The following is a 56431-nucleotide window of genomic DNA, read 5'->3' on the forward strand; positions in this document are numbered from 1 at the left end:
GCTGCGGCAGGCTTGGCCACCGGCTTCGGCGCGGGCTTGGGGGCGGCCGGCTTGGGCGCCTGTGCCGGAGCCTTGAGCGCCGGGTTGTTCGGATCGAGTGCGCGGGCGCGCTTCAGCGCCTGCTGGGCCAGATCCTCGCGCCCCTTCGAGCGCCAGTACTGGGCCTGCTTCACCAGCGCCTCGACGCCCGCGCTCTGCGCCTCGGCCACTGCGGGCAGCGCCCCAAGAGTCAAAGGCGCGGTCGAGAGCAGCAGGGCGACACCGAACTTGGAGGTACGCGAAATCGTCATGCGTGATCGTCCTGGCGCGCGAGGCGCTTCTGGGCCTGTCGGCGGAAGAAGATGTAGGCAGGTCCGGCAAGGGCCAGCGCCAGCAGCAGCGTGAACACACCCAGCATCATCGGGCGCTGGCTGACATAGTAGGCAAGCTTCATCCAGATCGGCAGCGAGCCGACCCAGTAGCGGTTCGAGAGCGCAAAGCTGGTCATGCCGTCGCCGCGCGTCACGGCAAGGTCACCCTGGATCGCGGCGTTGATCTTCACGTCGGCCATGCCGTCCACCAGTGCGGGCAGCGCAGCGCCATCGTCCGACAGCAATGCGACGACGGTGCGGTCCGAGGCATAGGGCGACTGGAAGCTGACGATGCCGGAGAACCCTTGCGCGTTGTAGACCACCGGCGCGGCGGCCATCGGGTCGTTCTCCTGCGAACCGCCGAACAGTGCCGTCACGTACTGCAACGGGGAGCGTTCCGACACGCGCAGGCGGCCGTTCTCGTAACGCACCGGCGCGTCGGCGAACATGTCCGCCTCGGCCAGAGCGGTGCCGCCGATGACCAGCACGTCCTGGCTGGCGAGTGCGTCACCGTCGATCGAGGAGGTCACCGTCACCGCCGTCACCGGAACGCCGGTCGAGTCGCCGAAGCGGCCCATCAAGGTCAGGAACGCCTGCACCGAGGCCATCGACGGGTTCGGCGCGACGACCACGGTGGTCTGCGCCAGGTCGGGGCTGGCGGTGAAGGGAAAGCCGGCGCCCGCGAACGTCGCGAGGTCGGGCATCATGATCGCGTGATAGGCGCTGGTGAGGTCGATGGTGCTCTTCGGGTCGACCGAGACGCGCACGTTGTCCGGCAGGGTGCCGGTGCACTTCTTCTTGTCGGCGATGAGCAGGTTGTAGTCGTAAGTCAGCTCGTTCTGGCCGAACAGGTTGTAGCGCGGCAGCGTGACGGTGGCGTTGGAATCCGCGCTCTTCGCACCGGCCGGGCCGAACAGCTGGCTCCACCAGGCGGCGCCGAGCGGCAGCGTCTTGAGGTACTGGCCGTTGATAGAGACGTCGAGGCGCGAGGCGCGCTTGTCCAGCCACTGCGCAACCGGATAGCGGTAGCCGAGGTTCAGCTTGCCGCCTTCGCGCGGCCAGAAGAACAGGTCGGGCGCGACGCGGAAGCGGGTGGTCAGCGGGCCGGGCGGGATGCCCATGCCCTGCAGTGCGTAAGGCTCCATGATCGAGCCGAGCTCGACCGGTTTGTCGGTGGTCAGCCAGCGTACCGCGCCGTAACGCGGCCATGCCGGGATGCGCACGCCGTCGAAGCTCATGCGCTGGCCGCCGAACACGCCGCGACCGAGCGCGACGGCAGCGGCGGCGAGGCGCAGGTCCTCGTCGTTGCGGCCCATGATGACCAGCAGCGTGCCGTTGGGATCGTTGGGATTGCGCACGGCAGCGGCGACGGGGCCTCCGGCGGGCGCGATGTCGAGGCCGGGGATGCCCTGCGTGCCCTTCAGGAACACGATGGCATTGCCGCGCGGGATCGAGCCGACGACCGGCTGGAAGCTGAAACCGCGATAGCTGGCCAGCGAGCCGAGCCAGCTGGCGGTAGCGGCGGCGGCCTGAAGCTCACCGGCGCGCGGCTGCGTGGCGAAGACGAAGGGCATGCGCAGCGGCACGTTCTGGCCCTTGTCGAAGAACGGCAGCGGCAGGCGCGACAGGTCCGGGCCGAAGGTCAGCGGCTGGTAGCTGAAATCGAACCACGAACGGGTGTTCGAAATGTTCGCCCACAGCGAGGAATGGAACGGGTCCTCGCAGTCGCGCGCATAGTGGCCGATCAGGCGCAGGTTGAGCTGGTTGTCACCCGGCAGCAGCAGCGCAGGGTTTACCGGGACCTCCAGCACCTGCCCGGCGGCATTGGCGCGGGTCAGCGGCACCGTCTGCGCGACTTCGCCGTTGACGATGACCACCAGCTGGCTGAGGTCGTCGAGCATCGAGGGCGACCAGGCCATCTGCAGGCGCAGCACGGCGCCGGTGGCGATGCGGTCCTGCCGCATGCCGAAGGGGATGCCCATTTCGCCCTGCGTTCCGCGCAGGCGGATCGGCTGGGAGACGCGCAGGTCCTTGAGGGTCAGGCGCTCGCTCATGCCGCTGGTGTTGGCAACGCCCGGATTGGCGGCGGAAGCTGCGGTTTCGGGCGCCTTGGCGGTCGGCTGGGCGTGGACTTCGGAAGTGCCGAACAGCAGCCCGGCAGCCCCCAGGGCGACGGCACCGGCCAGCATCGCCGCCTTGGCGAGCGGCAGGCCGCCCTTGCCCTTAGCGCTCTTGGGGTCGTTCTTCTCGGCTTCCTTCGCCGCCTTGGCCATCGCTGCGCGCTTGGCGGCGTTGGCGGCCTTCATTTGGCGGCGTTCGGCGAAATTCAGACGCAGCATGCGCTTCAACGTTACCATATCCACCCTGAGAATGTCGCCGAACGAACGGGCCGTGCCGACCATGGCCGGCGGTCCCCACGGCTGCCACGCATCGGCGCGGCCCATCACCGCGCGCACCAGATGGCGGCCGGCGAGAATGTCGAGCTTTTCGAAGCGCACGTAGGAATTGCGCTGGTTCGTCCGCATAGTCGTGACCGGGATCGATAGCACCTCGTCACCCATGGCCATGGTGATGTGGCTGACGGTGCGATCCTTGGTCGGCAGCTCTTCCGGCAGACACAGCGCCGCACCGCCCATCGAGATGTCGATGGTTTCGGCCGGGACGGTATGGCCCGAGGCGAGGTAGGCGGTGACCGGCAACTGCACCGGGATGCGGATGTCCACGCGCTCCTGCCGGGTCTCGCGCGCCACCGAGACGGCAGCGAGCAGGATCGCGAGGGAGAACAGCGCCCAAGCCACGTTCAGCACCAGCGTATCGGTCTGGATGTTGAACATGTACGGGAAGAACGCCCATTTCACGACCGCCATGGTGATCCCCAGGATCACGAAGCCGATGCAGATGAGGTGCGGCTTGACGATCGCCCAGTCGAAGTACGTCTGGTCGAGCAGCGAGCCCTTGTCGGTCACGTTGAACTTGCCCTTGCGCGGCTGGAACCACGTCATGACCGTGGGCTTGACGAGGTGGAAGGCCAGGATCGTCTCGTAGACTTCGCCCCAGTACGGACGGCGCCAGCCGCCCTGCGTCTTTTCGTTGGCGACCGACGAGCAGAACAGGTGCGGCAGCGCATAGGCGAAGATCAGCCCGGCGGACGCCTGGATGATGTTCTGACCGAAGATCAGGTAGGCAAGCGGGCTGGTCAGGAACACGATGCGCGGCACCGGGTACTGGAAGTGCATCATCGCGTTGAGGTAGCAGAGGCGCTGCTGCCAGGTGAGGCCGCGGCCGAGCAGCGGATTGTCGATGCGCAGGATCTGCGTCATGCCGCGCGCCCAGCGAATGCGCTGGCCGACGTGGAGCACGAGGCGCTCTGTCGCGAGACCCGCGGACAGGCGCGCCGAGATGTACGCGGTGTTCCAGCCGGTGCGCTGCAGCTTGAGCGCGGTGTGCGCGTCCTCGGTTACGGTCTCGCCCGCGAAGCCGTTGGTCTCCATCAGCGCCTCGCGGCGGATGATCGCGCACGAACCGCAGAAGAAGGTGGCGTTCCACAGGTCGTTGCCGCCCTGCACCGGGCCGTAGAACAAGTCGCCCTCGCCCGGCATGTCGCCCATCGTCTGCGCCAGGTTGCGCTGGACCGGATCGGGCGAATACATGTGGTGCGGGGTCTGGATCAGCGCCAGGCGCGGGTCCTGCTGGAACCAGCCCACGGTCAGCTGCAGGAAGGCGCGGGTCGGAACGTGGTCGCAATCGAAGATCGCGATCAGTTCGCCGTCGGTCTTCTTCATCGCCGCGTTCAGATTGCCCGCCTTGGCGTGCAGGTTGTTGTCGCGGGTGATGTAGCCGCAGCCCGCTTCCTTGGCGAAGGCGCGGAATTCGGGACGCTTGCCGTCGTCGAGGATGAAGACGCGGTAGCGGTCGACCGGATAGTCGAGGTCCATCGCCGCGAAGACCGTGTTGCGCACGATCTCCAGGCTCTCGTTATAAGTCGGGATGTAGATGTCGACGGTCGGCCAGGTGTCGGGCTCGCCCTCGGGTTCGATCACCGGGCGGTCGAGCGGCCAGGTAGTCTGCAGGAAGCCCAGCAGCAGGATGACCCAGGCATACAGCTCGGCGAGGTAGAGCACGCCGCCGAACAGGAATTCGAGCGGGGTGTTGAACGCGATCGTCTGCGTCGTGCGCCAGAACAGGTAGCGGGTCGAGACCAGCACCGCCAGAATGCCGAGCGCGACCGCGCCCATGCGGCCCTTGATCCGGCGCATGACGAGCGCGCCCGCCATCGTGACACCGGCGCAGACCCACTGCGCAGTGCCGTCCAGCGGCACGCCGATAACGACTGCGGCGATCCCGATGATCACGGCAACGGAGGCATAGCGGGCTAGCCGGTTGTCCAGCACGCGGGCGGCCAGTTTCTCGATCATGCGGCGCGGCTCGGAGATGACGAGGAATGGGACGAAGCGGCGGGATTGGAACCCCGCGCCACCCACGGGCGGCCGGGCGTCTCGAGCGCCGGAACCAGCGCGGCGCCGATCATCTTCACGTCGGCGAGTGCCGCGCTGGAGGGCGCATACTTGCCGAGCGGCTGAAGCATCGCGATCGCCTCGGGCACCGATTCGTCGAGGCGCACGCGGCCGAGCAGGCGCGCGCCCACCAGTTCGCGGATGAACGCCGAGGAGTGGCGCGAAAGGCGGCGCGTCTCGTCCAGAGCGTTGATCACGAAGCTGGTCGAAGCGATGTTCTCGGGGCTCGCCTCGTCCAGCACCTGCGGCATCAGCGCAAGGGTATCGGGCGCGGCGTTGATCACGCAGACGTTGGCGCTGGCGTGCGGCACGACGCGGCGCGCGAAAGCGAACTCGCTGGCGGGCACGTCGATGACCATCACCTTGTCCTGCCCGGTTTCGAGGAAGCCGAGGTCGCGCAGGGCGGGGACAAAGTCGTTGTCCTCGGGCGCGGTGGTCAGGCTGCGCAGGTCGATACCTGCGGCGAGCACGGCATCCTCTGCCGGCGCGAACAGCGAGGGCAACGACATCGCGGGCTGGAGGCCGAAGTGCAGCGGCATGGTGTCACGCTGGGTGGTCGTCAGCACGGTGACGTCGGCGCCCGCCTCGGACAGCGCCATCGCGATATGCGCGGCGATGAAGGTGGTTCCGGCACCCCCCTTGAGGCCGTGGGTTACGATGACGGGCATCAGATCTTCCCCTGCGAGCCGAGATCGGACAAGTGGCGGAGCATGGCGCGTACGTCCTGCTGCTGCGCACCCCCGCGCCGATCGGCGGGGATGCTCGCGGCGGGGCCGTTGCCATAGCGGCTGAAAAGGGAACTCAGACTTTCGCCGGAATAAGTCTCGACCACTTCGGCGGGAGCGGGTTCGGGCTTTGCCGCCACCGTCGCCTCGGACTGATCGATCGCCTGCAGGCGCGGATCGCGCAGCAGTGCTTCGAGGATCGGCCACAGTTCCAGTTCGCTGAAACGATCTTCGAATTCCTTGTAGGCGAAGTCGTTCTTGCCAAGCCGGTCGAGCAGATTTCTGGCATCGATGCGCATAAGAACCCCTGTATGAACACGTAAATTCTGCACAAAGAATGGTTAAGAAACCGTATGTCGCAGCTAACGGATCATCGATTCCCCCTCCGGTAAGGAGGGGAAAGGTGCCATTCCGGCAACAGTGTTGCGCAAAGCAGGCAAAACAGGGGCTCAGTCGTGCAATCCTTTGCAGATTAACCATGTCTTATAGCCGCTGAATTTTCCGCGCCAACACATGATTCGGGGAAAGTACGCATTGCTCTGAAGGGCACAGCCGCAAGGATTCCAGGACTATAGCAATAGCCTCATGGCCGGGCCGCTGCTCCGGTTAACTATCGTGGAAGGATCACGCGACAATGCCGGAGCCAAGTCTCCCGACCGATGCCCCGGCACCCGCGATCATGGGTGTTGAGGCCGTGCCCATTCCCGAATCGCTCGACGGTGACCGCCGCCACGCCCGCGAGCGGGTTGAAATGCTCGCTCGTTTCCGCCGCGACCTTGCCAGCCATACCGTCGTCCTCAAGGACCTGACCCCGCTCGGCGCGCGAATCGAGAGCGTCGGGCCGCTGGAAATGGACGAGGTCATCGCCCTCACCCTGCCCGAATGCCGGCCGATGATCGCCTTCGTCGCCTGGACGAACGGCAATGGCGCCGGGCTGGAATTCGTCCACCCACTGCCCGACGACCTTTTCGCCGAACTGGTCTCGCAATACGGTCTCACCAGCGAAGACCCCGCGCGGGCCTGATCAGCTGACCGCCGGCTCCAGCAGCCGCAGGGTTCCCGCATCGGCGTCGATCTCGGCCATGGCGCCTTCGGGCACGCTGATCTGGCCGCCGACGTGACCGATCATCAGCCCCTGAAACGCGGGTACGCCGAGCGACGCGAATCGCTGGTCGAGCACTTCGTAGACGGTGAAGTTGGAGAACCCGCCGTCAGGGTTCTCGCAATGGGTGCATTGTCCGAAGACCACGCCTGCCAGCCGCTCCAGCAGCCCGGCCAGCGCCAGTTGGGTCAGCATCCGGTCGATGCGATACTCCGCCTCGTTGGTCTCTTCCAGAAACAGGATCGCGCCGTCAAAGTCAGGTAGATAGGCCGTCCCCACCAGAGCGCTGAGTACCGCGAGATTGCCGCCGATCAGCCTCCCCCGCGCCTTGCCGCCCCGGAAGGTCCTAACCGCCGGTCCCCGTCCGCCGAGGTTCGGCCCGGCGTAGCTTGGCACCGCATAAGTCGGCATCGCCCCCTCGAAAGCCAGTTGGCGGAACGACTCCCAAGACGCGGGCGACCACGAAGTCGCGGCGGTGGGGCCATGGATCGAGACCACTCCGGCCCGCGCCAGAGCGAGGCACAGCGCGGTATTGTCGCTGAAACCGGTGAACAGCTTGGGGCTCTTGCGGATCGCCGCGAAGTCCAGCAGCGGCAGCAGCCGCGCCGAGCCCCAACCGCCGCGCACCGCCATGATCGCGCGCACGCCCTCGTCCGCGAACATCACCTTGAGATCGCCCGCGCGCGCCGCGTCGGACCCCGCAAGATAACCGTCGCGCGCGGTCAGGTGCGGGGCGAAGCGCGGCTCCAGCCCCATCGCCCGCACCGTCGCACCGATCTCGTCGAGGCCGAAGCGGTCGGCCACGAACCCTGCCGGAGCGACCAGCCCGAGCACGTCGCCGTTGCGCAGGCGCGGCGGGCGCACCATATCCCTGGCCTGAGCAGGTGGAGCCGCCAGCGCCCGTAATGCAGGAAAAGCGAGAGCCCCGCCTCCGATTCCCATCAGGGCTGCGCGCCGCGTGAAGGCCGATCCGTTCATCATGCCCGCAGCCTAGTTCCTGTACGAATGCGTGCAACAGTGCGCACACATATCCGTTCTCGACGCGCGCCCCGCGTCATGCCTAAGATGAGCCAATGACTGAAAAAGAAGACAAAGACCTCACCGAACGCCGTTTCTACAAGGCCGAGCAGGAAGCCGGTTTCGCCGAGCAGCAGGCCGACACCATCCAGACCGGCCACCCCGCCTATCAGTTGGCCTTCCGCGACACCGACTTCCTTTTGCGCGACGAACTGCGCCCGGTGCGCTTCCAGCTCGAACTGCTCAAGCCCGAGATGCTGCTTGAGGAAGCCAACATCGGTTCGACGCTGGTGATGTACGGCTCCGCCCGCATCCCCTCGCCCGACAAGGCCGATGCGGTGCGCGCCGCTGCCGTCACCGATGAGCAGAAGAAGGTCGCCGACCGCCTTGCCGACAAGGCCAAGTATTACGAGGAAGCCCGCAAGCTCGCCCGCCTCGCCAGCCAGTGCGCCATAGTCGAGAAGGGCATGCGCCAGTTCGTGGTCTGCTCGGGCGGCGGTCCGTCGATCATGGAAGCGGCCAACCGCGGCGCCGCGGAAGTCGGCGCGGAATCGCTGGGCCTCAACATCGTCCTGCCGCACGAGCAGGCGCCCAACCGCTACGTGACCCCGCGCCTCTCGTTCCAGTTCCACTACTTCGCGCTGCGCAAGATGCACTTCCTACTGCGCGCCCGCGCGGTGGCGGTGTTCCCCGGCGGTTTTGGCACTTTCGACGAGTTCTTCGAACTGCTGACGCTGATCCAGACCGGCAAGATGAAGCCGATCCCGATCCTGCTCTACGGCCGCGAATTCTGGGAACGGGTCGTCAACTTCGAGGCGTTGGCCGAGGAGGGAGTCATCAACGCCAAGGATCTCTCGCTGTTCCGCTGGTGCGAGACCGCCGAGGAAGGCTGGGGCCACGTCCAGCAGTTCTACGATCTCGACTGCGGATGATGGTCGTTCGAAAAATCCGAACACAATAAGCGAACTTATCCGAGTGCCTTGAACGGGCGATTCGGTGCATCTGCGTGTTCACACCGAGCCCCCCGCAGGACACGCACCATGAGCCAGATCATCGAACCCCTGAACGACCGCGCCCGTGCTTTCGCGGACTATGCCCAGCCCGTGATCGTAGCGCTCAGCACCGCCGGTCTTACCGGCGGTGCGATGGCGGCGGTCGGGCTGATCGCGGATACCGCGTGGCGCCGTCGCTCGCGGCTGAATTGAAGAAGAAAGACCCACCCCCGGCCCCTCCGCGCAAGCGGGAGGGGAGAAGGAGATGCCATCGCCCTCCCGCTCGCGGGAGGGCCGGAAGGCTTGAGAGCGTAGCGAACTAGCCGGACGGGGTGGGCCTCACCCGCATAGCCAAGATCACCGAACCGCGTGGTGCCCCATCGGCCCATGCCCTTCGCCGAAGCCCGGCGCCGCCAGCAGCGCCGCGCGCACGAAATCCCGCGCATCCTCAATCGCCTCGACCAGCGGAGCGCCCTGGCCCAGGAACGTCGCGATGGCGCTCGACAGGGTGCAGCCGGTGCCGTGGGTATGGCGGGTATCGACGCGAGGCGCTGTCCAGATCACCGGCTCCTGATCCGGCAGGACCAGCCGATCCTCCACCACCTCGCCCGGCGCGTCGCCGCCCTTGGCGATATAGGCGATGCCCTTTGCCGCGAGAGCCGCGTCACCGCCCAGCGCGGCGAGTTCGTCGAAGTTGGGCGTGGTCAGGCAGGCTAGGCCCATGAGCCGCTCGAACGCCGCGATCGTCGCCGCGTCCGCCAGCACCGAACCGGAGGTCGAGACCATGACCGGATCGAAGATCACCGGCACGCCCAGCCCGTCCAGCCGGTCGGCGACGACACCGGCGATCTCGGCGCTGCCGAGCATGCCGATCTTCACCGCATCGACGCCGATATCGCTGACGCAGGCATCGATCTGCGCAGCGACCATCTGCGCCGACAGGGTCGTAACATCGGTGACGCCCTTGGTGTTCTGCGCGGTGATCGCGGTGATCGCGGTCATGGCATAGCCGCCGAGCAGGGTGATCGTCTTGATGTCGGCCTGAATGCCGGCACCGCCGGAACTGTCCGACCCGGCGATGGAAAGAATGCGAGGAGCCTGGTTCATGGCCGCGCTCCTTACCCGCTCAACGCACCCCGAGTCGAGTATCAGCCCTGATAGTGCCGCACTTTCGACGGCGGGGCGGAATCGTGGTGTCGCTTCGCCCGCGTCGGTCGGTCGACGATTTCGCCGCCGCAGTTGGGGCACATGTCGTCCAGCGCGTCCGCGCATTCCGCGCAATAGGTGCACTCGAACGAGCAGATGAACGCGCCGGGCGCCTCGGCCGGGAGGTCGGTGCCGCAGCGTTCGCAGTCGGGGCGCATTTCCAGGGGCATCAGGCGGCGGCCTTCTCTACGGCGTGGCAGATCGAGGCGACGGCGGCCTCCACTTCGCCCGCGTCGTCGCCTTCGGCCATGACGCGGATCACCGGCTCAGTGCCGGAAGGACGGATCACGAGACGGCCGCGCCCGTCGAGCGAAGCCTCGGCATCGGCGATCGCCGCCTTGACGCTGGCGGCCTCCAGAGGCTTGCCGCCTCCGAAGCGCACGTTGCGCAACAGTTGGGGCACAGGGTCGAAGAGGTGCAGCAGTTCGCTCGCCCGCTTGCCCGACTGGACGAGCGCCGAGAGCACCTGCAGCGCCGCGACGGTGCCATCGCCGGTGGTGGCATGGTCGAGCAGGATCATGTGACCCGACTGTTCACCCCCGACATTGAACCCGCCTGTGCGCATGCGCTCCAGCACATGGCGGTCGCCGACAGCAGTACGCTCCAGCGACAGGCCCCGCCCGCCAAGATAGCGCTCAAGCCCAAGGTTCGACATGACCGTCGCCACCACGCCGCCGCCGCGCAGTTCCCCGCGCGCGGCCAGCTGGCTGCCGATCAGTGCCATGATCTGATCGCCGTCTACCGTCTGGCCCTTCTCGTCCACGACGATCAGCCGGTCCGCATCACCGTCCAGCGCAATGCCGATGTCGGCGCCGGAGGACACCACCGTTTCCTGCAGCAGTTCGACATGGGTAGAACCGCAGCGCTCGTTGATGTTCTTGCCATTGGGGGTGACGCCAACCGCGACGATCTCGGCGCCCAGTTCCCAGAAGGCGGATGGAGCGACCTGATAGGCCGCGCCATTGGCGCAATCGACCGCGATCTTGAGCCCGTCGAGCCGGACAGTGCTGGGCAGCGAGGCCTTCACCGCGTGGATATAACGCCCGCGCGCGTCCTCAACACGGCGGGCGCGGCCGATCTCGGGCGAGGCGGCAAGCGCAAGGTCCTCGCCCACCAGCATCGCCTCGATCGCCAGTTCGTCCTCGTCGGAGAGCTTGAAGCCGTCGGGACCGAACAGCTTGATACCGTTGTCCTCGTAAGGGTTGTGGCTGGCCGAGATCATCACGCCTACGTCCGCGCGCAGTTCGCGGGTCAGCAGGGCGACGGCAGGAGTCGGCATCGGGCCGAGCAGCACGACGTCCATGCCGACGCTGGTGAAGCCCGCGACCATCGCGTTCTCCAGCATGTAGCCCGACAGACGGGTATCCTTGCCGATCACCACCCGGTGGCGGTGCGTGCCGCGCAGGAAGCGCGCGCCGGCGGCCTGCCCGACCTTCATGGCCATGGCAGCGGTCATCGCCCCCTGGTTGGTGCGGCCACGGATGCCGTCGGTGCCGAAGAACTGCTTACCCATTACCTGTCCTCTTGCGCGCAAGATTCGAATCTCTCGCCTGCGCTGTGCAACCGGAGGCGTTACCGCCCTCTGAACGCTGCCTTACAGTCAGTTTAGGATTCCGTCGAATGGCGATTCTTGTCCTCACCACGGAGTTGAGTAACGCCAAATTGCCAACCGCACCGCCCCCGCCTATTTGTCGAGCCGCATGACGTCCCCCGATCCCGCTCCCTCCAGCGCCTCGCGCATCCCCGAAATCCGCGTGCCCGGCGCGTTGACCCTGATCGGCCTCGTCGCCGGGCTGGTCATCGGGCTGTTGATTGCAGGAAAGCCGATTGCGGATACCGCGCTGAAAGTGACAGGTCCGATCGGCTCACTGTGGCTGCAGGGCCTGCAGATGACGATCCTGCCGCTGGTCGCCGGGCTGTTGTTCTCCGGCATCGTCGAGACCGTCGCCGCCGCCCGCGCAGGCGCCATGGCGCGCCGCACCTTGGGCATCATCGTCGGCTTCCTCGCGTTCAGCGCGATACTTGGCGCGGTGGCGATGCCGCTGCTGCTCGAACTGTTCCCGGTGCCCGCCGGGGTCAGCTTCCCGCACGGCGCAGATCCGGGCAAAGTGCCGGGGATTTCGGAATTCCTCGCATCCCTGCTGCCCGACAACGTGATCTCGGCGGCAGCGGCAAGCGCCATGCTGCCGGTGATCGTCTTCGTCGGCCTCTTCGCACTGGCCTCCACGCGCCTCGCCGACGAGCCCCGCCGCGCCCTTGCCGTGCTGTTCGAGGCACTGGCAGGCGCGATGATGGTGGTGATCGGCTGGGTGCTGATGCTCGCCCCGATCGGCGTCTTCGCGCTCGGCCTGACGCTGGGCGTGCGCAGCGGCGGCGCGGCACTGGGCGCACTGGCGCACTACATCCTGCTCGTCGTCGCGGTGGGAACGGTCGTGATGATCGCGGGCTACGTGATCGCGGTGATCGGCGGCAAGCGCAGCCTCCCCGCCTTCGCGGCCGCGATGCTGCCTGCACAGGTCGTCGCCATTTCCACCCAGTCCTCGATCGCGACCGTGCCAGCCATGCTGGCGTCGAGCCGTAAGCTGGGTGTCTCGTCGACGACTGCGGAGTTCGTGCTGCCGCTCGCCGTCACGCTTTTTCGCGCCACCGGCCCGGCGATGAATATGGCCGTGGCGGTCTATGCGGCAAAGCTAGCAGGACTGGAACTCACGACCGGAGCACTCGCTGCCGGCGCCTTCGTGGCCTTCGCGACCACCTTCGGTGCCGTCTCGCTGCCTGGCACGATCAGCTTCGTATCATCGATCGGACCGATCGCGGCAGCCATGGGCGTGCCACTCTGGCCGCTGGGCGTCCTGGTCGCAGTGGAAGTCCTGCCCGACCTGATGCGGACGATCGGCAATGTCACCATGGACGTGGCGGTCGCTGCGGCCGTCGATGCCGGGATCGACGAGCAGCCTGCAACGGCTGAAACCATCCACTGAACGGTTCATCGCAGTAAAAAGAAACCGAAATGGATGTAATTCGCTGAGCAAAGGCCACTCCAGCGACAGGAGCCCCCGATCTTGGCCACATCGCCCTTGCTTGCAGCAGAGCGCTTCGAAAGCATCCCCGCCTCTCGTGCCCGCCAGTTCCTCGAACCCGGGCCGGTGGTCCTGCTGACCACCCGCCACGCGGGGAACGACAATGTCATGACGGTGGGTTGGCACCAGGTGCTCGAACGCACGCCGTCGATGATCAGCTGCATCGTTTCACGCGGATGCCGAAGCTTCGGCATGCTTTGCGCCTCAGGCCAGTGCGTTCTCAACGTTCCGACCGGTGACATGCTCGATGCCGTAGTGCGCGTCGGCAATTCCTCCGGCGAGGAAATCGACAAATTCGCCGCATTCGGCCTCGAAAGGGCTGAAGCGCAGGACGTCGATGCCCCGGTACTGCCGCAATGCCACGCGCAGCTGGAATGTCGGTTGCGGGACGACCGCGCAATAGAGCGCTACAACCTGTTCATTCTGGAAGTAACGCATATCAGCGCACGTCCTGCGCCAAAACAGCCGGAATACCTGCACTACGTCGGCGACGGAGTGTTCATGCTTTCAGGTAAACGCGTATCGCGGCGGCGGCTGTTCCGACCGGAAATGCTCGGCTTCTGAAGCCTTATTCTTCCAGTTCGATATCCCAGTAGAGCCAGTCGCGCCAGGTTTCGTGCAGATAGTTGGGAGGAAACCCGCGCCCGCGCTCCTGCAACTGCCAGCTGGTCGGGCGGATCGGTGGCACCAGCGGCGGCATGTTCGCCTGCTTGGGCGTGCGCCCACCCTTCTTGAGATTGCAGGGGGCACAAGCGGTAAGGATGTTCTCCCAGCTCGTCCGCCCGCCCAGTCGACGCGGAACGACATGGTCGAAAGTGAGATTATGCGGGCTGCCGCAATACTGACAGGAGAACCGGTCACGCAGGAACAGGTTGAAGCGAGTGAAAGCGGGAAATTCGCTCGGTTTCACATACTGGCGCAGCGCGATGACCGAGGGAATCTGCATCGTCCAATTGGGCGAGTGCACCGCACGTTCGTAGCTGGAAACGATATCGACCCGCTCCAGCACCACCGCCTTGATCGCGGTCTGCCAGGGCCAGAGACTCAACGGGTAGTAGGATAGCGGCGTGTAATCCGCATTCAGCACGAGAGCAGGACAGTCGGAAAGACTTCGGGAGGGATCACCCTCCGCGCTGCGGAACCGGGCCGCGCGCTCTATCAGCTCCGACTTGAGCATGGCCTCCTGTCGCAGGCCGGGATTGCGGTTTGATGGCAGTCCATGCGTTAGTTCCAGCACTTGACGGAGTCCGCGTCAAGATGGCGGATTCGCGAGGGCCTTCCGCAATCCACAGGGATGTTTGCGGATGGCACGGCGAACGCTAGGACAAAGCCGATGCGCACCCGCTTCGCCCCCAGCCCCAACGGCCCGCTGCACCTCGGCCATGCCTATGCCGCGATCGTCGCGCACGACACGGCAAAGGCGCGCGGCGGCGAATTCATCCTGCGCATCGAGGACATCGATGGCGAACGCAGTCGCCCGGAGTTCGTGGAGGAATTCTTCCGCGATCTCGCATGGCTGGGCCTCGAATGGGACGGCGAGGCGGTGTTCCAGTCCCACCGGCTGGCCAGTCATGCCTCCGCCGGAGAGCAGTTGAAGGCGATGGGCCTGCTCTACCCCTGCACCTGCACCCGCGCCGAAATCGCCGCCGCCGCCACGCAGGTCGGACCAGACGGCCCGGTGTATCCGGGAACCTGCCGACACCGGGCAGTCGATCCCGAGAATGCCGCATGGCGCCTCGACGTAACGAAGGCGATGACACTTACCGGCCCGCTCGAATGGCGGGACGAAGGCGCCGGATCGCAGGCCGCTACCCCGCAGATTTTCGGCGATGTCGTACTGCTGCGCAAGGACCTTCCCGCCAGCTACCATCTCGCCGTCACGCTGGATGATGCGACGGATGGCGTAACCCTCGTTACCCGCGGCATGGACCTGTTCCCGGCAAGCCACGTGCACCGGCTGCTGCAGGCGCTGCTCGGCCTGCCGGTGCCGACATGGCTGCACCACCCGCTGCTCATCGAGCCGGACGGACGCAAGCTGGCCAAGCGGCGCGGCGCCCCCTCGCTCGCCGACCGCCGCCGCGCCGGGGAGGACGGCCGCGCCATCGCCGAGGCATTGCGCACCGGCGTGCTGCCCGCTGGCCTTTCGTTCTCGCAAGGGTTACACCACGCGCCATGAGCTACATTCTCGTGCCCGTAATCCTCGTGCTGGTGGTCATGGTGATCGTCAGCCTCGTGCGCGGCATCGTCGCGTTCATGAACAGCACGAAGGAAGACCTGCACCGCGACCCGAACGCCACCAGCCCGTCGGCTAACCAGTTGCTGCAGAACAAGATGATGTTCAACCGCATCAAGTATCAGGCCGCCGCCGTGCTGGTCTGTGCGCTGCTCCTGGCCATGGCGCGCTGATCCTTGGTCCGGCTCAACAAGATCTACACCCGCACCGGCGATGACGGCACCACCGGCCTCGTCGATGGCTCGCGCCTGCCCAAGCATGCTGCGCGCATGGAGGCGATCGGTGCCGTGGATGAGGCGAACTGTGCGATAGGGGTGGCCATAGCGGCACTCACCGGCACTCAACACGCCCCTACGCTCACTCACATCCAGAACGACATGTTCGACCTTGGCGCTGATCTGGCAACACCGGGCACCGACTTCACCCCCGGCGAGATGACCCTGCGCATCGTCCCCGCACAAGTCGTCTGGCTCGAAAATGCCATCGACGCGATCAACGAAAACCTCTCCCCCCTGCGCAGCTTCATCCTGCCCGGCGGGAGCGAGGCCGCCGCGCGCGTCCACGTCGCCCGCGCCTCCGCCCGCGCCGCCGAACGCCGCGCCACCGCGCTCGCCGCCACCGATGCAGTCAATCCCGCCGCGCTCGGCTATCTCAACCGGTTGAGCGATTACCTCTTCGTCCTCGCCCGTGCGGTCAATCGCGACGGCGCCGATGACGTGCTTTGGGTGCCGGGACAAAACCGCTAGGTTCCCTCCGCGATCCCGAGGTGTTAAGCGCCCGGTTAAACGACAGAGGAGTTTGGCAGTGCAGTCAGTCGGCATCATCGGCGCAGGCATCATGGGGTCGGGCATCGCCCAGACCGTGGCGAGCAAGGGCATGGACGTGATCCTCACGGACGTCAGCCTCGAGAACGCCGAAAAGGGTAAGGCCGGCATCGCCAAGGGCCTGGCCAAGCTGGTCGCCAAGGAAAAGATCAGCCAGGCCGACGCCGACGCGCTGCTCGCCCGCATCACCCCCGCAGCCGACTACTCCGCAATGTCGGCCTGCGACCTCATCATCGAAGCCGCCACCGAGCGCGAGGACATCAAGCACAAGATCTTCGAAGCCGCCGGCAAGGTGCTCGGCGCGGGTGCCATCATGGCGTCCAACACCAGCTCGATCCCGATCACGCGCATGGCCGCCAGCTCGCCCGACGCCGCGCGCTTCTGCGGCCTGCACTTCTTCAACCCGGTCCCGCTGATGGGCCTGGTCGAAGTGATCCCCGGCCTCGCCACCTCGCAGGACACCATCGACCGCATGAAGGCGTTCGGCGAAAAACTGGGCAAGACCGTAGTGCTCGCGGGCGACGAACCCGGCTTCGTCGTCAACCGCATCCTGTGCCCGATGCTGAACGAAGCGATCTTCGTGCTCGGCGCCGGCATCGGCTCGGTCGAGGATATCGACGCGGGCTGCAAGATCGGCCTCAACCACCCGATGGGACCGCTGACGCTGGCGGACTTCGTCGGCCTCGACACCCTGCTCGAGATCATGAAGGTCTTCCACTCGACCACCGGCGACCCGAAATACCGCCCCGCGCCGCTGCTGCAGAAGTACGTCGAAGCAGGCTGGTACGGCCGCAAGTCGGGCAAGGGGTTCTACGATTATTCCGGCGAGACGCCGGTTCCTTCGCGGTAATCTGCAAAAGGGATAAAGCAGGGGTTTACCACCCCTGCACCCCGTAAACTGCCGAGATCACGCGCGTAGCTGCGTCACTCACTGACGCGGCGTCGGAAGACATTATAGCCTGCGGCGCAATGTAAGACTGACGCGGCTGCGCGCGCAACGACGACAGTTCGGGGGTCTGGGGCGATGGCCCCAGATTCCTCTTTGGAACCTCCCCGTTCTCCTACTCGTTTCACCAGACGAAGGAGAATCCCAAAATGACCGACCGCCCCGACGAGCTCGCCCCGGAAACGGTGAACGACGAGCAGGAAGACGAAGCCGCGCAGGCACAGACCATCGCCGAACAGGCGCAGGCGCGCGGTGCCAAGGGCCTCGGCTACAGCGACAAGGCCAAGGGCGGTATTCAGGGTGAGGACGACGTTCAGGACATCGTCGATCACATGAACCAGATGGACACCAGCGGCACCATCGACATGTCCGCCTACGACGGCGAGGAAACGATGGACGATCTCGAAAGCCGCTACGGCAAGGACAATGCGGCCGATCCGGAATTCAGCGACGACGATTCGTGAGCGCGGCTATTTCCCGCCCGTAGCGTTCGACCACGCCGCGACAATCTGGTGTGCCTGAGCCGCCTGCTCGGCATCGGCTTTCGCCTGCTGGGCCTGGTCGGTGTTCGTATCGCCATTGTCAGGCGTCGGGATCGAGCAGTACGCGGTCGCGAGCACCCCGGCCGACCACATCAACGCGTGCCAGCGACTCCGGAAAACATGCGTGATCTTGGTGCCGAACATGAGCCTGCATTAGCGTCTACAGGTTAAGATACCCTACCTCCGTCATTGCGAGCGCAGCGAAGCAATCCAGGGCAGTCTTGAACCGCCCTGGATTGCTTCGCTGCGCTCGCAATGACGAATGAGGGCTTCAGCCCTCCGTGCCTGCCTCGCGCTTGAGGTCGTAGAGGATTTCCAGCGCATCGCGCGGAGACAGCGCATCCACGTCCATGTCACGCAGCTTGTCGCGCAAGGTGTCGCACTCTTCCTCGCGGGTCGCCTCAGCGGCGGCGAACAGCGGCAGGTCGCCGAGGCCCGCCGCGAGGCCGCCGGTTTCGGCGCGGCCCTTCTCCAGCTTCTCCAGCACCGACTTCGCCCGGCTGATGACCTTGGGCGGAACGCCCGCCAACCGCGCCACGGCGAGGCCGTAGCTGCGGTCCGCTGGACCTTCGGCCAGTTCGTGGAGAAGCACCAGATCGCCCTTCCACTCGCGCGCGCGGACGTGGTGGAGCGAGAGCGCCTCGCAGGTTTCCGCCAGCCTCGCCATCTCGTGATAGTGCGTGGCGAAAAGGCAGCGGCAGCGGTTGGTTTCGTGCACCGCCTCGGCCACCGCCCACGCCAGCGCGAGGCCGTCGTAGGTGGACGTACCGCGCCCGACTTCGTCGAGGATCACAAAGCTGCGCTCCGAAGCCTGCGCGAGGATGGCGGCGGTCTCCACCATCTCGACCATGAAGGTCGAACGCCCCCGCGCGAGGTTGTCCGAGGCGCCGACGCGGCTGAACAGGCGATCGACCATGCCGATCCGCGCCGCCTTGGCGGGCACGAAGCCGCCCGCCTGCGCGAGCAGCACGATCAGCGCGTTCTGGCGCAGGAAGGTGGATTTACCGCCCATGTTCGGGCCGCCGATCAGCCAGAGCCGGTCATGGCTGGCGAGGCGGCAGTCGTTCGCCACGAAGCGCTCGCCCTGCGCCTTAAGGGCTGCCTCGACCACCGGATGCCGCCCGCCCTCGATCTCCAGCGCAAGGCCATCGACCACTTGCGGGCGCGTCCAGTTGCCCTCGGCGGCGCGTTCGGCCTGACCGGCGGCAACATCGATGCGGGCCAGCGCGGCGGCGGTGCGGGCGATCTCCCGCCGCGCGGCGACCGCCTCGGCCACCAGCGTCTCGAAATGCGCATCCTCCGCCGCGAGGGCATGGCCGCCCGCCTCGGTGATGCGCGCGGCTTCCTCGTGCAGCGCCAGCGCGTTGAAGCGCATTGCGCCTGCCATCGTCTGGCGGTGCGAGAAGCCGCTGTCGGGCTCCATCAGCCGGTCGGAATGCCGCTGGGCAACCTCGATGAAGTAGCCGAGCACGTTGTTATGCTTGATCTTGAGCGAGGCGACGCCGGTATCCTCGCGGTACTTGGCCTCCAGCGCAGCGATGGCGCGGCGGGCATTGCCCGACATCACGCGCAGCTCATCGAGCGAGGCGTCGTAGCCGCTGGCGATATAGCCGCCCTGCCCGCGTTCGGTCGGAGGCGTCTCCACCAGCGCGCGGGCGAAGTGATCGACCAGTGCGCCATGCCCGCCAAGATCGGGCAGTACGCGGTCCAGCAGCACCGGCACGTCATCCATCTGCCCCAGCCGATCGGCGATCCGGCGTGCACCGCTCAGGCCATCCCGCAACTGACCGAGATCGCGCGGAGAACCGCGCCCCGCCACCACGCGGCCCAGCGCGCGGCCCACGTCGGGCAGTGCCCGCAGCGCCGCGCGCATGTCCTCGCGCAGCAGCGCATCGCCGTGCAGCCATTCGACCAGTTCCAGCCGCTCGGCGATCGCCATGCGGTCGGTCAGCGGCGCGGAAAGATCGTCCGCCAGCTGGCGCGCGCCCGCGCCGGTGACGCAGCGGTCGATCGCGTCGATGAGGCTGCCCTTGCGTCCGCCGCTTGAGGCTTCGAGGATTTCGAGGCTAGCGCGCGTGGCTTCGTCCATCGCCAGTGCGGCGTCGCTTGCGCGCGCCTCTGGCGGGAGCAGCAGCGGCAGCTTGCCCCGCCCGACATGGTCGAGATAGGCGATGAGCCCCCCCGCAGCCGCGAGCATCGCCCGCGTGAAGGCCCCGAAGCCGTCGAGCGTGGCTACGCCGTGGACCAGCTTCAGCCGCTCCTCGCCGCCGTCGGAGGAGAATTCGTGGCCGCCGCGCCCGATGGCGCCATCGGGAGCCTGATCCCAGCCCTCGGGCACCACCAGCTCGCTCGCGCCCAGCCGGGCCAGCGCCGCCGCCAGCCGCTCGGGCGCGCACTCTTCCAGTTCCATGCGGCCGGTGGAGATGTCGCAGGCCGCGATGCCGACGATCCCGCGCACCTCGCAGGCCGCCGCCAGCACATTGGCGCGGCGCGGCTCCAGTAGCGATTCCTCGGTCAGCGTGCCCGCCGTGACGAAGCGCACGATGCCGCGCGCGACCAGCGACTTGGAGGCGCGACCTTCCTTGCGGGCACGCTCCTTGGCCTCGGCGGGGGTCTCGGTCTGCTCGGCGATGGCGACGCGGCAGCCTGCCTTGATGAGCCGCGCGAGGTAGCCCTCGGCCGCGTGCACCGGCACCCCGCACATCGGGATCGGCTGCCCCAGATGCTCGCCGCGCGTGGTCAGTGCGATGTCGAGCACCTGGCTCGCCGTCTTCGCATCCTCGAAGAACAGTTCGAAGAAGTCGCCCATGCGATAGAACAGCAGGCAGTCACCTGCCTCTTCGCGCAGCGCAAGGTACTGCGCCATCATTGGAGTCGCGCCGGAAGTCATGCCAGCAGCGTTAGCGGCGCACCTGTCATTTTGGGAAGCGGGGTGGGACATCCTTTCCCCTATCGCGTCGCGATTTCATCCGTTAGGGCCTCTGGCAAATCTGGGGAGATCAAGCTTTGTCCGATAAGTCCAAGGTCCAGTTCACCGATCGCGAGGCGCTGTTCTACCACCAGACCCAGCGCCCGGGTAAGATCGAGATCATCGCCTCCAAGCCGATGGCCACCCAGCGCGACCTCAGCCTCGCGTATTCGCCGGGCGTCGCCGTGCCGGTGCAGGCCATCGCCGACGATCCCGCCACCGCCTACGACTACACCGCCAAGGGCAACCTCGTGGCGGTCATCTCGAACGGCACCGCGATCCTGGGCATGGGCAACCTCGGCGCGCTGGCGTCGAAGCCGGTGATGGAAGGCAAGGCCGTCCTGTTCAAGCGCTTCGCCGACGTCGATTCGATCGACATCGAGCTTGCCAGCGAAGACACCGATGCGCTGATCGAGGCCATCGCGATGATGGAGCCCAGCTTCGGCGGCATCAACCTTGAAGACATCAAGGCGCCGGAATGCTTCATCATCGAGCAGACCCTGCGCGAACGCATGAACATCCCGGTCATGCACGACGACCAGCACGGCACCGCGATCATCGCGGCGGCGGGCCTCATCAACGCCTGCCTCATCACCGGCCGCAAGCTGGACGAGATCAAGGTCGTGGTGAACGGCGCGGGCGCCTCGGCGCTGGCCTGCACCTCGCTCATCAAGTCCATGGGCGTGAAGCATGAGAACGTCCTCGTCTGCGACACCAAGGGCGTGATCTATCCGGGCCGCGAGCGCGTGGACCAGTTCAAGTCCGCCCACGCCGTCTCGACAGACAAGCGCACGCTGACCGAAGCCCTCGTCGGCGCCGATGTCGTCCTCGGCCTCTCGGCCAAGGGCGCGATCACGCCCGAGATGGTCAAGTCGATGGCGCCCGAGCCGATCATCTTCGCGATGGCCAACCCGGACCCGGAGATCACCCCGCCCGACGCCAAGGCAGTGCGCCCCGACGCGATCGTCGCCACCGGCCGTTCGGACTACCCGAACCAGGTCAACAACGTGCTCGGCTTCCCCTTCATCTTCCGCGGCGCGCTCGACGTGCGGGCCACCGCGATCAACGAGGAGATGAAGATCGCCGCCGCCACCGCCATCGCCGAACTGGCCCGCGAACAGGTCCACGAGGACGTCGCGGCAGCCTACGGTGGTGAGACCCAGCAGTTCGGCCGCGACTACATCATCCCCGCGCCGTTCGACCCGCGCCTGATGGAAGTGGTGCCGATGGCCGTGGCGAAGGCCGCGATGGATTCAGGCGTTGCCCAGAAGCCGATCGAGGACTTCGAAGCCTACCGCGACCAGCTCAAGGCCCGCCTCAACCCGACCACCTCGGTCCTCACGCGCGTCTACGAGCAGCTGAAAGCCAACCCCAAGCGCGTGATCTTCGCCGAGGCCGACAACGAAGTCGTCCTGCGCGCCGCGATCCAGTACCGCGACTTCGGCTACGGCGAGCCGATCCTGGTCGGCCGCACCCAGACCATCCTCGACCGGATGGCGGACCTCGGCGTGCCCAACCCCGAGAGCTTCCACATCGAGAACTCGATGGTGTCCGAGCACGTCCAGCCGATGGTGGAGATGCTCTACGACCGCCTGCAGCGCCGCGGCTTCCTGAAGCGCGACGTGCAGCGCATGTGCAACACCGACCGCAACATCTTCGCCGCCGGCCTGCTCAAGCTGGGCGTCGGCGATGCGATGGTGACGGGCATGACCCGCCCCTTCGCGCAGTCGATGAAGGAAGTGCGCCGCGTGCTCGACCCGGCCGAGGGCGAACTGCCCTGCGGCATTCACATGATGGTCGGCAAGAACCACACCGTGTTCATGGCCGACACCACCATCAACGAGCGCCCCACGGCCGAGGAACTGGTGGTCATCGCCAAGGAAACCGCCGCCGTCGCCCGCAAGCTGGGCCACGAACCGCGCGTCGCCTTCCTCAGCTACTCGACCTTCGGCAACCCGGCAGGCAAGTGGCTCGACGCCACGCGCGAGGCGATCCAGCTGCTCGACCAGCAGGAGGTCGACTTCGAATACGAGGGCGAGATGGCCCCCGACGCGGCGCTGAACCCGAAGATCATGGAACTCTACCCGTTCTGCCGCCTGTCCGCTCCGGCGAACGTGCTGGTCATGCCGGGTCTGCAGTCGGCCAACATCTCGGCCAAGCTGCTCAAGGAGATCGGCGGGACGACCTCGATCGGACCGATGCTGCTGGGCATGGAAAAGCCCGTGCAGATCGTGCCGATGACCGCGATCGCGCCAGACGTGCTGACCCTCGCCGCACTGGCGGCGGCGGGAATCACGGGCTGAATTTGAAGGGGAGCATGCAGGGGTTTACCACCCCTGCACCCCGTATACCGTCGAGGCCGTGCGCGAAGCGACGTCGTTCCGCCAAGGCTTCGTCGGGAGACTTATAAAGCCTGCGGCGCAATTCCGCTGGCATATCCCCAACCTCGTCATTGCGAGCGCAGCGAAGCAATCCAGGGCCGCATAAACCGCCCTGGATTGCTTCGCTGCGCTCGCAATGACGAATGGAGGGGGTTGCGTAGTCCCCCAACGCCGCTGCACGCGCAGCGACGACAGTATGGGGGTCTGGGGCGATGGCCCCAGGACTTCTACTTCCGCCTGTACCGGAAGTACCAGACCTCATGCCCGTAAACCGTACGCGCCTTGTGCTCGTAGCGCGTCTGCGGCCAGCCGCCCGGGCGAACCTGAAAATCGCCGGGCTTCTCGCATAGCCATTCGAACTGTTCGGTATGCCGCTGCATCACCATCAGCGCATGGCGCAGGTAGATCGCGTGGTCGGTGCCGAAGCGGAACTCGCCGCCGGGCCTGAGCTTGGCGGCGAACATGTCGACCGGACCGTCGTTCATCATCCGGCGCTTGGCGTGGCGCGCCTTGGGCCAAGGGTCCGGGTGCAGCAGGTAGAGGAACGAGAGCGAGCCGTCCGGGATGCGCTCCAGCGCTTCCAGCGCATCGCCGTGATGGATGCGCACGTTGCCGATCGGCGGATGCGCGCCGTTGTCGCCGCTGACGTGGGTGAGCGCCTGCGCCACGCCGTTGAGGAACGGTTCGGCACCGATGAAGCCGTGATCCGGCAGCATGTCGGCGCGCTGCGCCATGTGCTCGCCGCCACCGAAGCCGATCTCGAAGTGGAGCGGGCGATCGTCTCCGAACAGCACCTGCGCGGTGATCGGGCCTTCCTCGGGCATGGAGATACGCGGGAGCAGGTCGTCGACGAGGCTCTGCTGCGCAGCGCGCAGGGGTTTGCCCTTGGCGCGGCCGTAGAGGCGGTTGAGCGTGGTCGGATCGCCGGATTTGTAAGCCGTCATGGCGCGCGCCGATACACAAGGGGGGCGAGACTCGCAATCGGGCATAGTTGCGCGGCGCAACTTGGCGGACCGAAATGCGGATTGCCGAGCATGTGTCGCCCTGCTTTATCCCGGTCATGCTGCGCGCCATCTTCCTCCTTCTCGCCTGCCAGCTTGCGGGCGAAGCGATCCATCGCATCACGAGCCTGCCCCTGCCGGGCGCGGTCATCGGCATGGTCCTGCTGGTCGGATGGCTGGCGCTGGTCCCGCGCGAGCGGCCGACGCTGACCGTGGTGACCGGCTGGCTCACCGCGCACCTGTCCATCATGTTCGTCCCCGCCGCCGTCGGGCTGATCGAGGAAGGCCCGGTTCTTTCGCGGTACGGCGTGGGGCTGGTGACGGCCACGGTGGCCTCCACGCTGCTGACGCTGATCGTGACGGCGCTGGTATTCCGCTGGGCCTTCGTCCGGTTCGCGCCGGAGGGCGAGGCGTGAGCGATCCCGCACTGCTGGCGACCCCGCTGCTCTGGCTGACGGTCACGCTGGGCGTGTTCGAGGTCTTCGACTCCCTATCAAAGCGCTGCGACCGCCATCCGCTGCTGCATCCGGTGCTCTGGAGTACGCCGGTGCTGATCGCCTTGCTGCTGGCGAGCGGCACCTCCTACGAGACATACAAGGCCGCGACCTTCCCGGTCAGCTTCCTGCTCGGCCCGGCGGTCGTCGGGCTGGCGGTGCCGGTCTGGCGCGAGCGGGCACGCATTCGCCGGCTGGCCATACCGATCGTGCTGGCGCTGGGTGCGGGCGCGGTGACCTCGATCGTCAGCGCGGTCGGCGTGCTGGCGCTTTTCGGCGCGCCGCGCGAGATTCTCGCCTCGATCGCGCCGAGGGCGACCACCACGCCCGTCGCGATGGCGGTGGCGGGACAGCTTGGCGGCGTCCCGGCACTGGCGGCGGTGATCGTGCTGTTCGCGGGCGTCTTCGGCGCGATGGTCGCGACGCCGCTACTCAATGCGCTGGGTCTGGGTGACTACCGCGCGCGCGGCTTTGCCCTCGGCGTTGCCGCACACGGGATCGGCACCGCGCGGGCGTTTCAGGTGGACGCGACGGCTGGCGCGATGGCGAGTCTGGCGATGGCGCTCAATGCCGTGGTGACGGCGGCGCTGCTGTCGGTGGTGGCGCTGCTGGTTTAAGGGTGTGCCTTGCCGCCGGGGCTTCGACAAGCTCAGCCTGAGCGGTTTTGAGAGCAGTTTTCCAAATCCCGCTCAGGCTGAGCTTGTCGAAGCCCCGGCGGCAAGGCCCGGCCGCTCACAAAACAACGGCCCGCCCCTCGAGAGGGCAGGCCGCCTTGGTTCCTGCAAGGGGTGCAGGGTAATCTGGCTTATGCCGCTTCGGCAGCCTCGTCCGGATCGCGCAGGACGTAGCCGCGGCCCCATACGGTCTCGATGTAGTTGGCGCCGCCGCAGGCATGCGCGAGCTTCTTGCGCAGCTTGCAGATAAAGACGTCGATGATCTTCAGCTCAGGCTCGTCCATGCCGCCGTAAAGGTGGTTGAGGAACATTTCCTTGGTCAGCGTGGTGCCCTTGCGCAGCGAGAGCAGCTCCAGCATCGCGTATTCCTTGCCGGTCAGGTGCACGCGGGCGCCATCGACCTCGACCGTCTTGGCGTCGAGGTTGGTGACCAGCTTGCCGGTGCGGATGACCGACTGCGAGTGGCCCTTGGAGCGGCGCACGACGGCGTGGATGCGGGCGATCAGTTCCTCCCGGTGGAACGGCTTGGTCACGTAGTCGTCCGCGCCGAAGCCGAACGAGCGGACCTTGCTGTCCATCTCGGAGATGCCCGACAGGATCAGCACCGGCGTCTGCACCTTGGCGACGCGCAGCTTCTTCAGCACGTCGTAGCCGTGCATGTCGGGCAGGTTGAGGTCGAGAAGGATGATGTCGTAGTCGTACAACTTGCCCAGATCGAGGCCTTCCTCGCCCAGATCGGTGGAGTAGACGTTGAATCCTTCCGCCGTCAGCATGAGCTCGATAGCCCGGGCCGTGGTCGGTTCATCCTCGATCAGCAGCACTCGCATGGGTCGGTTCCTTCTTGCCCCCGATGCCCGCGGCTGACGCAGCCTTTTGCGGACATTGCGTTGTATTAACCATATGACCAATGAAGGTTAAAGGTTAATTCGTCGTAAACGCCGGATTTTCCCTTAAGTATTTCAAACGTGGTTTCCGGCGTGACGGCGCGCGAACCGCGCCATTGCTCACCAGAACGGCGGACGGTGGTTAATGTTAAGGAAGCCGCGCAAGAAAATGAAAACGATTCGAGGCGGGCCGATTCTTAACCCGCCACGGCCTTCGCTACGTGCATCGGCTGACGGCCGCGGCGCATGCGCTCGGCCGGGCGGTCGATGCGCTTGAGGTAGCTCCACAGCCCGCACTGCAGCCCGATCAGCATCAGGATGAACGGCTGGAAGGCGATGCCGACGAACAGCGAGCCGATCATGTAGACGACCTGCGCCAGTTGCAGCGCCACCGCAAGCGGCGCGGCCCAGGCCTCGTCGGGTTCCTTGCGGCTTTTCCAGCGACGACGGATCATCTCCATCTGCACCACGCCCGAAAGCTGGAGCAGCAGCCACAGCGCGAAGCCGGGGATGCCCTGCTCGCCCAGCATCTCGAAGTAGCTGGAGTGGAACGCGCGGCCGGTCTCGACGACGGGGGTGCGGGTGATCGTCACGTTGCTGCCGGTGGTCTGGCTGGAGACGGTGTCGTAGGCGACCTTGCTGGACAGGTAGACCTCGAAGCCGCCGCCCATCGGATGGTCCTTCACATAGCCCAGCGTCCACTTCCACACGCCGATTCGGGTGCTGGCGGACTGGTCGGACTTGTGGTCCTCGATCGTGTTCATGCGCTGCATGTAGGATTGCGGCAGAAACGGCACGACTACCACCAGCGCCAAAGCCATGCCCGCCGAGATCAGCACCCGATTCTTCGCCGTGCGCAGATAGAGTCCGAACAGGATCGCCAGGCAGACGAGGCCGGTGCGCGCCTGCGTGCCGATCGGGATCAGCGAGCAGGCGAAGATCAGCGCGCCGGTGAACAGCCAGACCTTCCAGTCGGGCGGAAAGATCGTGCCATATCGCGCCAGCCACACCGCCACCGGAATCAGCGCGATGGCGACGCAGGAGATGATCGAGCCTTCGTAGAGCCCGGTGTTGTTCTCCACGAAGATGATGAGGCTGCCGTAGCCGCCGCCGCCCATCGCCGTCTTCAGCCCGCCGTCGATGATCAGCGCGCTCGCCGAAAGCACCATCGCCAGCGCCACCGCCTCGATTCGCAGGCGCGTGCGCAAGGTCAGCGGCAGGAACAGCGCGAAGACCAGTGCCTTCCACACCCACGACCACTTGGTTAGCGCTTCCTCGGGATAGTCGGCGGTGAACGTCGTTATGGCGCAGTAGAGCAGCAGCAGCCCGATCAGGCCCTGCCGCCAGCTGAAGCGCGAATCGCGCTTGTCATCGAACACCAGCCAGCCGAGGAACGCCGCCGAAAAGGCGATGAGCGAGATCGGCAGGCGCGTCAGGAAACCCCACGAGATGATCTGCGGCGCGACGATGTCGACGTAGAGGTAGCACAGCACCCAGAGGAACGGCCGCTTGAAGCCGAGCAGCATCATCGCCGCGAAAAAGCCGGTCAGCGCGAGGTTAAGCATCGCCGTGCTCCTCCTCTTCACCCGCCACTCGATTGACGCGCATCGGCGTTGCGGGCTTGCGGCCCGAGCGGGCCTGCGAATCGGTCCCTTCCGAATCGAGGTCTGACCGCCACAGCAAGCGCCATGCGGCGAGCAGCAGCAGTCCGTGCGATATGGCAAGGGCAAGGATGTCGACCATCGACAGCCGCGTTAGCAGCGCCAAGTTGACGGCGCGTTAAGCGTTCCCCGCTAGGAAATGCAGCTTATGACCCGCATTCTTCACGTGCTCGACCATTCGCTGCCGATCCACAGCGGCTATACTTTCCGCACGCGCGCGATCCTGAAAGCGCAGCAGGCGCTGGGCCTCGACGTGCGCGGCGTGACCGGCCCGCGCTACAACGAGGGCGACGAGGTGGTCGAGGAACACGAGGGACTCCTGTTCCACCGCGTCGGCAGTAAGGTTTCAGGCCCTCCGGTCGTGCGCGAGTGGCGTGAGATCGCCCTGTTCGCGGCGGGAATCGAGAAGGTGGTGCAGCAGTGGCGTCCCGACGTCATCCACGCCCATTCGCCGGTCCTGTGCGGACAGGCCGCGCTCAAGGTCGCCCGCAGGTACGGCATTCCCCTCGTCTACGAGATTCGCGCTTTCTGGGAGGACGCCGCCGTCGGCAACGGCACCGGCAGCGAGGGTTCGCTCAAATACCGCCTCACCCATGCGCTCGAAACGCATGTGGTGCGCAAGGCCGACGCGGTGGTGACGATCTGCGAGGGGCTGCGCGCCGACCTCGCCACGCGCGGGATTCCCGAGGACAAGATCACCGTCATGCCCAATGGCGTCGACCTTGCCCTGTTCGGCACGCCGCTGCCGCGTGACGAGGCGTTTGCCGCGCAGCTCGGCTTCGACGGCCCCGTGATCGGTTTCATCGGCAGCTTCTATGACTACGAAGGACTCGACGTCCTGATCGACGCGATGCCCGCTCTCGTTGCCCGCCAGCCGCGCGCCAAGCTGCTGATGGTCGGCGGCGGCCCGCGCGAGGAGGCCCTGCGCGCGCAGGCGGCAGCCTCGCCCGCAGCCGGGGCCATCCACTTCGTCGGCCGCGTTCCGCACCTCGAGGTGGACCGCTACTACGCGCTGTGCGACGTCATGGCCTACCCGCGCAAGAAGAGCCGCCTGACCGACCTCGTCACGCCGCTGAAACCCCTCGAGGCGATGGCACAGGGCAAGCTCGTCGCTGCCAGCGACGTGGGCGGCCACCGCGAGCTTGTCACCGACGGCTTGACCGGAGTGCTGTTCACCCCCGACGATGCATCCGCCTGCGCCGAGTCGCTGGCACGGCTGCTCGATGCCCGTGACGAGTGGGAATCCTACCGGGTTGCGGGCCGCAAGCACGTGGAAACCCGGCACGATTGGGCCGAGAATGCCCGTCGTTATCCTCTCGTTTACCAAATGCTGGCAGCAAAGACCGATCAAGCAGGGCTGGGAGCCGCCGCGTGAGCACAGGTCCCGGTTCAAGACATAAGGGTAATGCAGTGGCCGACACCAAGCTCACCATCGAGAGCGGCACCGAGGGCGCGGGCGCCAACGCGGGAACCGGCGGACAGCCGATCACGCGCCACCCGCTGTTCCCGGCGATCGTCGCACTGTGGTTCGGCGCGCTCGCCGGGCTTGGCAGCGTGATCGTCAGCTCCTCGACGATCGAGGGACTGGTGCTGGCGCTTGGCATCGACAAGGTGATCCCGATGGCCGCGCCGCCGCTCGGCACGACGATGCGCATCCTGCTGGCGCTCGGCATGACCGGCCTCGGCGCTGCGATCGGCGGCCTGATCGCCCGGCGCATCGCCCGCCCCGCCGCCCTGCCCGCAACCGACGCCGCCGAAGGCGATGAGATCGAGCAGGCCGCCGCCGCACCTGCGCCGACCGCGCGTCGCCGCCGTGCCCTCGCCATCGAGCCCGAAGCAGCCCCCGTCGCCGAAGAGCACGCACCGCTGCCCGGCGCACCGACCGACCCTCGCATCCTCAACGTCGCCGATTTCGACATCGACAGCTTCGACGAAGGCCACGACCAGCCCGTGTTCCGTCGCCCGGTGGAAGCCGCCGCCATCGACAGCACCGCCGACGATGCGGACGAGGACGACAACCTGCCTGCATGGCTCGATGCCGAAACCGCCTGGCGCGAGCCCGAATCGACGTTCGGCGCCGATCGCGGCGTGTTCACGACGCCTCCCGGCGCACAGATCTTCAAGGCCGAACTCGACGCCGCCGAGGAGGCCGCTCGCGAATACGTCGAAGCGCCCGTCGGCAGCCGTCTGTTCGAAGCCTATTCACGTGAATTCTCGCCCCGCAGCGACGTAAAGGCCGATGCGGCGCCGGAAACGGTCGAAGATCCTCTGGCCGGCGCCACTTCCAGCCTCGAAAGGGCCGCGCCCGGCTTCAAGCTGCTGCCGCGCCTGCCGCAAGGCGACTGGGACGCGCCCGAGGCCGAACTCGAAGCGGAAGAAGCGCCTGCGTGGTCCGTACCGGCCTTCGCGGCACCTGCTGCGGAAGAATCGCCTTCTGATGAAGCGCCCTCCGGCATCGAGATCGTCGCTTTCCACGAAGAGCCCGCGCCGTTCGCGGCTCCCTTCGAAGCGGAACCGGAAGCTCCGGCCGAAACTTTCGTTGATGCCGTGGAGGAACCGCGGTCGAGCGCCCGCATCGCCGATGCCGACCTCGGCTCGCTGTCGCAGGTCGAACTGCTCGAACGCCTCGCGCTCGCCATGGAGCGCCGCCGCGAGGATGCGCGCCGGGCCGCCGAGGTAGCCGTCGTGATCCCGCAGGCCATCGTCGCGCCATTCGCCGCGCCGATCGCCGAAGCTGAGCCCGAAGCGCAGGACGGTTACGTCGACGCTCATCTGCCGGAAACCGCCCCGTCGTGGCCCGCCGCCGTACCCAGCGCGCTGCGCCCGATCGCGCTCGATCCGATCGACGATGCCGTCGAGCCGCTGGAAGGCTTTGCCCCGCCCCGCCACATCGGCCTCACCTCGAGCGAAGAGCGCCCGGGCTTCGACGAGCGCTTCGACCCGCACGCGGCCATCCCCTTCCCCAGCAGCCCGTTCCCGCACACCGCCTTCGAGGCGGAACCGGAAGCCGCTGAAGACGAGGAAGAGGATTCGGTCCTGCAGCAGGGCTATGCCTCGCTGTTCAACCTTTCGCGCCACGCAGCCGTCCGCAAGCCGTTCCTCCAGTTCGGCGATCCCGACGAGGCAGGCGACGAGCTCGCCCATGCCACCCCGGTGGACTCCGCCGAGGAAATCCAGGAGGAAAGCCTGGAAGCCGCGCCGTTCGGCCGCCCGGTCCTTCTCCCCGACCCTACCGGCGAAGCTCCGGCGGACTATGAGGAGCGGCCCTTCGACGCCCCGCGCAACGATCCGGAGGCCACCGAACGCGCCCTGCGCGCGGCGCTCGCCACGCTGCAGCGCATGAGCGGAGCGGCCTGAAACCGCCCTTCGACCACCTCAAGCGGATTCGAAAACCCCCGTCCGGCGCAATCCGGGCGGGGTTTTTGATAATAAAATGCCGGGAAATCCGTCATCCACGCCATCTTGCTGCGCAGCTAGCCGTGTTCGCCATTGCAAAACGGTCCCTGAATCGTCATGGGGACCGTGGGGTCACTATGCCGCGTGGGGTCGTTCGTACGATTCGGTGCGAATCCGCAGGCATGCCCAAGTGATCCCCTGCCAAATGGCGCCAAAAAAACACAGGATGGGTTTATATCGATGGGATTTCCTAAGCCCCAGGGCCTCTATGACGCGCGCAATGAACACGACGCCTGCGGTGTGGGCTTCGTCGCCCATATCAAGGGCCAGAAAAACCACGCGATCATTACCCAGGCTCTGGAGATTCTGAAAAACATCGACCACCGCGGTGCGGTGGGCGCCGACCCCTTGCTGGGCGACGGCGCGGGCATCCTGACCCAGATTCCCGACCAGCTGCTGCGCACCTGGGCCACTTCCGAGGGCCTCGAACTGCCGCAGGCGGGCGACTACGCGGTCGCCATGTGCTTCCTGCCGCAGGACGATGCCGCGCGCGAGATGATCGTCTCGATCTTCGAGAAGTTCATCAAGAAGGAAGGCCAGCACCTGATCGGCTGGCGCGACGTGCCCGTCACGCTCGACGGCCTCGGCAAGACCGTGCTCGAATCGATGCCGGTCATCCGCCAGTGCATCGTCGGGCGCGGTGAAAGCTGCGCCGACCAGAACGCCTTCGAGCGCAAGATCCTCGCGATCCGCAAGCAGACCCAGAACCCGCTGGCGGCGCTGGCCGAGAAGCATGACATGCCGGGGCTCACCGAGCTTTACATGCCGAGCTTCTCGACCCGCACGATCGTCTACAAGGGCCTGCTGCTGGCGACCCAGGTGGGCTCGTTCTACGACGACCTGCGCAACCCGGAATTCGTCTCGGCCCTCGGCCTCGTGCACCAGCGCTTCTCGACGAACACCTTCCCGAGCTGGAAGCTGGCGCACCCGTTCCGCTTCATGGCGCACAACGGCGAGATCAACACGGTTCGCGGCAACGTGAACTGGATGAACGCGCGCCGCCGCACCATGGAATCGGAGCTGCTCGGCGCCGATCTCGACAAGATGTGGCCGCTGATCCCGCACGGCCAGTCTGACACCGCGTGCCTCGACAACGCGCTCGAACTGCTGATCGCGGGCGGATACTCCATGGTTCACGCCATGATGATCCTGGTGCCCGAGGCATGGGCCGGCAACCCGCTGATGACCCCGGAACGCCGCGCGTTCTACGAATACCACGCCGCGCTGATGGAGCCGTGGGACGGCCCGGCCGCCGTCGCCTTCACCGATGGCCGCCAGATCGGCGCCACGCTGGACCGCAACGGGTTGCGCCCCGCGCGCTTCCTCGTCACCGACGACGACTTGTGCGTCATGGCGTCCGAGAGCGGCGTCCTTCCGATCAAGGAAGACAACATCGTGCGCAAGTGGCGTCTCCAGCCCGGCCGCATGCTGCTGATCGACTTCGAGGAAGGCCGCATCATCGAGGACGAGGAGATCAAGACCAAGCTGGCCGAGGCCGAGCCCTACGAAGAGTGGCTCGATCGCACGCAGTACAAGCTGGCCGATCTCGATGTGATCGAACCCGAACTGGCCGAGCTGCCCAAGCCCACCGGCACGCTGCTCGATCGCCAGCAGGCGTTCGGCTACACGCAGGAAGACACCACCCGCTTCCTCGAACCGATGGCCGTCAACGCCGACGATCCGCTCGGCTCGATGGGCACCGACACGCCGATCCCGGTGCTGTCGCACAAGTCGCGCCTGCTCTACGACTACTTCAAGCAGAACTTCGCGCAGGTCACCAACCCGCCGATCGACCCGATCCGCGAGGAACTGGTGATGAGCCTGGTCACCATGATCGGCCCGCGCCCGAACCTGCTGGGTCATGACGCCGGCACGCACAAGCGCCTCGAAGTCAGCCAGCCGATCCTGACCGACCTCGGCCTTGCCAAGATCCGCTCAGTGGAGGCCGCGCTCGACGGCGCGTTCCGCACCGGCACCATCGACATGACCTGGGACGCCAAGACCGGCGCCGCCGGGCTTGAGCTGGCGATCAAGGAAATGTGCTGGGCCGCGACCGAAGCGGTGCTGGCGGACAAGAACATCCTGATACTGTCCGACCGCAGCGTCGGCCCGGACCGGATCGCCATGCCCGCGCTGCTGGCGACGGCGGCGGTCCACCACCACCTCGTCCGTCAGGGCCTGCGCATGCAGACCGGCCTTGTCGTCGAAACCGGCGAAGCGCGCGAAGTGCACCACTTCTGCGCTCTGGCAGGCTACGGCGCCGAAGCGATCAACCCCTACCTCGCGCTCGAAACCATCGAGGAAATGCGGGTCCGCAAGAACCTGCCGGTCTCGGCCGAGCAGGCGGCGAAGAACTACGTCTACGCCATCGGCAAGGGCATCCGTAAGGTGATGTCCAAGATGGGCATCTCGACCTACCAGTCGTACTGCGGCGCGCAGATCTTCGACGCCGTCGGCCTGTCCACCGCGTTCGTCGACAAGTACTTTTCCGGCACCGCCACCACCATCGAGGGTGCGGGCCTTGCCGAGATCGCGGAAGAAACCGTGCGCCGCCACGATGCGGCTTACGGTGACAACCCGGTCTTCAAGAACATGCTCGACGTGGGCGGCATCTACGGATCGCGCGTGCGCGGCGAGGAACATGCCTGGACCAGCGAGAACATCGGCCTGCTCCAGCACGCCGTGCGCGGCAACGTGCCTGAAAAGTACCGCGCCTTCGCGCAGACCATCAACGACCAGTCGGAGCGCATGCTCACGATCCGCGGCCTGATGGACTTCGTGCCCGGCCAGTCGATCCACATCGACGACGTCGAGCCCGCGAGCGAGATCGTGAAGCGCTTCGCCACCGGCGCAATGAGCTACGGCTCGATCAGCTGGGAAGCACACACCACGCTGGCCGTGGCGATGAACCGCATCGGCGGCAAGTCGAACACCGGCGAAGGCGGCGAGGATCCCAAGCGCTTCAAGCCGCTGGACAACGGCGACACCATGCGCTCGTCGATCAAGCAGGTCGCCTCGGGCCGCTTCGGCGTCACCACCGAGTACCTGGTCAACGCCGACGACATCCAGATCAAGATGGCGCAGGGCGCGAAGCCCGGCGAAGGCGGCCAGCTGCCGGGCGACAAGGTAGACAAGACCATCGGCGCGACCCGTCACTCGACCCCGGGCGTCGGCCTGATCTCGCCGCCGCCGCACCACGACATCTACTCGATCGAAGACATCGCGCAGCTCATTCACGATCTCAAGAACGTGAACCCGACCAGCCGCGTCTCGGTCAAGCTGGTGTCCGAAGTGGGCGTGGGCACCGTGGCTGCGGGCGTTTCCAAGGCGCGCGCGGACCACATCACGATCTCGGGCTACGAAGGCGGCACCGGCGCTTCGCCGCTGACCTCGCTGACGCACGCGGGCTCGCCCTGGGAGATCGGCCTCGCCGAAACCCAGCAGACCCTGCTGCTCAACAACCTGCGCAGCCGCGTGGTGGTCCAGGCCGACGGCGGCCTGCGCACCGGCCGTGACGTCGCGGTTGCCGCGCTGCTCGGCGCCGAGGAATTCGGCTTCGCCACCGCGCCGCTGATCGCGGCGGGCTGCATCATGATGCGCAAGTGCCACCTCAACACCTGCCCGGTGGGTGTCGCCACGCAGAACCCGGTGCTGCGCGCGCGCTTCACCGGCCAGCCCGAGCACGTCATCAACTACTTCTTCTTCGTGGCGGAAGAACTGCGCGCGATCATGGCCGAACTCGGCTTCCGCACCATCCCCGAGATGGTCGGCCGCGTCGATCGCCTCGACATGAAGAAGGCCATCAGCCACTGGAAGGCCAAGGGCGTCGATCTCTCCAAGGTGCTCTACCAGGCACCGCTGGGCGACGGCCCCTCGCTGGGCTGGAGCGAAGTGCAGGACCACGGCCTCGAACACGCGCTCGACAACGCGCTGATTGAGGGCGCTGCCGATGCTCTGGAAAAGCGCGAAGCCGTCCGCATCGAAAAGCCCGTCATCAACGTCAACCGCACGGTCGGCGCGATGCTCTCGGGCGAGGTGGCGCGTCGCTACGGCCATGACGGTCTGCCCGACAACACGATCAACGTGAAGCTCACCGGCGTCGCCGGCCAGAGCTTCGCCGCCTGGCTTGCCCACGGCGTCACGCTCGACCTGACCGGCGATGCCAACGACTATGTCGGCAAGGGCCTGTCGGGCGGCCGCGTGATCGTGCGCCAGCCGAGCCACGTGAACCGTGACCCGCTCAAGAACATCATCGTCGGCAACACCGTGCTTTACGGCGCGATTTCCGGTGAGGCGTTCTTCAACGGCGTCGGGGGCGAGCGCTTCGCGGTCCGCAACTCGGGCGCGATCGCGGTCGTCGAAGGCTGCGGCGACCATGGCTGCGAGTACATGACCGGCGGCGTCGTGATGGTGCTGGGCAAGACCGGCCGCAACTTCGCGGCAGGCATGTCGGGCGGCATCGCCTACGTCTACGACGAGGACGGCGAGTTCGCGAAGCTGGTCAACCCCTCGATGGTGGACCTGCAGCCGATCTCGGCCGAAGCCGACGAGGACGAAGGCACGGGTCGTCCCCAGCAGCGCACCGTCTCGGTCCGCGACCTGGGTATGGGCGACATGCTGCGCCACGATGCGGAGCGCCTGCGCATCCTGCTCGAACGCCACCACCTGCACACCGGCTCGAAGCGAGCCCGCGCATTGCTCGACGACTGGGCAACTACGCTGGGCAAGTTCGTCAAGGTGATGCCGCGCGACTTCGCGAAGGCCCTGCGCCAGCAGGAAGCCGAACGCCTCGAAGCCGCCTCGGTCGCAGCAGAATAAGATTTAGGAACGTATCACAATGGGCAAGGAAACCGGCTTCCTCGAACTCGACCGCAAGGACCGCACGTACGGTCCGGTCGAGGATCGCCTCAAGAACTACAACGAGTTCGTCGTCCCCCTCTCGCCCGAGGCGCTGAAGGCACAGGCGTCGCGCTGCATGAACTGCGGCGTGCCGCACTGCCATACCGGCTGCCCGGTCAACAACATCATCCCGGACTGGAACCACCTGGTCTACGAGGACGACTTCCGCAATGCGCTGGAAGTCCTCCACTCGACCAACAACTTCCCCGAGTTCACCGGCCGCATCTGCCCCGCCCCGTGCGAGGCCGCATGCACGCTGAACATCATCGACGAGCCCGTGACCATCAAGTCGGTGGAATGCGCGATCGTCGACAAGGGATGGCAGGAAGGCTGGATCACGCCGCAGGTGCCTGAGAAGCGCACCGGCAAGTCGGTCGCCGTCGTCGGCTCCGGCCCGGCGGGCATGGCCTGCGCCCAGCAGCTGGCGCGCGCCGGTCACTCGGTCACGCTGTTCGAGAAGAACGACCGCGTCGGCGGGCTGATGCGTTACGGCATCCCCGACTTCAAGATGGAGAAGCACCTCATCAACCGCCGCCTCGTGCAGATGATGGCGGAAGGTGTGGAGATCAAGACGTCGGTGGAAGTGGGCGTCACCGTCTCGGTCGCCTCGCTCAAGGAGAACTTCGACGCGGTGGTCTTCGCCGGCGGCGCGGAAGACCCGCGCCCGCTCGCGATCCCCGGCTTCGAGCTTCCCGGCGTGCGCTACGCGATGGAGTTCCTGACCCAGCAGAACAAGCGCAACGCCGGCGACGACGAACTGCGCGCCGCCCCGCGCGGCACCCTGTCGGCCACCGGCAAGCACGTCATCGTCATCGGCGGCGGCGATACCGGTTCGGACTGCGTCGGCACCTCCAATCGCCAGGGCGCCGCTTCGGTGACCCAGCTGGAGATCATGCCCAAGCCGCCGACGATGGAAGACAAGGCGCTGTCGTGGCCGTTCTGGCCGCTCAAGCTGCGCACCTCGTCGAGCCACGAGGAAGGCGCCACCCGCGACTGGGCCGTGCTGACCAAGCGTGTCATCGGCGACAACGACGTCAAGGGCCTCGAATGCGTCCGCGTCGAGTGGAAGGGCGGCAAGATGCAGGAGATCGAAGGCAGCGAGTTCACGCTCGAAGCCGACCTAATCTTCCTCGCCATGGGCTTCCTCGGCCCGCGCAAGGCCGGCATGCTCGACCAGTCGGGCGTCGAACTGGACGCGCGCGGCAACGTGAAGGCGAACGTCTTCGAATACCGCACCAGCGACGAGAAGATCTGGTCCTGCGGCGACATGCGCCGCGGTCAATCGCTGGTCGTTTGGGCGATTCGCGAAGGCCGCCAGTGCGCGCGTTCGGTGGACGAGGCGCTGATGGGCGTGAGCCAGCTGCCGCGCTGATCCTTCGCAAGGTATCGGATTGAGAGAGGGGCGTGCCGAAAGGTGCGCCCCTTTTTCGTTGCGCTTTGCCTCGGGGACTTCGACAAGCTCAGCCTGAGCGGAATTTAAAGAACGGCTCTCCAACCCGCTCAGGCTGAGCTTGTCGAAGCCCTCGCCGCACGCATCACGCCCGCGCGATCACTTCTACCGCCGCCTTGACCCCGAACCCATCGCCCGGCTCTCTCCGCACCCAAAGGGAGACCCGTCATGCTGCTCGAAATCGCGGAAATCGAAGTACGTCCCGGAGCCGAAGACCAGTTCGCCAGCACCATGCGTGATGCCGGGATAGCCCACCTCGCCACCTGCGAGGGCGTCGTCTCCGCCCGCTTCGGACGCGGGGTGGAGAACCCCTCGAAGTTCACCTTCAACGTCGTGTGGACATCGATGGAAGCGCACCAGAACGCCCGCACGCTTGAAGCATTCGGCAAATTCCGAGCCTGCTTCGGCGATCTCTCGATCGGCGGCGCAATGAGCCACTACGTGATGGACGAGGCGGTAGAGGGCCGTTCGGCCTGACTCGTCGTCCCGGACTTGATCCGGTACCGCTGGCCGAGCCACGCCCATCCTACTGCGCGCGCAGCGTGAACTGCGCCTAAAGACAGGCACCGGTCCCGGATCAAGTCCGGGACGACGAATTCGGAATCACCAGTCGATCGTGCCGCGCCCATGCTCCGCGAGAAACGCATTGGCCCGGCTGAAATGCCCGCAGCCGAAGAATCCCTGATAAGCCGACAGCGGGCTCGGATGCGGCGCCGTCAGCACCAGATGATGGCTCTCCATGAGACCCGGCACGCTCAGCGCCTTCTTCTTCGCATGGCTGCCCCACAGCATGAACACGCAGGGCTCCGCTTTCGCCGCCACTGCCGCAACGGCCGCGTCGGTGATCGCTTCCCAGCCGCGCTTCTGGTGCGAACCGGCCTGCCCGGCCTCCACCGTCAGCGCGTTGTTGAGCAGCAGCACGCCCTGCCGCGCCCAGTGCTCCAGATTGCCGTGTCCCGGCGCCGCAACACCGCAGTCGGTCGCCAATTCCTTGTAGATGTTGACCAGCGAGGGCGGCACTTTCACCCCCTCCTGCACCGAGAACGACAGGCCATGTGCCTGCCCCGGCCCGTGGTAGGGGTCCTGCCCCAGGATCACCACGCGCACCTGATCGAGCGGGGTAAGTTCCAGAGCCCGCAGCCGGGTGCCGCGCGGGGGATAGATCACCTTGCCCGCCGCTTCCTCGGCCTTGAGCCAGCCGCCAAGCCTGCGCGCCTCGGGGGTGGCAAGCACCGGCCCCAGCGCGGGAGCCCAGCTCTCCGGAACGGCCTGGACGTCCTGTGTTGCCGACATGCCCTCAACCTTTCCGAAAAACCCGCGCGGCAGTGCGCGCGCCATTGCGAAACCGCCAGCCAGTCCCTAAGCATTTTCGGATCATGGCTGTCCATCTCCACGAAGAAGATCTCCCCGAAGGCGTGCTCGCGCCGGGTCCCGTCGCTATCGACACCGAGACCATGGGCCTCATCACCGCCCGTGACCGGCTCTGCGTCGTGCAGATTTCGGACGGCAAGGGCGACGAGCACCTCGTCCGCTTCAAGCCCGGCAGCGATTACGCCGCCCCGAACCTGAAGGCCGTTCTGGCCGACCCGGCGCGCCTGAAGCTGTACCACTTTGCCCGCTTCGACCTTGCCGCGATCGAGCACTACCTCGGCGTAACCGCCGCGCCGGTGTTCTGCACCAAGATCGCCAGCAAGATGGTGCGCACCTATACCGACCGCCACGGCCTGAAGGACCTGGTGCGCGAACTGCTTGGCAAGGAAGTGTCCAAGCAGCAGCAGTCGAGCGACTGGGGCGCCCCTGAACTGACCGAGGCTCAGAAGGACTACGCCGCGTCGGACGTGCGCTACCTGCATGCGATGCACGAAATCCTCGTGGTGCGTCTGGCGCGGGAGAACCGCACCGAACTCGCCCAGGCCTGTTTCGATTTCCTTCCGGCGCGCGCCCGGCTGGACCTTGCAGGCTGGCCGGACCACGACATCTTCAGCCACGAAGCAGCCTGACCCGTCCACGGGAGTTACCTGAAACGCCATGTCCGTCGAAGCTATCAAGATCCAGAACCGCCGCCGGCACTTCGCCGCGCCCGGTGGCTCGCATGATCGGCTCGTCGGGCTGCTGGCAAAGGTGCTCCCGGCGGGTATCGGCCTTGTCGCCGCCGTGATGATTCTCGTTCCGCTGTCCCCGCGCGGCGAGATCAGCTTCCTGCTCGACCGCAACAAGGTTGCGATCACCAGCGAACGCCTGCGCGCGGACGATGCCGCCTATCGCGGCAAGGACAACAAGAACCGCGACTTCACGGTCAATGCCGGAACCGCCGTGCAGAAGAGCGCGACCACGCCGATCGTCGAGATGCTGGGCCTCAAGGCCCTGATGAACCTCAACGACGGCCCGGCCGAAATCGTCGCCCCGCGCGGCGCCTACAACTACGACAGCGAGCAGATCGCAATCGATGGTCCGGTCAACTTCGCCGCTCCCGACGGGTACAAGATGACCACGCGCAATGTGGCCATCGATGTGAAGCAACAGACCGCCGTGGGTACAGGGGGTGTCGATGGCACCGTGCCGACGGGCACCTTTCGTGCGGACTCAATGAAAGCCGACCTCGAGAACCGCACCGTGACCCTCGAAGGCAACGCCCGCCTGCGCATGACGCCGGGCAAACTCAGGATACCGCAATGATCGCCGCCCCCCGCATGCTCTACCGTACCGCACTGGTCCTGCCGGTGCTGGGCCTCGCCGCCCTTGCCGGGTCGCAGCAACTGGGCGCGCAGGTCTTCAACGGTCACAACTCCAACGCCCCGGTGGACTATGCCGCCGACCGCATCGAACTGCAGGACAAGCAGGATCGCGTAATCCTGTCCGGCAACGTCGACGTGAAGCAGGCCGAACTGCGCCTGCGCGCGTCGCGCACGGTGGTGAACTTTACCAATCAAGGCTCGATGCAGATCCAGCGCATCACCGCGAGCGGTGGCGTTGTCGTCTCTCGCCCCGACGAAACCGCGACGGGTGATGTCGGCGTCTACGACTTCAACCAGCGCATCATCACCATGACCGGCAATGCCACGATCAAGCGCAGCAACGGCGACGTGCTGCGTGGCGGCCGACTGGTGGTGGACCTCAATAGCGGCGTCTCCTCTGCCTCGGCCGGACCGAATGGTCGGGTATCCGGCACATTCTCGGTGCCGAAGCAGAAGGGGAACTGAGCCTGCAAAGGCTTACTCTCAATTAAGAATATTTAACCTAAATGGCGTTTTCCTACACAATTTGAGATGCGTATCTGGATAAGGGTTCCGTTCCAAGCCGAGGAGCCCCAATGCCCACCAGCCCTATCCAGATGCCTTCGGGCTATGCGACCGCCTTCGCTATCGGTTTCACCGATGGAGAAAGCAGCAGTCTGTCCTTAGTGGAAAACGGCCGCCCCCTGCCGGTCACGACGCTGTCGGCTTCCACCCCCGAACCTCTGACTGGCACTACGGCGACCAGCACATCGACTGGGCCATTCCTTCCAGCGCCGGGAAGACCGGTATTCATTACCCTGACAGGAATCTGGCAAGGTTCCGCCACCCTGCTCCGTTCTATCGATGGCGGAGTGACGCAGCAGCCCCTGACGCTGGGGGGCGATGCCTGGGGCACTTTCTCGCAAAATGTTTGTGAGCCGGTGTGGGAGGAATTCGAAAGCGGTGCTGCTCTCTACCTCGCGATTACCCTGACTTCGGGGTCGTTAACCTATCGGGTCGCGCAATAGCCGACGCAAACTTTTCCGTAGGAGAGACGATCCATGCCTATCGATATCATTGCGCGCGGTGCGAACACAGCCCATCGCCGAAACCTTGCTTCCAAAGCGCCGCGCAAAGGCGCTTCACTGATCGGAATGGATAGCGGCGGAACCGTCCGGGACCGTATAAACTGGGTCACACCTGAATCATTCGGGGCCATCGGCGACGGCAGTGTGGCCAATGCCGCGATTGATACGTCTGCGCTTCAGCAAGCAGTGAACTCTGGCAAGCCGGTTCTGCTTCGGCCTGGCGCAATCTACCAGATCAATGCCGAGATCAGGCCCCCCGACGGCACGGACCTTGTCATAAGCGGGCATCGCAACACGGGAGACAAGCAAAGCGTCTTGAACGCTGCCCCCGGATTCAAGGGCTGGATGCTGAGACCGAAGGCGTCCTATGATATCCGCGACGTAAAACTCAATGGCAACAATCTCGATGGCTGCTATCTGATTGGCAGCCCCGATGCCGCATCGGCGGGAATCGCCCGGATCGAGCGCGTCTACGTCGCCAATGCGGATATTGGCATATTCTTCGATACGGCCTGGAATCATCCTTGGGGACTCTATTACAATCAGATCGTTGGCGTCGGCTTTAGAACTGGGGGGATCAACCTTGGTGGCACAAGCGGTGCCGGCTCGTCGGGCGAGAGTGCCTGGACGATGGACAATATCAACATCAACGGAAGCCCTTCCGGGAATGGCATCGTTGCCAGCGATGTCGTCATTACTCCGGGAACCCCAGATTCCACGCACGACACCATTGCGTGGAATAACGATGCACCCCCACGCTACGGTTGGTGCGTCATGCGTTCCGCCGACGGTAGAACCGGTTGGCATGTCCCGCCAAACTGGGTGAGCGGCGGCCTTTCAGCCAACACATTCTCCGCCAGCAAAACAGCCGGGGAGAATTGGCAGTATGCCGTCGTCCGAATGACCCGCGGTGTATCCATCCGTCGCGGCAAGGCAATCTGGGCAGGAGTCGTCCAGTCAGAATATTTCGGCATCGGCCTGTATTTCCAAGATATCGTCTCGGCAGATGTGCGTCAGTACTATGCCGAAACACGAGATCGATTCCCGCCGTTGCCACAGTTCTGTGGAATATTCGCTGCCAATTCAAACGTATCCATCGGTGGCGGTTGGGTCGAACAACTTGGTTACGGCCTGATCGCGGCTTCGAACGGGCGCATCAACCTGACAGGCCCGTTCCGCACCAACAATTGTAGGTGGGGCAAAGCCGCGATCGGCGGAGCGACAACTCAAGCGATGCGACTATTCGGAGATTTGATGGCAACGGGTACGACACCCAACACCATCGTTCCTTTGACAGGCAGTGCCTACGATTACACTTCGGCGGGTGTCGAGCACGATACCGATAACGCCGCAATGACATCTTACGTAGATGGCGCGGGCGGGTCTGGATATTCCGTAAGGCGTCGTGGAGTTACCAAGGGACGTTTCTACGCCAACACGTCCGGATACTCCCAGCTTGAAGCCGAATATATCAAGATCGCCCAGCCCGGTAAGTCGGCACTGGTTCCTATCGCGAACAAGAATTACACGACCGCCATAACTCCGGGAGCCTCCACCCCATTCATGACACTGTCGGGATTGCCGACAAATTCCGCAGCCGCAGCCAGCCTGTTCATTCAGATTGTCGGACGAGACGCGTCCTCTGTGGTTCGACAATCGCAAGCATGTCGACTTGACATCTCGTTGATCGAGACGGCTGGAACAGGGGTCGTCGCGTCCGTTGTATCCTCAAGCCCGGTGGCAGCGATACAACTAGGGACCATGGGAAGTCCGGTGTTTGCCACCAGCGCAACGAACGGCACCGTCATGCTCACATGCACGGTGAATTCCAGCATGCCATCGCTATCGTTGTATGCCGTGCCCATCGTCGGCACCGCCGAAGCGCAGACCATAAATATGGTCCAGTCGTAAACGTCGGGATCGGACCGAACTTTAAAAAGCCCGATCGTGCACCAGCACCCGCATGGTCAGGAAGATGATCTGAAGATCACGCATGATCGTCCACCCCTCCAGGTACTCAAGGTCGGCCTGGAGGCGGTTGACGAGATCGGATTCGTGATCCGTGGCGCCGCGAAAACCACGTACTTGCGCAAGTCCCGACAAGCCCGGCTTGAGCGAGTGACGCTGCCAGTACCTCAGATCGACTTCCCAGAAGAGCTTGTCGCCCGCCAGAGAACCCGTCGCATGCGGACGCGGGCCGACCAGGCTCATGTCGCCGAGCAGCACGTTGAACAACTGCGGCAGTTCATCGATGCTGGTGCGGCGGATGAAGCGACCGATGCGGGTGATCCGCTGATCGTCCTTGGAGGCCGAAACGTTGCCGTTCGTGTCGCACAGGGCCTGCGTCATCGAACGAAACTTGTACATGTTGAAGAAGCGGTTGCCCCGACCCATGCGGCGCTGTGTGAAGAACACAGGCCCGCCGTCCTGCACCTTCACGGCCAGCGCAACCACGACCAGAAGCGGGGACAAGGCGAGAATTGCACCTCCCGCGAAGGCGACGTCGAACAGGCGCTTGACGGCACGATCACGTAGCCCGAGCGGCCCCGCAGACACCATCAGCAACCCGTGCTTGCCAACCACACGCGCACCTTGCGCGCCGAGGCGCGCGACCTCGTCGTCGAGGACTTCGCCATCGACGTTGGCGCCCTTGAGCATCATCGCCCATTCGGCGCGGCGTCCTGCAGGGCAACTCACGATTACGCGGTCGATATTGCGCAGGACGAGCCCGATGCGGTCCAACGCATTAGGGTCGTTGAGGTTGGGCCGCAGGCCCATTCCTGCCGCCGAGATGCGAATCGCACCGCGCACCTGCACTTGCGGTCCACCATCGTCGATTATGAGTTCATTGATGATGTTGTCGCCGCAACGCCACCGCACGAAGCTGCGCAGTTGCAGCCGCATCCATGCGATCACCGCCATTGCCGCCAGCGCGCCGCCATTGAAGCCGGAACGCGAGACATCGGCATCGGGCCGAATCAGGAACTGCACGAAGACCACGACAACCATCGCGATCACGACCGCAAGCAACGCCCTGAACACACCCTTCCAGCCATCTTGCAGCGAGGCGGTGGAATAAGCACCGTTGTAAAGCGCCAGAGTCAGGAAGATAGGGAGGATGAGTTGGGCATGGACCAAGCTCTCGCCAAGTCCTTGCGCGCCTGCCAGAATATAACCTGTCGATGCAAAACCGATGAAAATCGAAACGATATCGCCGACGACGAGGGAGAGGTAGCACTGCAGGCGCCGACGCTCGAGCGAAGGTGCAACGAGAAGATCGTCGAGATCGGCCCGCTCCTTGGCGAGTGAACCTGCGGCAAATGGGGCGTTCATGCTGGCAGCACCCGGGCTTGCGAACTCACGCTGAATGCCTCCCTCATCAGAACCTCAGCGCGCGCCGCATGGACATCATGCTGCGACGCAATAGGTATATGCCCGTATGTACTGGCGAGGCAACCCGAAAAGCGGATTCAGTCAGGACGTGGTAATTGTCGGTCGTTTCGAATTAGGACGCGCTGACCTTGCAATTGTCAAAAGACCGTCGGCCAATAAAAGCTCGGCATTCTGACTGTTAGCTAGCAGCATCTGGTGCAGCGCTACCAATCGAGCGACGAGCCGCTCAAGCCGATACCCGCGCCAGAGTTGCAACTGGGCAGTCAGCGCCGGCTGGTCCTTCCAGAATATCCGCCTCGCGCCGGCCTCGGCCTTGAGGAACCCTCCAACGTCGCGGCTGTCGCCCAGCCGTGCATTCAAACCGGCGAGCTGTGCCGTTCGGCGCTCGAAGGCGAGCAGAAGGCCGACCGGGTTCATGCCCTGATCGCGCATCCGCTTGAGTTCGGGACCGATGGCATCGCGCCTGCCGCCCAGCACGGCATCCACGAGCGGCGAAAAATCGTCATCTTCGGTCGATGCGCCGATCGCGTCGAGGTCTCCGGAGGCGACCGGGCGGGGCGTCTCGGGCGAAGCATCAAGGTAGAGCGCCAGCTTGGTGACTTCCGAGCGGGCCAGTCGCGTATCGAGCCCCGCACCTCGCGCAATGCGCTCGGCGATCTCGCTGCCCAGCTTGAGCCCTGCAGCATTCGCCATCGTCCTCACCGATGCGGTTACCGAAGCGAGGTCAGGCGGATAGAACATCGCCACGAGGCCATCCGGCCGGGCCGCGAGCAACTTGGCGGTGCGCGACTTGTCGGTGGCACCGGTGGCAACGATCAGGACCGGGCAACCCTCCACGTCGTTCTCCAGCAGGGTCTGGACGGCATCATGCGCCTCATCGCCCTGCGCGCGCACCCAGATATGGCGCGCACCGCCGAACAGCGAAGTGGAACGGGCCTCGTCGCCAAGACGGACCGGATCGCGGCGCAGTTCTGCACCCGACATTTCGATACGCTCGCCAATGTCGGGGAGAAACGAGAGAATCTTCGCCGCCGCATCCGAGGCTCCCGATTCGTCGGGGCCGCAGAAGAAGAAGACACGGGCATCGCGGGCAGCACGCTGGGCGAGGCCCGCGAATTCCTTCTGAGTGGCCTTCACGGCCTGTTACTGGGCGGTTTCACCGCGCAGACGCAGCGCGATGTTGGTGACGATGCGCGTGGCGATGTCCTTGGACATGTTCTCCAGCGCAGTCTGTTCGGCCGCAATGGTCGCGTAGTCAGAGGAGACGACGTCGATCCCCGCATCGGAGCCTGCGGTCTGGTCAAGGACCACTTCACCGCTACCCACGTCCACCAACTGGTAGCGCGCGCGCAGGGTGCGGCGTTCGCGACCCACGGTATCGTCCGACAGTAGCGCGAAGCTCTCCAGCTTGTCGTCGAGGCGCACATCGAGCCGGTATTTCGGCGCGACGCCCTTGGCGCCCGATACGCCAAGCTCGTCGACCAGCGCATTGCGCACCAGCCAGCCGGCCTTGCCCTGAATCGAGGACACTTCGACAGCGGCAAGCCCCTGCGCGACGGCGGCATTGCCGCCGCCCGCATACATCGGCTGCAGCCCGCACCCGGCGAGCAGCACGGCTCCAGTGAGGGCAATTAAAGCCTTCACGCGACGAGATTTACCAGTCGGTCGGGCACCACGATCACCTTGCGAATTTCCGCACCATCGAGTGCACGCTGCACCTTCTCGCTGGCGAGGGCAAGCGCCTCGAGGTCTTCCTTCGACGTGCCCTTGGCGACGGTGAGGGTATCGCGCAGCTTGCCCTTGACCTGGACCGCCACGGTTACCTCGTCATCCACCAGCAGCGCCGGATCGACTTCGGGCCATGCGGCGTCGGCGATCAGGCCCTCGCCTATCGAAGACCACGCCTCTTCGGCAAGGTGCGGCATCATCGGCGACACCAGCAGCAGCAGCGTGCGGATCGCGGCGGAACGGCTGGCGGAGGGCTGGGCCTTCTCCACCGCGCCGGTCAGTTCGTAGATGCGCGCCACGGTCTTGTTGAAGCCGAGCGATTCGATGTCACGCGCCGCCGCGTCCACGGTCTGGTGAACCTTGCGGTCGATGGCCTTGTCCTCGCCGGTCGCCGCCGCGTCGCACTGCGCGAACAGGCGCCACAGGCGCTGGACGAAGCGGCCACAGCCTTCGATCCCAGCTTCGGACCAGGGCAGGTCACGCTCGGGCGGGCTGTCGGACAGCATGAACCAGCGGATCGCGTCGGCGCCGTAGGTCGCGACGATCTCGTCGGGATCGACGACGTTCTTCTTCGACTTCGACATCTTGATGACGCGGCCGACCTCGATCGGGGCGCCATCGGCCTTGAGCGTCGCGCCTTCGGAGGTGCGGTCCACTTCACTGGGGGCAAAGTAGATCGGCTGGCCGTTGGCTTCGTTCACGCGGCTATACGTCTCGTGCGTGACCATGCCCTGCGTGAACAGGCTGCCGAACGGTTCCTTGACCTCGATCTTGCCGATGCGGGCCAGCGCGCGGGTCCAGAAGCGAGCGTAGAGCAAGTGCAGGATCGCATGCTCGATGCCGCCGATGTACTGTTCCACCGGCAGCCACTCGGCAATTTTTGCCGGGTCGAACGGGCGGTCGTCAGGCTGGCTGGCGAAGCGCAGGAAGTACCACGAGGAATCGACGAAAGTGTCGAGCGTGTCGGTCTCGCGGCGGGCCGGGTGGCCGCACTGCGGGCAGTCGACGTGCTTCCAGGTCGGGTGGCGCACCAGCGGGTTGCCCGGCGTCTGGAAATCGACGTCCTCGGGCAGCACGACGGGCAGGTGCTTCTTGGGCACCGGCACCACGCCGCAAACCTCGCAATGGATGAACGGGATCGGCGTGCCCCAGTAGCGCTGGCGCGAAACGCCCCAGTCGCGCAGGCGCCAAACCGTCTTGCCCTCACCCCAGCCTTCGGCTTCGGCGCGGGCGATGACGGCGGCCTTGGCCTCCGCAACGCTCAGGCCATCGAGGAAGTCGGAGTTCACCAGAACGCCGTCGCCGGCCTCGGACTCGCCGTCGAAAGGCTTGTCGGCCTCCTCCGCGCTCGCCGCGACGACGCGCGCGATCGGAAGCCGGTACTTGGTCGCGAACTCGAAGTCGCGCTGGTCGTGGCCGGGGACGGCCATGACCGCACCGGTGCCGTAGTCCATCAGCACGAAATTGGCGATGTAGACCGGCAGCGGCGCGCCCGTGAACGGGTGCCTCGCGGTGATGCCAGTGTCGAAGCCCAGCTTCTCGGCCGTTTCAAGCTCTGCGGCGGTGGTGCCGCCCTGCTTGCACAGCGCGATGAAGTCCTGAACTTCGGGTCGCCCTTCGGCCGCGCCTTGCGCGATCGGGTGATCGGCGGCAACGGCGACGAAGCTTGCGCCGAAGATCGTGTCCGGGCGGGTCGAGTAGACCTCCACCTTTCCATCGGTCGAAAGGTCGAAGCTGAACTGCAGGCCCTGCGACTTGCCGATCCAGTTCTCCTGCATCGTGCGGACCTTTTCGGGCCATTTGTCGAGCGTGGAGAGGCCGTCCAGCAGTTCGTCGGCGAAGTCGGTGATCTTGAGGAACCACTGGGAGAGCTTGCGCTTCTCGACCAGTGCGCCCGAGCGCCAGCCGCGCCCGTCGATCACCTGCTCGTTCGCCAGCACGGTCTGGTCGACCGGATCCCAGTTCACCGCGGATTCCTTGCGGTAGACAAGGCCGTGTTCGTACAGGTCGAGGAACAGCGCCTGTTCCTGGCCGTAATATTCCGGCTCGCAGGTCGCGATCTCACGGCTCCAGTCAAGCGCGAAGCCGAGGCGCTTGAGCTGCGCCTTCATGTTCGCGATGTTCTCGCGCGTCCAGCCGCCGGGGTGGACGCCCTTTTCCATCGCCGCGTTCTCGGCGGGCATGCCGAAGGCGTCCCAGCCCATCGGGTGCAGGACCTCGAAGCCCTTCATCCGCTTGTAGCGCGCCAGCACGTCGCCCATCGTGTAATTGCGGACGTGGCCGATATGGATGCGGCCCGAGGGATACGGGAACATCTCCAGCACGTAGCTGCGCGGCTTGGAAGAGGTGTCGTCGGCGCGGAAGCTCTGCGCTTCGTCCCACGCAGCCTGCCAGCGCGTGTCCGCCTGTGCGGGATCGAACCGCTCGGTCATCTTTGTCTAAACTCCCGCGGGACCGGCCCGCCAAATGAACGGGGCGGCCGCAAGGGCCGCCCGATAATTCTTAACCGCCGATCGAATCGCGGCGCAGGTCGCGGGCGCGGGTGAGGATGATGTCCTCGAGCTTCTGCACCGTCGCGGCCTGGACCGGCGCGGCGACCCAGCCACCGCCCTGCGCCACTTCGCGCACGGCGGTGACGCGCAGCGCATCGGCGCGCAGGTCCTGGTCGAGGATTGCGATCGACACCTTCACGCGCTCGGTCGGAGTCTTGGGATTCACGTACCAGTCGGTGATGATGACGCCGCCGGCGCTGTCCGACTGGAGCAGCGGCATGAACGACACCGAATCGAGGCTGGCGCGCCACAGGTAGCTGTTCACGCCGATCGTGGTGACCTGCGAAGGCGCGAGCTTGGCCTGCTCCTTCTTCCTGCCACCGCCGCAACCGGCCAGTGCCAGCGCCGCCGCGGCGCAGATGCCCACGGTCGTCAGCGTGCGCACGGTGAAGAGGCCGTTGTCGGTGCTGGCTTTCATGTTCGTTCCCAAATCCGGTGTCAGAGGCTGCAGACGCGGCGCACGCCGAGCCTGTCGTCAAAACGCCTCTATAACCGCCAGTGGGCCAGCGGCAAGAGCGCCTTTCCGATGCCAAGTCCCAAGCAGGGCAAGGATGAGCGCGTCCTGAACGGAAGGCGCTGCGTCTTTACCCCCGCACTCAGGACGTGTTAATCTGCAAGCGTCATCATTTGCAGACCCCGTCACGGCGAGTCTGCCACGGGGCAAAGAGAAGCAGACAGGGGCGTTTGATGAGTACCGAGGGTGAAGGCGCTACCCGGGGAGGCATGAAGGGAAGCCTGCTGCTGGCGGGTTGTGTCACCCTGCTGGCCCTGCCCAGCGCGGTGCTCGCCTTCTCCACCGACTTCAAGGGCGACACCGCGGCCAATTCGGGACAGATCGATCCGCTGGCGCCCGAGACGACGCAGGAGAACCTGTCGCAGGCCATCGCAATGCGTTCGCTGGCTAAAGGCGATCTTTTTCCATTTACGCCGGCGGGCACGCCCAACCGCCCGGATCGTGCCGTGACCGTCGCCGTCCGCGTCGATCCCGAGGCGGCGCAGGCAATCATCGTCCATGGCCGGTCACCGCTTGCGCAGATCAGCCAGGATCCCGCGCGACTGCGTATCGCGCCCACCGCTTTCAATCTCGGCGTGTCGCGCGGATACCAGAACTTCGCGCAGAACCTCGTCCCGCAGGCGCCCAGCCGGCCAATGGCGGAACTGCCGGACCTCAAGAAGTTCAGCCTTTCACCGGGAACGGCAAAGCAGGACGAGCCGCGCTTCAGCCCGAGGATATCTCTCGACGAGAAGAAGGCGTCAGGTCGGGCCCCGCGCACATTCGCAATCGATGGCAGCGAAGTCGATCTCGGCGGCGCCTATCGGGTCACCGAAAATCTCGATGTGACGGCCGGGGTGCGTTATTCGCAGGATCGTGAACGCCTCGTCCCCCTTACCGACCGGAAACAGGATAGTCAGGCGGTCTATGTCGGAACGCAGTTCAAGTTCTGATACAAGCAATATTGATTGCAAAATCCGCAATCAAGAATGCTGCATTTAGGTCAATGGTCGGCCTTGCCGCCGTCATAATCCTTCCATAGCCTTGTCGTCGGTGGATGCTCACAACGAAAGGCTAAACATATGGCGCGCGTTGCAATTGTAACCGGCGGGACCCGGGGTATCGGCGAAGCTGTGTCGCTCGCACTGAAAGAACGCGGTCACACCGTCGTCGCGAATTACGCCGGCAACGAAGAAAAGGCGGCCGCTTTCACCGAGCGCACCGGTATCCCTTCCTACAAGTGGGACGTGGGTGATTTCGAGGCGACGCAGGACAGCTGCGCGCGCATCGCGTCCGAAATCGGTCCGATCGACATCGTGATCAACAACGCAGGGATCACCCGCGACGGCGTGCTCCACAAGATGAGCTTCGACGACTGGAACGACGTCATGCGCGTCAACCTCGGCGGCTGCTTCAACACCGCCAAGGCGACCTTCTCGGGCATGCGCGAGCGTGGCTGGGGCCGCATCGTCAACATCGGTTCGATCAACGGACAGGCCGGCCAGTACGGCCAGGTGAACTATGCCGCTGCCAAGAGCGGTATCCACGGATTCACCAAGGCGCTGGCGCAGGAAGGTGCCAAGTACGGCGTGACCGTCAATGCGATCGCGCCGGGCTATATCGACACCGACATGGTCGCCGCCGTGCCGCCGCCGGTCCTGGAGAAGATCGTCGCCAAGATCCCCGTCGGCCGCCTCGGCAGCGCCTACGAGATCGCGCGCGGCTGCGCCTTCCTGTGCTCGGAGAACGCCGCGTTCGTCACCGGATCGACGCTGAGCATCAACGGCGGACAGCATATGTACTGATGGTGGCAGGCAACGCGGCGGTGCAACAACAGGCGCAACTTGAACTCATCGCCCGAAAAGCGTAGGGTTACCGCCGCAAACGACACTGGCCTGTGGCCATGTGGATCAAGCCCTCGCCGCTGCAACGGCGGGGGCTTAGTCGTTTTCGGGCAGAACGCCCTGAACCGAACGTCTGGGGGACACGCTGCAACGCATCCCCCACCCGTTGCCTACTTCCGGCCCTTCACCTCCACCACCTTCAGGATGAGGGTGGCAAAGGCGAACAAGGCCCCAAGGAAGAGGCACAAGTCAGCAAACGACACTGGCTTTTCCTCCAAGGGATCGACGGCAGGAGTGCCGCCGCTGATCACCCTATAGGAAAAATCCTACATGTTCCATATTTGTTCTCATCAAGCGTCAGACGAGTTCGCCCAGCGCTGCCGCGTCGAAGCCCTTCAATTCGCCAGCATTTCCATCACGCACCTTGGAGACCCAGTCGGGGTCGGTGATGAGAGCACGGCCAACGGCGATCAGGTCGAACTCATCACGTTCCATGCGTTCCACGAGTCGGTCGAGGCCGACGCTTGACGAACCTTCGCCGCCGAACGCAGCCATGAAATCGCCCGAGAGACCGACCGAACCGACACTGATGGTGGTCGCACCGGTGAGCTTCTTGGCCCAGCCGGCGAAGTTCAGCCCGCTATCGCCGTCGATCTCCGGGAACTCGGGCTCCCAAAAACGGCGCTGCGAACAGTGCAGGACGTCTACGCCCGCTTCGACCAGCGGCTCTAGCCAGTCGGCCATGAGGTCCGGAGTCTCGGCAAGGCGCGCGGCATAGTCCTGCTGCTTCCACTGGCTCAGGCGCAGGATCAGGGGATAGCCCGGCCCCACCGCCTCGCGCACCGCCGCCACGACTTCGGCCGCAAAGCGCGAACGCTCACGAATGGTCGCGCCGCCGTAGCGGTCGGTGCGCAGGTTGCTGCCCGACCAGAAGAACTGGTCGATGAGGTAGCCATGCGCACCGTGCAGTTCGACCACGTCGAAGCCAAGCCGCTTTGCATCGGCCGCAGCACGAGCGAACGCGGCCACGCTGTCGGCGATGGCTTCCTCGCTCATCGCCTCGCCGCGCGGGACATCGGGCGCATCGTAGCCCGACGGGCTCTCGACGGGCGCATCGGGCACCCACTCGGTCATGAAGCTCTTGGTCGCGCCGGTGTGCCACAATTGCGGCCCCATGCGGCCGCCTGCTCCGTGCACCGCATCGATTACCTGCTTCCAGCCGCCCAGGGCAGGCTCACCATGGAAGAAGGGGATCCCCGGATCGTTGCGAGAGGCAGGGCGGTCGATCACCGTGCCTTCGGACAGGATCAGGCCGACACCACCTTCGGCCCGGCGGCGGTAATAAGCGGCCTGCGCCTCGCCGGGGATGCCCTCGGCGGCGAAGGCCCGGGTCATCGGCGCCATGACGATGCGGTTGGGAAGGTCCAGCGAGCCGATGCGGAACGGCTTGAACAGAACGTCGGTGGCACTTGCGGTCATTGCGGAGGAACTCCGGTTTGCTGGGGGAGCCACTTAGGTATATATTGGATACTTGACGTCAATGAGGCACCTTATGGTGCGCAAGTATATCCAGGGATACCTTGATGCCGGAATGCGAGCATTTCTCCGTCGATTGCCCCAGCCGCCTGCTGTTCGACCAGATCGCCGACAAGTGGTCGATGATGGTGCTGACGGTGCTCGACGCTGGACCGATGCGCTTCAACGGCATCAAGCGTCATCTGGAAGGCGTGACTCAAAAGGCGCTTACCCAGTGCCTGCGGCGGCTGGAGCGCAACGGCCTGCTGGAGCGACGGGTAATCGCCGCATCCCCCATCGGGGTGGAGTATGAGATCACTCCGCTGGGCCGCTCGTTGCAGACTCCGTTCAAGGCGCTGTACGGCTGGACAATCGCCAACATGGAAGACGTGGAAAAAGCCCGGGTGGAGTACGACCGGCGCCTTGTGGCCTGACCCAGTCAATTCAGACTGGACGAAGGGTCGAGCAGCCGTAAATGCGCCTGCGTCATCAGGCTGACGGAATCTCCGATAACCGCAAGCGCATCATCGATGGCAATGCCGCACCCCACGCTCAGGGGGCCGAGGCCGGTCAGCGCCCGTGCCAGATCCCTGTCGTACGCCTGCAAGCGCTCGACCTCCACTCGGCTCACATCGAACTGCGAGCCCAGGATATATCGTGTCTCGCCCGACTCCGCCCGCAACCGTGTCAGGTAGAGCAGGTTCACGAAGGCCGAACCGTCTCGCCGGAAATTGATGATCGGCGCTCTGGCCGACATGGTGTCCTCGTTGTGCAGGAAGGCGCGGAACTTCGCATGGGCTTGCCCATCCCGTGTATCGCCCTGCAGGAAGCGGCAGTTGCGACCGATCACGTCGTCACCGGAATAGCCGGTCAGTTCGCTGAAACGCTCATTGACGAACAGAAGCGGATGATCCCCCTCGATAGATGCCAGAGCCAGCGCCATCGGCAGCGATGCCAGAAAGTCGCGTAGTTCCGAGGGAACCGTTGTTTCCATCTCAGGTCAACTCCAGCCGAGCAGGCTGAAACGCGTACCAGACCGATGCCGTAAAACGCAACGCCGAGTCGGGAAATTCAAAGTCTTGGCGCCTTGTCTGCGCTCGGCATCCCACATTGGGCATAACGAAAAAGGGCCGCGGTTTCCCGCGACCCCTTTTTGTAGCCGAAGCTCTGGAAACGATTAGCGCTTCGAGAACTGGAAGCTGCGGCGTGCCTTGGCGCGGCCGTACTTCTTACGCTCGACCACGCGGCTGTCGCGGGTGAGGAAGCCGGCTGCCTTGACGGCCGAGCGCAGGGCCGGCTCGTACTTGGCGAGAGCCTGGGCGATGCCGTGCTTCACAGCGCCGGCCTGGCCCGACAGACCGCCACCCTTGACGGTGGCGATGACGTCGTACTGCTCTTCGCGGCCAGCGACCTGGAAGGTCTGGTTGATCACAAGGCGCAGGGTCGGACGTGCGAAGTAGACTTCCTGGTCACGGCCGTTGACGATGATCTTGCCCGAGCCGGGCTTGATCCACACGCGGGCAACGGCGTCCTTGCGGCGGCCGGTGGCATAAGCGCGGCCCTGCGCGTCGATCTGCTGCTCGCGCAGCGGAGCGTTCGAGACGGGAGCGGCTGCCACGGTCTCGTCACCGACGGTGACGTTGCCGGCGATGTCCGCGAGGTCGGACAGGCTCTGCACGGTTTCGTTGTCGGACATTATGCGCCCACCTTGTTCTTGCGGTTCATCGAAGCGACGTCGAGCGCTTCGGGCTGGGTGCCACCGTGCGGGTGCTCGGTGCCGGCGTAGACGTGCAGAGCGCGCATCTGGTCACGGCCGAGCGGACCACGGGGAATCATGCGCTCGACAGCCTTTTCAAGCACGCGCTCGGGGAAGCGACCGGCGAGGACCTTGTCCGCGGTGACTTCCTTGATGCCGCCGGCATAGCCGGTGTGCTTGTAGTAGGTCTGCTGCTTGAGCTTGTTGCCCGTGAAGCGCACCTTCTCCGCGTTGATGATGACGACGTGGTCGCCGCAATCAACGTGAGGGGTGAAGCTGGGCTTGTGCTTGCCGCGCAGCAGGTCGGCGATGATCACGGCCAGACGGCCTACAACCAGATTCTCGGCATCGATCAGATGCCACTTCTTCTCCACCTCGGCCGGCTTGATCGACCGGGTGACCTTCGTGAGCGCCTTCATGGCTGGTCATTCCCTATAATTCGAGCGCCAGCCACGGGAGCGAATCCCCTGATAGCGCGGAAGGCGGCCAAATCGTCGAAATGGCTGCGTAAGTCAAGCAATGCGCGGGATTGCAGAGAGGTAAAATAATACCGTGAGGTTTGTGTCCGGACGTTGCCCACCCCTGCCCCCTCCCGCGAGCGGGAGGGGAATGAGAGGTTTCCGCTTCGCCCTCCCGCTCATCCTGAGCTTGTCGAAGGAGGGAGGGCCGGGAGGCTTGGCAGCTTGCTGCCTAGCCGGACGGAGTGGGTAGCCGATGGACAGGCCGAAACCTACCCCCGACGTCCGAGCGCATGCGCGCCCCACACCGTCGCGGCGACCAGCAGTGCACCGCAAAGCTGGTGCGCCACGGCGATCCACAAGGTCACGCCGGACCACACCGTGAAGATGCCCAGCAGCACCTGCGTCCCGAACGCACAGTGCACCGCGACCGAGACCAGCCGCTCGTGCTTCGCCTTGAGCCTGCGGCCCATGACGACGAGCACCGCGACGATTGCCCAGGCCCACCAGCGGTGAATGAAGTGCGTGAGGTAGGGATCGTTGACCAGCGAGGAGAAGAACCCGCGCGCCCAATCGACGCCTTCGGGGAAGACGCTGCCCTGCATCAGCGGCCAGGCGTCCCAGCTCCACCAGCCGGCGCCGGCGACATAGCCGGCACGCAGGCCCGCCACCATCGCGCCCATGAACAGTTGCAGCGCCAGCATGCCCAGCGCCAGGGCGCCGAAGCGGGTCAGCCGCGCGCGCTGCTCTCCCCGCTCCATCGCCTTGAGGTCCAGCGCAGTCCAGACGAGGCCGCCCAGCGTGAACAGCGCCACCAGCAGATGCGCGGCGAGGCGGAAGTGACTCACCCGGTCGAGCGCCTCGGCGCTGAGGCCGGAGGAGACCATCCACCAGCCGACGACGCCCTGCAGGCCGCCCAGCGCCAACAGCGCCAGCAAACGCGGCTTGTAGCCGCCGGGAATGGTGCGCTTGTACCAGAACCATGCCAGCGGAACCGCGAAGACGAGGCCGATCGTGCGCGCCAGAAGACGGTGGAACCATTCCCAGAAGTAGATGAACTTGTACTGCGCCAGCGTCATGCCTGCCGGGCCGTTGACGTCGAGATACTGCGGGATCTGCTTGTAGCGGGCGAACTCGGCCTGCCACTGGGCGTCGGTGAGCGGCGGGATTGCGCCGGTCAGCGGCTTCCACTGAGTGATGGAAAGGCCCGATTCGGTCAGCCGGGTGATCCCGCCGACCGCGACGATCAGCACCACCAGCACCGCAACACTCAGGAGCCAGCGCACCATCGGGGCGATATCGTCACTTGTCCCGATGATCGGGCGACCGTCGTTAACTCTCATGCGTCTGCTTCTTCCGTCATGCGGGCGATTCCTGCGATTTTGCGGGCATTTGCGCAAGAGGGCGTTCGACGGCACGTGTTTTCGACGAGTCCTGCGTGAAAATTTTGCGTCCGGCCCTTGCGGAATGATACAACGTTACATAGATGGC

52 protein-coding genes are annotated in these 56431 nt (G+C 65.5%); 26 read left to right on the top strand and 26 right to left on the bottom strand.

Translation table 11 applies throughout. The features are described from left to right. From HWN72_RS15855 to HWN72_RS15870, 4 genes are all read right to left on the bottom strand, one after another. Nucleotides 1-290 (bottom strand): hypothetical protein (locus tag HWN72_RS15855; protein ID WP_211150689.1); only part of this gene is annotated, 290 nt, incomplete at its 3' end. Beyond that, nucleotides 287-4765, bottom strand: coding sequence for a UDP-forming cellulose synthase catalytic subunit (gene bcsA, locus HWN72_RS15860; protein ID WP_211150690.1), 4479 nt, complete (start codon nucleotides 4763-4765; stop codon nucleotides 287-289). The genes bcsA and HWN72_RS15855, both read right to left, overlap by 4 nt. Further along, nucleotides 4762-5532 carry a cellulose synthase operon protein YhjQ/BcsQ gene (locus tag HWN72_RS15865; RefSeq protein WP_008831193.1) on the bottom strand — a complete coding sequence of 257 codons (771 nt, stop codon included), beginning with the start codon at nucleotides 5530-5532 and terminating at the stop codon, nucleotides 4762-4764. The genes bcsA and HWN72_RS15865 overlap by 4 nt, the downstream gene beginning before the upstream one ends. Next, entirely contained in the window at nucleotides 5532-5888 is a 357-nt protein-coding gene (locus HWN72_RS15870; RefSeq protein ID WP_008831194.1) for a hypothetical protein, read from the bottom strand. Before HWN72_RS15870 ends, HWN72_RS15865 begins: the two co-directional genes overlap by 1 nt. Before the next feature lie 335 nt (nucleotides 5889-6223). Between HWN72_RS15870 and HWN72_RS15875 the strand changes: the two genes are divergently transcribed. Next, the gene (locus tag HWN72_RS15875) at nucleotides 6224-6613 is read left to right on the top strand and encodes a hypothetical protein (RefSeq protein ID WP_231958005.1); all 390 of its coding nucleotides are present in this window, start codon (nucleotides 6224-6226) and stop codon (nucleotides 6611-6613) included. Here HWN72_RS15875 and HWN72_RS15880 read toward each other — a convergent pair whose 3' ends face one another. Beyond that, complete coding sequence (locus HWN72_RS15880; protein WP_211150691.1) at nucleotides 6614-7672, bottom strand: LD-carboxypeptidase; 1059 nt, start codon at nucleotides 7670-7672, stop codon at nucleotides 6614-6616. 92 nt (nucleotides 7673-7764) lie between these two features. Between HWN72_RS15880 and HWN72_RS15885 the strand changes: the two genes are divergently transcribed. Beyond that, entirely contained in the window at nucleotides 7765-8640 is an 876-nt protein-coding gene (locus HWN72_RS15885) for an LOG family protein (RefSeq protein ID WP_036525749.1), read from the top strand. A gap of 108 nt (nucleotides 8641-8748) precedes the next feature. Next, nucleotides 8749-8913: a hypothetical protein gene (locus tag HWN72_RS15890; protein ID WP_211150692.1), complete on the top strand. Its 165-nt coding sequence runs from the start codon at nucleotides 8749-8751 to the stop codon at nucleotides 8911-8913. 144 nt (nucleotides 8914-9057) lie between these two features. Here HWN72_RS15890 and thiD read toward each other — a convergent pair whose 3' ends face one another. From thiD to glmM, 3 genes are read right to left on the bottom strand one after another with little or no spacing between them, the layout of a single operon-like run. Then, entirely contained in the window at nucleotides 9058-9807 is a 750-nt protein-coding gene (gene thiD / locus HWN72_RS15895; RefSeq protein ID WP_211150693.1) for a bifunctional hydroxymethylpyrimidine kinase/phosphomethylpyrimidine kinase, read from the bottom strand. 41 nt (nucleotides 9808-9848) lie between these two features. Beyond that, entirely contained in the window at nucleotides 9849-10076 is a 228-nt protein-coding gene (locus HWN72_RS15900) for a DUF1272 domain-containing protein (protein WP_008831819.1), read from the bottom strand. Then, the gene (gene glmM / locus HWN72_RS15905; RefSeq protein WP_069708554.1) at nucleotides 10076-11419 is read right to left on the bottom strand and encodes a phosphoglucosamine mutase; all 1344 of its coding nucleotides are present in this window, start codon (nucleotides 11417-11419) and stop codon (nucleotides 10076-10078) included. Before glmM ends, HWN72_RS15900 begins: the two co-directional genes overlap by 1 nt. A 187-nt stretch (nucleotides 11420-11606) precedes the next feature. On the opposite strand from glmM, the gene HWN72_RS15910 reads away from it, so the two are divergent. Further along, a complete protein-coding gene (locus HWN72_RS15910; RefSeq protein ID WP_211150694.1) occupies nucleotides 11607-12887 on the top strand; it encodes a dicarboxylate/amino acid:cation symporter in 1281 nt (426 codons plus the stop codon). 81 nt (nucleotides 12888-12968) lie between these two features. Further along, nucleotides 12969-13550: a flavin reductase family protein gene (locus HWN72_RS15915; protein ID WP_211150695.1), complete on the top strand. Its 582-nt coding sequence runs from the start codon at nucleotides 12969-12971 to the stop codon at nucleotides 13548-13550. A 4-nt stretch (nucleotides 13551-13554) separates the two neighbouring features. On the opposite strand, the gene HWN72_RS15920 is transcribed toward HWN72_RS15915, so the two are convergent. After that, nucleotides 13555-14163, bottom strand: a complete 609-nt coding sequence (locus HWN72_RS15920; RefSeq protein WP_008832460.1) for an HNH endonuclease — start codon at nucleotides 14161-14163, stop codon at nucleotides 13555-13557. 156 nt (nucleotides 14164-14319) lie between these two features. On the opposite strand from HWN72_RS15920, the gene gluQRS reads away from it, so the two are divergent. From gluQRS to HWN72_RS15945, 5 genes are all read left to right on the top strand, one after another. Then, the gene (gene gluQRS, locus HWN72_RS15925; RefSeq protein ID WP_211150696.1) at nucleotides 14320-15162 is read left to right on the top strand and encodes a tRNA glutamyl-Q(34) synthetase GluQRS; all 843 of its coding nucleotides are present in this window, start codon (nucleotides 14320-14322) and stop codon (nucleotides 15160-15162) included. Continuing rightward, a complete protein-coding gene (locus tag HWN72_RS15930; protein ID WP_211150697.1) occupies nucleotides 15159-15392 on the top strand; it encodes an HIG1 domain-containing protein in 234 nt (77 codons plus the stop codon). Before gluQRS ends, HWN72_RS15930 begins: the two co-directional genes overlap by 4 nt. A 3-nt stretch (nucleotides 15393-15395) precedes the next feature. Then, nucleotides 15396-15965 (top strand): cob(I)yrinic acid a,c-diamide adenosyltransferase, encoded by a 570-nt coding sequence (locus HWN72_RS15935; RefSeq protein WP_008832463.1) that lies wholly within the window; start codon nucleotides 15396-15398, stop codon nucleotides 15963-15965. A 58-nt stretch (nucleotides 15966-16023) separates the two neighbouring features. After that, on the top strand, nucleotides 16024-16893 hold the full coding sequence (locus tag HWN72_RS15940; protein WP_211150698.1) for a 3-hydroxyacyl-CoA dehydrogenase family protein: 870 nt from the start codon (nucleotides 16024-16026) through the stop codon (nucleotides 16891-16893). 245 nt (nucleotides 16894-17138) lie between these two features. After that, complete coding sequence (locus HWN72_RS15945) at nucleotides 17139-17453, top strand: hypothetical protein (RefSeq protein ID WP_036525745.1); 315 nt, start codon at nucleotides 17139-17141, stop codon at nucleotides 17451-17453. Nucleotides 17454-17459: 6 nt separating this feature from the next. Here HWN72_RS15945 and HWN72_RS15950 read toward each other — a convergent pair whose 3' ends face one another. Together HWN72_RS15950 and mutS are read right to left on the bottom strand one after the other, a co-directional pair. Further along, entirely contained in the window at nucleotides 17460-17675 is a 216-nt protein-coding gene (locus tag HWN72_RS15950) for a hypothetical protein (RefSeq protein ID WP_036525743.1), read from the bottom strand. Nucleotides 17676-17802: 127 nt separating this feature from the next. Continuing rightward, the gene (gene mutS, locus HWN72_RS15955) at nucleotides 17803-20421 is read right to left on the bottom strand and encodes a DNA mismatch repair protein MutS (RefSeq protein ID WP_202902842.1); all 2619 of its coding nucleotides are present in this window, start codon (nucleotides 20419-20421) and stop codon (nucleotides 17803-17805) included. A gap of 116 nt (nucleotides 20422-20537) precedes the next feature. Between mutS and HWN72_RS15960 the strand changes: the two genes are divergently transcribed. Continuing rightward, entirely contained in the window at nucleotides 20538-22802 is a 2265-nt protein-coding gene (locus HWN72_RS15960; protein WP_036525742.1) for an NADP-dependent malic enzyme, read from the top strand. 305 nt (nucleotides 22803-23107) lie between these two features. Here HWN72_RS15960 and HWN72_RS15965 read toward each other — a convergent pair whose 3' ends face one another. Beyond that, on the bottom strand, nucleotides 23108-23824 hold the full coding sequence (locus tag HWN72_RS15965; protein WP_211150699.1) for a tRNA (guanosine(46)-N(7))-methyltransferase TrmB: 717 nt from the start codon (nucleotides 23822-23824) through the stop codon (nucleotides 23108-23110). A gap of 116 nt (nucleotides 23825-23940) precedes the next feature. Here HWN72_RS15965 and HWN72_RS15970 point away from each other — a divergent pair, with 116 nt between their 5' ends. Together HWN72_RS15970 and HWN72_RS15975 are read left to right on the top strand one after the other, a co-directional pair. Further along, a complete protein-coding gene (locus HWN72_RS15970; RefSeq protein WP_069708561.1) occupies nucleotides 23941-24297 on the top strand; it encodes a CidA/LrgA family protein in 357 nt (118 codons plus the stop codon). After that, on the top strand, nucleotides 24294-24992 hold the full coding sequence (locus HWN72_RS15975; RefSeq protein WP_211150700.1) for an LrgB family protein: 699 nt from the start codon (nucleotides 24294-24296) through the stop codon (nucleotides 24990-24992). Before HWN72_RS15970 ends, HWN72_RS15975 begins: the two co-directional genes overlap by 4 nt. Nucleotides 24993-25180: 188 nt before the next feature. On the opposite strand, the gene ctrA is transcribed toward HWN72_RS15975, so the two are convergent. The 3 genes from ctrA to HWN72_RS15990 all read right to left on the bottom strand — a co-directional run bounded on the left by ctrA (nucleotide 25181) and on the right by HWN72_RS15990 (nucleotide 27700). Beyond that, nucleotides 25181-25876 (bottom strand): response regulator transcription factor CtrA, encoded by a 696-nt coding sequence (ctrA, locus tag HWN72_RS15980; protein ID WP_008832472.1) that lies wholly within the window; start codon nucleotides 25874-25876, stop codon nucleotides 25181-25183. A gap of 254 nt (nucleotides 25877-26130) precedes the next feature. Next, entirely contained in the window at nucleotides 26131-27498 is a 1368-nt protein-coding gene (locus HWN72_RS15985) for a putative O-glycosylation ligase, exosortase A system-associated (protein ID WP_211150701.1), read from the bottom strand. Further along, entirely contained in the window at nucleotides 27491-27700 is a 210-nt protein-coding gene (locus tag HWN72_RS15990) for a hypothetical protein (protein ID WP_375154525.1), read from the bottom strand. The genes HWN72_RS15985 and HWN72_RS15990 overlap by 8 nt, the downstream gene beginning before the upstream one ends. A gap of 42 nt (nucleotides 27701-27742) precedes the next feature. Between HWN72_RS15990 and HWN72_RS15995 the strand changes: the two genes are divergently transcribed. The 5 genes from HWN72_RS15995 to HWN72_RS16015 all read left to right on the top strand — a co-directional run bounded on the left by HWN72_RS15995 (nucleotide 27743) and on the right by HWN72_RS16015 (nucleotide 37876). After that, nucleotides 27743-28969 carry a TIGR04063 family PEP-CTERM/XrtA system glycosyltransferase gene (locus HWN72_RS15995; protein ID WP_211150702.1) on the top strand — a complete coding sequence of 409 codons (1227 nt, stop codon included), beginning with the start codon at nucleotides 27743-27745 and terminating at the stop codon, nucleotides 28967-28969. Nucleotides 28970-29004: 35 nt separating this feature from the next. Then, the gene (locus HWN72_RS16000; protein WP_211150703.1) at nucleotides 29005-30951 is read left to right on the top strand and encodes a hypothetical protein; all 1947 of its coding nucleotides are present in this window, start codon (nucleotides 29005-29007) and stop codon (nucleotides 30949-30951) included. Between the two features lie 279 nt (nucleotides 30952-31230). Continuing rightward, on the top strand, nucleotides 31231-35868 hold the full coding sequence (gene gltB, locus HWN72_RS16005) for a glutamate synthase large subunit (protein WP_069708566.1): 4638 nt from the start codon (nucleotides 31231-31233) through the stop codon (nucleotides 35866-35868). 19 nt (nucleotides 35869-35887) lie between these two features. Continuing rightward, entirely contained in the window at nucleotides 35888-37321 is a 1434-nt protein-coding gene (locus tag HWN72_RS16010) for a glutamate synthase subunit beta (protein WP_036525735.1), read from the top strand. A gap of 246 nt (nucleotides 37322-37567) precedes the next feature. Further along, on the top strand, nucleotides 37568-37876 hold the full coding sequence (locus HWN72_RS16015; RefSeq protein ID WP_211150704.1) for an antibiotic biosynthesis monooxygenase: 309 nt from the start codon (nucleotides 37568-37570) through the stop codon (nucleotides 37874-37876). A 126-nt stretch (nucleotides 37877-38002) separates the two neighbouring features. Here HWN72_RS16015 and ung read toward each other — a convergent pair whose 3' ends face one another. Beyond that, entirely contained in the window at nucleotides 38003-38692 is a 690-nt protein-coding gene (gene ung / locus HWN72_RS16020; protein WP_211150705.1) for a uracil-DNA glycosylase, read from the bottom strand. 83 nt (nucleotides 38693-38775) lie between these two features. Here ung and HWN72_RS16025 point away from each other — a divergent pair, with 83 nt between their 5' ends. The 5 genes from HWN72_RS16025 (at nucleotide 38776) to HWN72_RS16045 (ending at nucleotide 43112) form a co-directional block, all read left to right on the top strand. Continuing rightward, nucleotides 38776-39399, top strand: a complete 624-nt coding sequence (locus HWN72_RS16025) for a ribonuclease D (RefSeq protein ID WP_008832481.1) — start codon at nucleotides 38776-38778, stop codon at nucleotides 39397-39399. Nucleotides 39400-39427: 28 nt separating this feature from the next. After that, entirely contained in the window at nucleotides 39428-40075 is a 648-nt protein-coding gene (gene lptC / locus HWN72_RS16030; protein WP_008832482.1) for an LPS export ABC transporter periplasmic protein LptC, read from the top strand. Beyond that, complete coding sequence (locus HWN72_RS16035; protein WP_008832483.1) at nucleotides 40072-40599, top strand: LptA/OstA family protein; 528 nt, start codon at nucleotides 40072-40074, stop codon at nucleotides 40597-40599. The genes lptC and HWN72_RS16035 overlap by 4 nt, the downstream gene beginning before the upstream one ends. 110 nt (nucleotides 40600-40709) lie before the next feature. Next, the gene (locus HWN72_RS16040) at nucleotides 40710-41141 is read left to right on the top strand and encodes a hypothetical protein (RefSeq protein ID WP_156799863.1); all 432 of its coding nucleotides are present in this window, start codon (nucleotides 40710-40712) and stop codon (nucleotides 41139-41141) included. 33 nt (nucleotides 41142-41174) lie between these two features. Continuing rightward, nucleotides 41175-43112, top strand: coding sequence for a hypothetical protein (locus HWN72_RS16045; protein ID WP_211150706.1), 1938 nt, complete (start codon nucleotides 41175-41177; stop codon nucleotides 43110-43112). 21 nt (nucleotides 43113-43133) lie between these two features. Here the strand turns inward: HWN72_RS16045 and HWN72_RS31135 are convergent, their stop codons facing one another. The 5 genes from HWN72_RS31135 to HWN72_RS16070 form a co-directional block, all read right to left on the bottom strand. After that, nucleotides 43134-44534, bottom strand: coding sequence for a sugar transferase (locus tag HWN72_RS31135; RefSeq protein ID WP_008831533.1), 1401 nt, complete (start codon nucleotides 44532-44534; stop codon nucleotides 43134-43136). Nucleotides 44535-44675: 141 nt separating this feature from the next. Next, entirely contained in the window at nucleotides 44676-45731 is a 1056-nt protein-coding gene (holA, locus tag HWN72_RS16055; protein WP_211150707.1) for a DNA polymerase III subunit delta, read from the bottom strand. Nucleotides 45732-45737: 6 nt separating this feature from the next. Next, the gene (gene lptE / locus HWN72_RS16060; protein ID WP_036525729.1) at nucleotides 45738-46238 is read right to left on the bottom strand and encodes an LPS assembly lipoprotein LptE; all 501 of its coding nucleotides are present in this window, start codon (nucleotides 46236-46238) and stop codon (nucleotides 45738-45740) included. Then, entirely contained in the window at nucleotides 46235-48754 is a 2520-nt protein-coding gene (gene leuS / locus HWN72_RS16065) for a leucine--tRNA ligase (protein ID WP_211150708.1), read from the bottom strand. The genes lptE and leuS overlap by 4 nt, the downstream gene beginning before the upstream one ends. A gap of 70 nt (nucleotides 48755-48824) precedes the next feature. Then, nucleotides 48825-49292 (bottom strand): DUF3576 domain-containing protein, encoded by a 468-nt coding sequence (locus HWN72_RS16070; protein WP_008831529.1) that lies wholly within the window; start codon nucleotides 49290-49292, stop codon nucleotides 48825-48827. 269 nt (nucleotides 49293-49561) lie between these two features. On the opposite strand from HWN72_RS16070, the gene HWN72_RS16075 reads away from it, so the two are divergent. Then, nucleotides 49562-50320 (top strand): hypothetical protein, encoded by a 759-nt coding sequence (locus HWN72_RS16075; RefSeq protein WP_037520512.1) that lies wholly within the window; start codon nucleotides 49562-49564, stop codon nucleotides 50318-50320. A 129-nt stretch (nucleotides 50321-50449) separates the two neighbouring features. Further along, nucleotides 50450-51172, top strand: a complete 723-nt coding sequence (gene phbB / locus HWN72_RS16080; protein WP_008831527.1) for an acetoacetyl-CoA reductase — start codon at nucleotides 50450-50452, stop codon at nucleotides 51170-51172. Nucleotides 51173-51568: 396 nt separating this feature from the next. On the opposite strand, the gene HWN72_RS16085 is transcribed toward phbB, so the two are convergent. After that, complete coding sequence (locus tag HWN72_RS16085; protein ID WP_211150709.1) at nucleotides 51569-52690, bottom strand: NADH:flavin oxidoreductase; 1122 nt, start codon at nucleotides 52688-52690, stop codon at nucleotides 51569-51571. A gap of 104 nt (nucleotides 52691-52794) precedes the next feature. Between HWN72_RS16085 and HWN72_RS16090 the strand changes: the two genes are divergently transcribed. After that, nucleotides 52795-53160 (top strand): helix-turn-helix domain-containing protein, encoded by a 366-nt coding sequence (locus HWN72_RS16090; protein WP_069708574.1) that lies wholly within the window; start codon nucleotides 52795-52797, stop codon nucleotides 53158-53160. Nucleotides 53161-53165: 5 nt separating this feature from the next. On the opposite strand, the gene HWN72_RS16095 is transcribed toward HWN72_RS16090, so the two are convergent. The 4 genes from HWN72_RS16095 to HWN72_RS16110 form a co-directional block, all read right to left on the bottom strand. Further along, entirely contained in the window at nucleotides 53166-53720 is a 555-nt protein-coding gene (locus tag HWN72_RS16095; protein ID WP_211150710.1) for a PAS domain-containing protein, read from the bottom strand. 183 nt (nucleotides 53721-53903) lie between these two features. Beyond that, entirely contained in the window at nucleotides 53904-54422 is a 519-nt protein-coding gene (gene rpsI / locus HWN72_RS16100; RefSeq protein WP_008831261.1) for a 30S ribosomal protein S9, read from the bottom strand. Further along, entirely contained in the window at nucleotides 54422-54901 is a 480-nt protein-coding gene (rplM, locus tag HWN72_RS16105; protein ID WP_008831262.1) for a 50S ribosomal protein L13, read from the bottom strand. The genes rpsI and rplM overlap by 1 nt, the downstream gene beginning before the upstream one ends. A 311-nt stretch (nucleotides 54902-55212) precedes the next feature. After that, entirely contained in the window at nucleotides 55213-56283 is a 1071-nt protein-coding gene (locus HWN72_RS16110) for a COX15/CtaA family protein (RefSeq protein ID WP_008831263.1), read from the bottom strand. Nucleotides 56284-56431 lie beyond the last annotated feature (148 nt).

Source organism: Novosphingobium sp. HR1a, from assembly GCF_015594425.1.
In the GTDB taxonomy this organism is placed as follows: domain Bacteria; phylum Pseudomonadota; class Alphaproteobacteria; order Sphingomonadales; family Sphingomonadaceae; genus Novosphingobium; species Novosphingobium resinovorum_A.

Excerpts from the sequence above, each read along its gene's own strand:
- bcsA (WP_211150690.1), bottom strand. The coding sequence starts at position 4,765 with ATGATCGAGAAACTGGCCGCCCGCGTGCTGGACAACCGGCTAGCCCGC.
- HWN72_RS15865 (WP_008831193.1), bottom strand. The coding sequence starts at position 5,532 with ATGCCCGTCATCGTAACCCACGGCCTCAAGGGGGGTGCCGGAACCACC.
- HWN72_RS15870 (WP_008831194.1), bottom strand. The coding sequence starts at position 5,888 with ATGCGCATCGATGCCAGAAATCTGCTCGACCGGCTTGGCAAGAACGAC.
- HWN72_RS15875 (WP_231958005.1), top strand. The coding sequence starts at position 6,224 with ATGCCGGAGCCAAGTCTCCCGACCGATGCCCCGGCACCCGCGATCATG.
- HWN72_RS15880 (WP_211150691.1), bottom strand. The coding sequence starts at position 7,672 with ATGATGAACGGATCGGCCTTCACGCGGCGCGCAGCCCTGATGGGAATC.
- HWN72_RS15885 (WP_036525749.1), top strand. The coding sequence starts at position 7,765 with ATGACTGAAAAAGAAGACAAAGACCTCACCGAACGCCGTTTCTACAAG.
- HWN72_RS15890 (WP_211150692.1), top strand. The coding sequence starts at position 8,749 with ATGAGCCAGATCATCGAACCCCTGAACGACCGCGCCCGTGCTTTCGCG.
- thiD (WP_211150693.1), bottom strand. The coding sequence starts at position 9,807 with ATGAACCAGGCTCCTCGCATTCTTTCCATCGCCGGGTCGGACAGTTCC.
- HWN72_RS15900 (WP_008831819.1), bottom strand. The coding sequence starts at position 10,076 with ATGCCCCTGGAAATGCGCCCCGACTGCGAACGCTGCGGCACCGACCTC.
- glmM (WP_069708554.1), bottom strand. The coding sequence starts at position 11,419 with ATGGGTAAGCAGTTCTTCGGCACCGACGGCATCCGTGGCCGCACCAAC.
- HWN72_RS15910 (WP_211150694.1), top strand. The coding sequence starts at position 11,607 with ATGACGTCCCCCGATCCCGCTCCCTCCAGCGCCTCGCGCATCCCCGAA.
- HWN72_RS15920 (WP_008832460.1), bottom strand. The coding sequence starts at position 14,163 with ATGCTCAAGTCGGAGCTGATAGAGCGCGCGGCCCGGTTCCGCAGCGCG.
- gluQRS (WP_211150696.1), top strand. The coding sequence starts at position 14,320 with ATGCGCACCCGCTTCGCCCCCAGCCCCAACGGCCCGCTGCACCTCGGC.
- HWN72_RS15930 (WP_211150697.1), top strand. The coding sequence starts at position 15,159 with ATGAGCTACATTCTCGTGCCCGTAATCCTCGTGCTGGTGGTCATGGTG.
- HWN72_RS15945 (WP_036525745.1), top strand. The coding sequence starts at position 17,139 with ATGACCGACCGCCCCGACGAGCTCGCCCCGGAAACGGTGAACGACGAG.
- HWN72_RS15950 (WP_036525743.1), bottom strand. The coding sequence starts at position 17,675 with ATGTTCGGCACCAAGATCACGCATGTTTTCCGGAGTCGCTGGCACGCG.
- mutS (WP_202902842.1), bottom strand. The coding sequence starts at position 20,421 with ATGACTTCCGGCGCGACTCCAATGATGGCGCAGTACCTTGCGCTGCGC.
- HWN72_RS15965 (WP_211150699.1), bottom strand. The coding sequence starts at position 23,824 with ATGACGGCTTACAAATCCGGCGATCCGACCACGCTCAACCGCCTCTAC.
- HWN72_RS15970 (WP_069708561.1), top strand. The coding sequence starts at position 23,941 with ATGCTGCGCGCCATCTTCCTCCTTCTCGCCTGCCAGCTTGCGGGCGAA.
- ctrA (WP_008832472.1), bottom strand. The coding sequence starts at position 25,876 with ATGCGAGTGCTGCTGATCGAGGATGAACCGACCACGGCCCGGGCTATC.
- HWN72_RS15985 (WP_211150701.1), bottom strand. The coding sequence starts at position 27,498 with ATGCTTAACCTCGCGCTGACCGGCTTTTTCGCGGCGATGATGCTGCTC.
- HWN72_RS15995 (WP_211150702.1), top strand. The coding sequence starts at position 27,743 with ATGACCCGCATTCTTCACGTGCTCGACCATTCGCTGCCGATCCACAGC.
- gltB (WP_069708566.1), top strand. The coding sequence starts at position 31,231 with ATGGGATTTCCTAAGCCCCAGGGCCTCTATGACGCGCGCAATGAACAC.
- HWN72_RS16010 (WP_036525735.1), top strand. The coding sequence starts at position 35,888 with ATGGGCAAGGAAACCGGCTTCCTCGAACTCGACCGCAAGGACCGCACG.
- HWN72_RS16015 (WP_211150704.1), top strand. The coding sequence starts at position 37,568 with ATGCTGCTCGAAATCGCGGAAATCGAAGTACGTCCCGGAGCCGAAGAC.
- ung (WP_211150705.1), bottom strand. The coding sequence starts at position 38,692 with ATGTCGGCAACACAGGACGTCCAGGCCGTTCCGGAGAGCTGGGCTCCC.
- HWN72_RS16025 (WP_008832481.1), top strand. The coding sequence starts at position 38,776 with ATGGCTGTCCATCTCCACGAAGAAGATCTCCCCGAAGGCGTGCTCGCG.
- lptC (WP_008832482.1), top strand. The coding sequence starts at position 39,428 with ATGTCCGTCGAAGCTATCAAGATCCAGAACCGCCGCCGGCACTTCGCC.
- HWN72_RS16035 (WP_008832483.1), top strand. The coding sequence starts at position 40,072 with ATGATCGCCGCCCCCCGCATGCTCTACCGTACCGCACTGGTCCTGCCG.
- HWN72_RS16040 (WP_156799863.1), top strand. The coding sequence starts at position 40,710 with ATGCCCACCAGCCCTATCCAGATGCCTTCGGGCTATGCGACCGCCTTC.
- HWN72_RS16045 (WP_211150706.1), top strand. The coding sequence starts at position 41,175 with ATGCCTATCGATATCATTGCGCGCGGTGCGAACACAGCCCATCGCCGA.
- HWN72_RS31135 (WP_008831533.1), bottom strand. The coding sequence starts at position 44,534 with ATGAACGCCCCATTTGCCGCAGGTTCACTCGCCAAGGAGCGGGCCGAT.
- leuS (WP_211150708.1), bottom strand. The coding sequence starts at position 48,754 with ATGACCGAGCGGTTCGATCCCGCACAGGCGGACACGCGCTGGCAGGCT.
- HWN72_RS16070 (WP_008831529.1), bottom strand. The coding sequence starts at position 49,292 with ATGAAAGCCAGCACCGACAACGGCCTCTTCACCGTGCGCACGCTGACG.
- HWN72_RS16075 (WP_037520512.1), top strand. The coding sequence starts at position 49,562 with ATGAGTACCGAGGGTGAAGGCGCTACCCGGGGAGGCATGAAGGGAAGC.
- phbB (WP_008831527.1), top strand. The coding sequence starts at position 50,450 with ATGGCGCGCGTTGCAATTGTAACCGGCGGGACCCGGGGTATCGGCGAA.
- HWN72_RS16085 (WP_211150709.1), bottom strand. The coding sequence starts at position 52,690 with ATGACCGCAAGTGCCACCGACGTTCTGTTCAAGCCGTTCCGCATCGGC.
- HWN72_RS16090 (WP_069708574.1), top strand. The coding sequence starts at position 52,795 with ATGCCGGAATGCGAGCATTTCTCCGTCGATTGCCCCAGCCGCCTGCTG.
- HWN72_RS16095 (WP_211150710.1), bottom strand. The coding sequence starts at position 53,720 with ATGGAAACAACGGTTCCCTCGGAACTACGCGACTTTCTGGCATCGCTG.
- rpsI (WP_008831261.1), bottom strand. The coding sequence starts at position 54,422 with ATGTCCGACAACGAAACCGTGCAGAGCCTGTCCGACCTCGCGGACATC.
- rplM (WP_008831262.1), bottom strand. The coding sequence starts at position 54,901 with ATGAAGGCGCTCACGAAGGTCACCCGGTCGATCAAGCCGGCCGAGGTG.
- HWN72_RS16110 (WP_008831263.1), bottom strand. The coding sequence starts at position 56,283 with ATGAGAGTTAACGACGGTCGCCCGATCATCGGGACAAGTGACGATATC.